The 57,671-nt window shown below is 57.1% G+C and carries 50 protein-coding genes and 1 pseudogene (1 of these 51 only partly in view); 19 read left to right on the top strand and 32 right to left on the bottom strand.

The window, feature by feature from the left end; translation table 11 throughout:
• Positions 1-159: 159 nt before the first annotated feature.
• Entirely contained in the window at positions 160-2,448 is a 2,289-nt protein-coding gene (locus tag EUZ85_RS00525; RefSeq protein WP_127974003.1) for a DUF255 domain-containing protein, read from the bottom strand.
• Positions 2,449-2,612: 164 nt separating this feature from the next.
• On the opposite strand from EUZ85_RS00525, the gene EUZ85_RS00520 reads away from it, so the two are divergent.
• Positions 2,613-3,044 (top strand): DUF3429 domain-containing protein, encoded by a 432-nt coding sequence (locus EUZ85_RS00520; RefSeq protein ID WP_127974002.1) that lies wholly within the window; start codon positions 2,613-2,615, stop codon positions 3,042-3,044.
• Here EUZ85_RS00520 and EUZ85_RS00515 read toward each other — a convergent pair whose 3' ends face one another.
• From EUZ85_RS00515 to EUZ85_RS00505, 3 genes are all read right to left on the bottom strand, one after another.
• Entirely contained in the window at positions 3,045-3,344 is a 300-nt protein-coding gene (locus tag EUZ85_RS00515; RefSeq protein WP_127974001.1) for a hypothetical protein, read from the bottom strand.
• Between the two features lie 104 nt (positions 3,345-3,448).
• The gene (locus EUZ85_RS00510; RefSeq protein WP_127974000.1) at positions 3,449-4,000 is read right to left on the bottom strand and encodes a nucleotidyltransferase family protein; all 552 of its coding nucleotides are present in this window, start codon (positions 3,998-4,000) and stop codon (positions 3,449-3,451) included.
• A gap of 158 nt (positions 4,001-4,158) precedes the next feature.
• Positions 4,159-4,857, bottom strand: a complete 699-nt coding sequence (locus EUZ85_RS00505) for an alpha/beta fold hydrolase (protein ID WP_127973999.1) — start codon at positions 4,855-4,857, stop codon at positions 4,159-4,161.
• 480 nt (positions 4,858-5,337) lie between these two features.
• On the opposite strand from EUZ85_RS00505, the gene EUZ85_RS00500 reads away from it, so the two are divergent.
• Positions 5,338-5,757, top strand: a complete 420-nt coding sequence (locus tag EUZ85_RS00500) for a hypothetical protein (RefSeq protein WP_127973998.1) — start codon at positions 5,338-5,340, stop codon at positions 5,755-5,757.
• Between the two features lie 116 nt (positions 5,758-5,873).
• Here the strand turns inward: EUZ85_RS00500 and EUZ85_RS00495 are convergent, their stop codons facing one another.
• The 14 genes from EUZ85_RS00495 to EUZ85_RS00430 all read right to left on the bottom strand — a co-directional run bounded on the left by EUZ85_RS00495 (position 5,874) and on the right by EUZ85_RS00430 (position 26,766).
• Complete coding sequence (locus EUZ85_RS00495) at positions 5,874-7,628, bottom strand: glycoside hydrolase family 16 protein (protein WP_127973997.1); 1,755 nt, start codon at positions 7,626-7,628, stop codon at positions 5,874-5,876.
• Between the two features lie 239 nt (positions 7,629-7,867).
• On the bottom strand, positions 7,868-8,674 hold the full coding sequence (locus tag EUZ85_RS00490; RefSeq protein ID WP_127973996.1) for a 2,3-dihydro-2,3-dihydroxybenzoate dehydrogenase: 807 nt from the start codon (positions 8,672-8,674) through the stop codon (positions 7,868-7,870).
• The gene (locus EUZ85_RS00485; protein WP_127973995.1) at positions 8,667-9,521 is read right to left on the bottom strand and encodes an ABC transporter ATP-binding protein; all 855 of its coding nucleotides are present in this window, start codon (positions 9,519-9,521) and stop codon (positions 8,667-8,669) included. Before EUZ85_RS00485 ends, EUZ85_RS00490 begins: the two co-directional genes overlap by 8 nt.
• 3 nt (positions 9,522-9,524) lie before the next feature.
• Positions 9,525-10,631 carry an iron chelate uptake ABC transporter family permease subunit gene (locus EUZ85_RS00480; RefSeq protein WP_127973994.1) on the bottom strand — a complete coding sequence of 369 codons (1,107 nt, stop codon included), beginning with the start codon at positions 10,629-10,631 and terminating at the stop codon, positions 9,525-9,527.
• 17 nt (positions 10,632-10,648) lie between these two features.
• Positions 10,649-11,674, bottom strand: a complete 1,026-nt coding sequence (locus EUZ85_RS00475) for an iron ABC transporter permease (RefSeq protein WP_206617976.1) — start codon at positions 11,672-11,674, stop codon at positions 10,649-10,651.
• A gap of 20 nt (positions 11,675-11,694) precedes the next feature.
• Entirely contained in the window at positions 11,695-12,708 is a 1,014-nt protein-coding gene (locus EUZ85_RS00470) for an iron-siderophore ABC transporter substrate-binding protein (RefSeq protein ID WP_127973993.1), read from the bottom strand.
• 430 nt (positions 12,709-13,138) lie between these two features.
• Positions 13,139-14,344, bottom strand: a complete 1,206-nt coding sequence (locus tag EUZ85_RS00465; RefSeq protein ID WP_164887408.1) for an MFS transporter — start codon at positions 14,342-14,344, stop codon at positions 13,139-13,141.
• A 40-nt stretch (positions 14,345-14,384) separates the two neighbouring features.
• Positions 14,385-15,956, bottom strand: coding sequence for an amidohydrolase family protein (locus EUZ85_RS00460; protein ID WP_241566915.1), 1,572 nt, complete (start codon positions 15,954-15,956; stop codon positions 14,385-14,387).
• A gap of 8 nt (positions 15,957-15,964) precedes the next feature.
• A complete protein-coding gene (locus EUZ85_RS00455) occupies positions 15,965-17,248 on the bottom strand; it encodes an aminotransferase class III-fold pyridoxal phosphate-dependent enzyme (protein WP_127973990.1) in 1,284 nt (427 codons plus the stop codon).
• A 23-nt stretch (positions 17,249-17,271) separates the two neighbouring features.
• A complete protein-coding gene (locus EUZ85_RS00450; RefSeq protein WP_164887407.1) occupies positions 17,272-21,594 on the bottom strand; it encodes a non-ribosomal peptide synthetase in 4,323 nt (1,440 codons plus the stop codon).
• Positions 21,595-21,599: 5 nt separating this feature from the next.
• Positions 21,600-22,502, bottom strand: a complete 903-nt coding sequence (locus tag EUZ85_RS00445; protein WP_127973988.1) for an isochorismatase — start codon at positions 22,500-22,502, stop codon at positions 21,600-21,602.
• A gap of 35 nt (positions 22,503-22,537) precedes the next feature.
• Positions 22,538-24,208, bottom strand: coding sequence for a (2,3-dihydroxybenzoyl)adenylate synthase (locus EUZ85_RS00440; protein WP_127973987.1), 1,671 nt, complete (start codon positions 24,206-24,208; stop codon positions 22,538-22,540).
• On the bottom strand, positions 24,208-25,422 hold the full coding sequence (gene dhbC / locus EUZ85_RS00435) for an isochorismate synthase DhbC (protein ID WP_127973986.1): 1,215 nt from the start codon (positions 25,420-25,422) through the stop codon (positions 24,208-24,210). The genes EUZ85_RS00440 and dhbC overlap by 1 nt, the downstream gene beginning before the upstream one ends.
• Positions 25,423-25,758: 336 nt before the next feature.
• The gene (locus EUZ85_RS00430) at positions 25,759-26,766 is read right to left on the bottom strand and encodes a hypothetical protein (RefSeq protein ID WP_127973985.1); all 1,008 of its coding nucleotides are present in this window, start codon (positions 26,764-26,766) and stop codon (positions 25,759-25,761) included.
• 289 nt (positions 26,767-27,055) lie between these two features.
• On the opposite strand from EUZ85_RS00430, the gene EUZ85_RS00425 reads away from it, so the two are divergent.
• Entirely contained in the window at positions 27,056-29,083 is a 2,028-nt protein-coding gene (locus EUZ85_RS00425; protein WP_127973984.1) for a TonB-dependent receptor domain-containing protein, read from the top strand.
• Here the strand turns inward: EUZ85_RS00425 and EUZ85_RS00420 are convergent.
• Positions 29,074-29,973 (bottom strand): carbohydrate kinase family protein, encoded by a 900-nt coding sequence (locus tag EUZ85_RS00420; protein WP_127973983.1) that lies wholly within the window; start codon positions 29,971-29,973, stop codon positions 29,074-29,076. The two genes, EUZ85_RS00425 and EUZ85_RS00420, sit on opposite strands and share 10 nt — an antisense overlap.
• Positions 29,974-30,190: 217 nt before the next feature.
• On the opposite strand from EUZ85_RS00420, the gene EUZ85_RS00415 reads away from it, so the two are divergent.
• A complete protein-coding gene (locus EUZ85_RS00415) occupies positions 30,191-30,544 on the top strand; it encodes a hypothetical protein (RefSeq protein ID WP_127973982.1) in 354 nt (117 codons plus the stop codon).
• Here EUZ85_RS00415 and EUZ85_RS00410 read toward each other — a convergent pair.
• Together EUZ85_RS00410 and EUZ85_RS00405 are read right to left on the bottom strand one after the other, a co-directional pair.
• Positions 30,541-31,698, bottom strand: coding sequence for a lipase family protein (locus EUZ85_RS00410; RefSeq protein WP_127973981.1), 1,158 nt, complete (start codon positions 31,696-31,698; stop codon positions 30,541-30,543). The two genes, EUZ85_RS00415 and EUZ85_RS00410, sit on opposite strands and share 4 nt — an antisense overlap.
• A 44-nt stretch (positions 31,699-31,742) precedes the next feature.
• Complete coding sequence (locus EUZ85_RS00405) at positions 31,743-32,156, bottom strand: carboxypeptidase-like regulatory domain-containing protein (RefSeq protein WP_127973980.1); 414 nt, start codon at positions 32,154-32,156, stop codon at positions 31,743-31,745.
• A 479-nt stretch (positions 32,157-32,635) separates the two neighbouring features.
• Between EUZ85_RS00405 and EUZ85_RS31050 the strand changes: the two genes are divergently transcribed.
• On the top strand, positions 32,636-32,809 hold the full coding sequence (locus EUZ85_RS31050; RefSeq protein ID WP_164887406.1) for a hypothetical protein: 174 nt from the start codon (positions 32,636-32,638) through the stop codon (positions 32,807-32,809).
• 171 nt (positions 32,810-32,980) lie between these two features.
• Here EUZ85_RS31050 and trxC read toward each other — a convergent pair whose 3' ends face one another.
• A complete protein-coding gene (trxC, locus tag EUZ85_RS00400) occupies positions 32,981-33,415 on the bottom strand; it encodes a thioredoxin TrxC (RefSeq protein ID WP_127973979.1) in 435 nt (144 codons plus the stop codon).
• 253 nt (positions 33,416-33,668) lie between these two features.
• Here trxC and EUZ85_RS00395 point away from each other — a divergent pair, with 253 nt between their 5' ends.
• The 8 genes from EUZ85_RS00395 (at position 33,669) to radC (ending at position 43,840) form a co-directional block, all read left to right on the top strand.
• Positions 33,669-34,589, top strand: a complete 921-nt coding sequence (locus tag EUZ85_RS00395; protein ID WP_127973978.1) for a histone deacetylase — start codon at positions 33,669-33,671, stop codon at positions 34,587-34,589.
• Between the two features lie 380 nt (positions 34,590-34,969).
• Entirely contained in the window at positions 34,970-37,477 is a 2,508-nt protein-coding gene (locus tag EUZ85_RS00390; protein ID WP_127973977.1) for an ExeM/NucH family extracellular endonuclease, read from the top strand.
• A 129-nt stretch (positions 37,478-37,606) separates the two neighbouring features.
• Positions 37,607-37,987, top strand: a complete 381-nt coding sequence (locus EUZ85_RS00385) for a hypothetical protein (RefSeq protein ID WP_127973976.1) — start codon at positions 37,607-37,609, stop codon at positions 37,985-37,987.
• 32 nt (positions 37,988-38,019) lie between these two features.
• Complete coding sequence (locus EUZ85_RS00380) at positions 38,020-38,367, top strand: GFA family protein (protein ID WP_127973975.1); 348 nt, start codon at positions 38,020-38,022, stop codon at positions 38,365-38,367.
• Positions 38,368-38,403: 36 nt separating this feature from the next.
• On the top strand, positions 38,404-38,961 hold the full coding sequence (locus tag EUZ85_RS00375) for a hypothetical protein (protein ID WP_127973974.1): 558 nt from the start codon (positions 38,404-38,406) through the stop codon (positions 38,959-38,961).
• A 278-nt stretch (positions 38,962-39,239) separates the two neighbouring features.
• The gene (locus EUZ85_RS00370; RefSeq protein ID WP_127973973.1) at positions 39,240-42,308 is read left to right on the top strand and encodes a hypothetical protein; all 3,069 of its coding nucleotides are present in this window, start codon (positions 39,240-39,242) and stop codon (positions 42,306-42,308) included.
• A gap of 61 nt (positions 42,309-42,369) precedes the next feature.
• On the top strand, positions 42,370-43,314 hold the full coding sequence (locus EUZ85_RS00365) for a 5'-nucleotidase (protein ID WP_127973972.1): 945 nt from the start codon (positions 42,370-42,372) through the stop codon (positions 43,312-43,314).
• A gap of 85 nt (positions 43,315-43,399) precedes the next feature.
• A complete protein-coding gene (gene radC / locus EUZ85_RS00360) occupies positions 43,400-43,840 on the top strand; it encodes a DNA repair protein RadC (RefSeq protein WP_127973971.1) in 441 nt (146 codons plus the stop codon).
• Positions 43,841-44,029: 189 nt separating this feature from the next.
• On the opposite strand, the gene EUZ85_RS00355 is transcribed toward radC, so the two are convergent.
• From EUZ85_RS00355 to EUZ85_RS31045, 3 genes are read right to left on the bottom strand one after another with little or no spacing between them, the layout of a single operon-like run.
• Complete coding sequence (locus EUZ85_RS00355) at positions 44,030-44,488, bottom strand: hypothetical protein (protein WP_127973970.1); 459 nt, start codon at positions 44,486-44,488, stop codon at positions 44,030-44,032.
• Positions 44,482-44,970 carry a type II toxin-antitoxin system YafO family toxin gene (locus EUZ85_RS00350; RefSeq protein ID WP_127973969.1) on the bottom strand — a complete coding sequence of 163 codons (489 nt, stop codon included), beginning with the start codon at positions 44,968-44,970 and terminating at the stop codon, positions 44,482-44,484. Before EUZ85_RS00350 ends, EUZ85_RS00355 begins: the two co-directional genes overlap by 7 nt.
• 18 nt (positions 44,971-44,988) lie before the next feature.
• Positions 44,989-45,147, bottom strand: coding sequence for a hypothetical protein (locus tag EUZ85_RS31045; RefSeq protein ID WP_164887405.1), 159 nt, complete (start codon positions 45,145-45,147; stop codon positions 44,989-44,991).
• Positions 45,148-45,322: 175 nt separating this feature from the next.
• Between EUZ85_RS31045 and EUZ85_RS00345 the strand changes: the two genes are divergently transcribed.
• From EUZ85_RS00345 to EUZ85_RS00335, 3 genes are all read left to right on the top strand, one after another.
• Positions 45,323-45,916 (top strand): hypothetical protein, encoded by a 594-nt coding sequence (locus EUZ85_RS00345; protein WP_127973968.1) that lies wholly within the window; start codon positions 45,323-45,325, stop codon positions 45,914-45,916.
• A gap of 242 nt (positions 45,917-46,158) precedes the next feature.
• Positions 46,159-47,553 (top strand): tetratricopeptide repeat protein, encoded by a 1,395-nt coding sequence (locus EUZ85_RS00340; RefSeq protein ID WP_127973967.1) that lies wholly within the window; start codon positions 46,159-46,161, stop codon positions 47,551-47,553.
• A gap of 119 nt (positions 47,554-47,672) precedes the next feature.
• Positions 47,673-48,593 carry a leucine-rich repeat domain-containing protein gene (locus EUZ85_RS00335; RefSeq protein ID WP_127973966.1) on the top strand — a complete coding sequence of 307 codons (921 nt, stop codon included), beginning with the start codon at positions 47,673-47,675 and terminating at the stop codon, positions 48,591-48,593.
• 30 nt (positions 48,594-48,623) lie between these two features.
• Here the strand turns inward: EUZ85_RS00335 and EUZ85_RS00330 are convergent, their stop codons facing one another.
• A complete protein-coding gene (locus tag EUZ85_RS00330) occupies positions 48,624-48,968 on the bottom strand; it encodes a hypothetical protein (protein ID WP_127973965.1) in 345 nt (114 codons plus the stop codon).
• Positions 48,969-48,996: 28 nt separating this feature from the next.
• Complete coding sequence (locus EUZ85_RS00325) at positions 48,997-49,470, bottom strand: hypothetical protein (RefSeq protein ID WP_127973964.1); 474 nt, start codon at positions 49,468-49,470, stop codon at positions 48,997-48,999.
• A gap of 269 nt (positions 49,471-49,739) precedes the next feature.
• On the opposite strand from EUZ85_RS00325, the gene EUZ85_RS00320 reads away from it, so the two are divergent.
• Positions 49,740-50,396, top strand: coding sequence for an SGNH/GDSL hydrolase family protein (locus EUZ85_RS00320; RefSeq protein ID WP_127973963.1), 657 nt, complete (start codon positions 49,740-49,742; stop codon positions 50,394-50,396).
• 118 nt (positions 50,397-50,514) lie between these two features.
• Here the strand turns inward: EUZ85_RS00320 and EUZ85_RS00315 are convergent, their stop codons facing one another.
• Positions 50,515-51,015: a hypothetical protein gene (locus EUZ85_RS00315; protein WP_127973962.1), complete on the bottom strand. Its 501-nt coding sequence runs from the start codon at positions 51,013-51,015 to the stop codon at positions 50,515-50,517.
• Positions 51,016-51,484: 469 nt separating this feature from the next.
• Between EUZ85_RS00315 and EUZ85_RS00310 the strand changes: the two genes are divergently transcribed.
• On the top strand, positions 51,485-52,261 hold the full coding sequence (locus EUZ85_RS00310; RefSeq protein WP_127973961.1) for a lipopolysaccharide assembly protein LapB: 777 nt from the start codon (positions 51,485-51,487) through the stop codon (positions 52,259-52,261).
• Between the two features lie 138 nt (positions 52,262-52,399).
• On the opposite strand, the pseudogene EUZ85_RS00305 reads toward EUZ85_RS00310, so the two are convergent.
• Positions 52,400-53,272 (bottom strand): annotated as a pseudogene (locus tag EUZ85_RS00305) (nucleotidyl transferase AbiEii/AbiGii toxin family protein).
• A gap of 50 nt (positions 53,273-53,322) precedes the next feature.
• Complete coding sequence (locus EUZ85_RS00300; protein WP_241566914.1) at positions 53,323-54,162, bottom strand: type IV toxin-antitoxin system AbiEi family antitoxin; 840 nt, start codon at positions 54,160-54,162, stop codon at positions 53,323-53,325.
• A 409-nt stretch (positions 54,163-54,571) separates the two neighbouring features.
• Here EUZ85_RS00300 and EUZ85_RS00295 point away from each other — a divergent pair, with 409 nt between their 5' ends.
• Positions 54,572-56,542 (top strand): PhoX family phosphatase, encoded by a 1,971-nt coding sequence (locus tag EUZ85_RS00295; protein WP_127973959.1) that lies wholly within the window; start codon positions 54,572-54,574, stop codon positions 56,540-56,542.
• A gap of 6 nt (positions 56,543-56,548) precedes the next feature.
• Here the strand turns inward: EUZ85_RS00295 and EUZ85_RS00290 are convergent, their stop codons facing one another.
• Complete coding sequence (locus EUZ85_RS00290; protein ID WP_129498702.1) at positions 56,549-57,130, bottom strand: BamA/TamA family outer membrane protein; 582 nt, start codon at positions 57,128-57,130, stop codon at positions 56,549-56,551.
• Positions 57,124-57,671, bottom strand: partial view of a BamA/TamA family outer membrane protein gene (locus tag EUZ85_RS00285; protein ID WP_129498701.1) — the 3' portion only. 607 nt of this gene lie beyond the right edge of the window; only the last 548 of its 1,155 coding nucleotides appear in the window; the start codon falls outside the window, past its right edge; its stop codon occupies positions 57,124-57,126. The genes EUZ85_RS00290 and EUZ85_RS00285 overlap by 7 nt, the downstream gene beginning before the upstream one ends.

Here is a 57,671-nt window from a genome sequence, read left to right as displayed (position 1 = left end):
TTAAGGTTGATCGGGAAAATGTTCATTGGATAAGCATTCGCCGGATTAAACCTTAACTTGAAGCGGGTTGCATAGAGCCGGTAACGCTTTTGCTAAGACTAGATGCCCTCCCCATCAGGCGCAATCGGTCAAGATGCCTGCGTCTTTTCACCGGGCGGCTCACCAAAGACTGAAGTTGAGCGTGTGCGGACGATGGCAAACCTGTTCGTTGCAGGTCTGGAAATGCAGGGCCAGCCGCACCGGCGAGCGTGTGGAGCGACGCAATGTCAGCTCAACGCGACAGTGTTCGTCATAGACTTCCAAGGCATTGTTTTCACCTGTGTCTGTCCAGATGCGTCCCGCAGGATAACGTATATCCAGCAGGTCGTGATCAGTGTGCGACAGCAACTCCACTTGTGTGCGGCGACCATCGGGAGCGGGGCAGCTATGGCTTTGAATGCGCCAGCCCTCGCTCATGTGAATATCCAGTTGTACTTCCAGCAAGTGATCTTCCTTGTACTCCTTCACCGCCGCGGTGGCCCACATCTGGCCGGACGCCGCGTATTGCAGATTAACTGGATTGGGCGTCAGCCATTCGTTGAGGCCTTTCAGAAACACGGGCGCTGACAAAGGATGGCGGTTGATTTGCCCGGTGAAAGCGGCGATCTGATTTTCCGCCATGCGTTGTACGTTAAGGTCGCCAGTGCGCAGGCGCAGCGCCGCCAACACTGACGCTAATTGCGAATTGCCACTGACCGTGGCGTTGTCGCCGCAATGCTTGCTGCGCACCAGCAGTGGACCTTGGGCATTCTTGGGGGTGATGAAAAATCCGCCCTGCTCGGCGTCCAGAAACTGCTCTTCCAATGTGGTCGCCAACGCCTCCATGCGCTCCAGCCAAAGGTGGTCATGGGTGTAGTCGTACAACTGCAGCAGTCCTTCCATGTAATGCACGTAATCCTCCAGCAGCGCGTCGTCGCTGGGCAGATTGTCCAGGCTGATGCGATGGAACAGGCCGTCTTCCCCACGCTGGCTGCGCCATAACTGGTTCGCGGCGATGACAGCGGCGTCTCCGTAAGCGCTGATGCCGGTGACGGCGGCGGTTTCAGCCAGCGCGGCGATCATCATGCCGTTCCACTCCGTGATCACTTTGTCATCGCGCAAAGGCGGAACGCGCTGGCTTCTGGCCTGAAGCAAGGTGGCTTTCAGACCCGCCAGTTGCTGCAGTAATTCCTCGTAAGTCAGATTCAGCATCGCTGCGCTTTCCTGTAGAGAGCAGGGCAGATGCAGAATATTGGCGCCTCCAAAATTGCCTTTGCGGGTGACGCCATAGACCTGTTCCGCGAGCGCCAGAGCGGGTGTGTCGAGAAGCTGGCTCAGGTCCTGGTAGCTCCATACGAAATATCTGCCTTCCTCGCCTTCGCTGTCGGCATCAGTGGCGGAATAAAACACACCTTCTGGAGAGCGCATTTCTCTGAGGACGTAATCCAGGGTTTCCCGGCATACCCTAAAATACTCAGGATCTTGACTCAGGTTGTAGGCGCGGGCGTAGCAGCGCGCCAACTGCGCCTGGTTGTAAAGCATCTTTTCAAAGTGAGGAACCTGCCAGCGTTGATCCACCGCGTAACGGTGAAAGCCGCCGCCTGCCTGATCGTAAATACCGCCGGCGAGCAGCGCGTCCAGGGTGCTTTTTACCACGCTCCAGGCGGGTTGTCGGTCCAGCGGTCGGGAATCGCGCTCAATGATGTCGAGCAGAAACAGAAGGTTGGGTTCCTGGGGAAACTTGGGTTCGCTGCCGAAGCCGCCCCATTCGCGATCGCTATAGCCAATCAGTTTCTCTACCGCAGTATCGACCAGCTTTTCCGCCAGGGTTTCCGAAATCGGCTTTGGTCTGAGGTAAACGCTGACGGCGTCCGCCAGCCGCTGTCCTTGCTCAAGCAAGTTCTCCTGCTGCTCCACCCACAGCTCATGCACCCGTTGCAGGAGGCTGATGAAACGAGGGCGGGGGAAATAAGTGCCGCCGAAGAACGGTTTTCCCTCCGGGGTGAGAAAGGTCGACATGGGCCAGCCGCCATGCCCGGTAATGATTTGCACGGCGGTCATATAAATCTCATCCAGATCGGGCCGCTGTTCCCGGTCCACTTTGATGGGGATGAAGTAGCGGTTGAGAGTTTGCGCTACCTCTTCATTGTCGAAGCTCTCTTCCTCCATGACATGGCACCAGTGGCAGGTGCTGTAGCCGATAGAGAGAAAAATCGGTTTGTTCTCCGCTTTGGCGAGGGCGAAGGTCTCGTCGTTCCAGGCGCGCCAGTTCACGGGGTTATGGGCGTGCTGCAGCAGGTAGGGCGAGCCTTCCAGTATCAGGTGGTTGGTATAGACGGGAATTCCGTCTCGACGCCGGTAACGGGTGCGCACAGCGTAACTGCCTTGTTTGCCGGCCCGGGCGAGTTGCAACGGATCACTGGCTGACATAGGTCTTTCCTTTGTGGCGATGAGTGCTTACGGCCCTGCACTACTGAACATAATGCATATCTTCCGTTTCATGCAAAATAATCCCTGATCTTTCCCCGATTTTTGAGCGTAAAAGCTGGTGCGGAGGGCGACGTTTCGCCTGTCTGGAGGCTACGGGGGGAGGCATGATCGCCGGGGAAAGTGAAAAATACTTGCGCATAAGCGCCATTCTGGGCGCTGCGCCGCTGCTGGTTCTGGGCGTGGCCTGCATTCTCGGCGGCGAGGAGGGCCCGCTACTGCGGTCTATGTTCGACTACTACAGTATGGCGTTGCTGGCGTTCATGGCTGGCGGCGTCTGGTTGATCGGATTGCGGGGAGAAGGGCCGGCTACGCCATCGCGATTGTTGTGGGCCAGTATCGTTTGTCTGATTTTGGCCTGGACGGCGCCAGGGCTGCCGCCCGGCCTGCGCTCATTGACGCTCGCCGCGGCGTTCCTGTTCTTTTACGGATTGGATCGATTCGTTCTGGAGGATTACTGGCGCGCGGATTATCAGCAGATGCGCTGTCATCTGACCCTGTGCGCCGCAGTCATGCAGGCGCTGGTCATGATCGCCTGATCAGTGATTCAGAATATCGATGATTTCCCGGGTGGACTTAATAATCTTGATGATCTTGTCTTCTACGTAGACGGTTTCGACGCCATCGTCATCGGGGTAAATCACGCCGTGGTCGTAAACAGTCTGATCCAGAATGTCGCCCTTATGCAGCTTCTTTTGCCAGCCCGGAGGCAGCTGGCCGCCCCGGTCCACTTTTTTCTGTAATCCCGGCGGCAGATCGTGCTTTTTGTCATCCTTGGCGTATGCGTTGAAGTTGAAAGAAAGTGTGAAAATGGAAATCAACAAAAGAATTTTGCGCATGGAGCTTACCTCGGGTCGGCGCCGTGAAAAAGAGTTGTGTCCGGGCGACGCTTCAGTATAGCGGGCCCTGGCGGAATTAGGCCAGGGCGCTGCGCAGGATGGGATTATTGCAGAGCGGAAATTTGCAGCATCGGCCAGATGCGGTGCCAGCGTTTGCCGTACACGCGGGAGACGAAGATATCTTCTGCGTAACGCACGTCGGGATTCGGCCGCACCTGCATGGACCAGTTCTCCAACAGGCCGAACTTGGCGGTGAACTTGAACTTGTCCAGATGCTCCAGTCTTACGCCGACGCAGGTCGGCACTTCCACCCAGTGAGAGATGGCGTCGGCGGTGTCGCGGTAGGGCTCATGCTGGTTGCGTACATGCATCCTGGCCTGGTTTTTCACTTCCCATTTCACGCCGGGAACCATTTTCCTCAGTTTGGCTTCGATTTCCTTATCGCGTTCTTCTGAGGTGTCGTCGGAGTCGAAATACACCAGGTCAACATCATTCAGCGGGGTGGCCTGGGGAAGCTTGTGCAGGTGATCCCAGATGGCGTTGCGCAGAAATCCTGCTGCAAGATACCAGTCCTTCAGACCCAGCGATCTGGCGGCGGCCAGACAACGCATGCGCAGTAAATCTTTTTTCAGCAGTACAATAGTGTCTTGTTCCATATGACAAACTCCATTCCTGTTTATTGTTTGATATCGGGGCGTTCGCGAGAACGCGTTCTGCGAATTGTCTCTCCAGATGGCCCCCGGCGTCCGTGAAAGTTTTGCACAGCAGCGTGAGAAATTGTCCATTGGGAACCATTGCAATCTCCGCAACTGCGTTAAAGCGCCCGTCGAGCGTCCGCCAGCACCCGATTGATCTCCTCCACCACAAAGTCCGGGTGGGATAACGGAAGATAACGGCGGGCGTTGGCGATCACCCTGAATCGCGCCTGCGGCATATGCCGCAGCCACTCGCGATGGCTTTCAATCCATTGCCTGCGGTCGCTGTGACTCGGTTCCGGCGTCTGCGCCGAAGTCTCTGGCGGATTGTCGCCCACAAGGATACTGGTTGGCGCGTTATTGAGAAAGGGGATGGATTGCCCCCTTTCCGTTGCGCCCTGAACGTCATGGTTTTCTGTATCGTCTGCTGCTTTCCCGTCGTCGTAACCGTCCACAAACACCTGGCCGACGACTTCATTGGGATACTTATGCGCGAAGTAACGGATATGGGCGGCGCCGGCGCAATGACCGACCAGGATGTAGGGAGGCTTGATATCGGCGACCTGGAGCAGTTTGCGCAGATCGGCGACCATGTTTTCGGCGCTTCTTGAGGAGGGGCTGGCGTTGGCGTTCTGCAGGTCGGCGCGGTCGTAGGAAAGCGTGCGGGTAAAGAGACTGATCAGGGGCTGAACTCGCTCCCAATCATCGATGCCTCCGCCCAGGTCAGACTCGAAAATGACTGTGGCGTTGCCTGAACCCTCCGCCAGATAACGCAGGCTGACGTCACCAATATCCGCATAGTCATAGGATCGTTCCATCTAAGTTCCCTTTATCCTATTGAGTAGTCTTTTTTCATTTTTTTGACGTGACGCACTATCCTGACTTCGCGTCATCCAGGCCGTTGAGGGCGATTGCGCCGGTGATCTCCAGCGTACGCCTAGGCATAACGGCCATAACGATCCGACTTGTCCTGGCCGGTCGCGAAAAGCAAATATAATCAACGGGATGCACTAACACAAGAGCGCCCGCTCAAGCGCTGTCTTTACGGTGGCGAAGGGCGTTTATGCGCGATTTTCAGCGAGTGGATTATCCAAGTGTTAAGCCTTTTCCCTCCCTCGCTAGGCGCATTGCTCTACACCCTTTAACCGAGTGTTTTCCCTAAAGACAATCGCTATGGTAGCTCCGTGGATCAACGCCACGTAGAAACTATCTCATAGCCAGTCGCGTTCCTGGTGGCGAAGGGGGTGAGATAGTTTTTTCATCTCTCTCTTTTTCATCCCGCGTAGGGGGCGAACACAGTGAAGTGCTCTAGAATTCTAAAAAGACGTGCGCTTGTAAAGAAAACATCCGCTCATATTCCGGCGTTTTTGGCGTCGGTATTCGCCGCCGGCTTGTCCCTCACCGCCTATTCCATTGCGCCTTCGGATTCAGCGCGTAGTTCCGCTTTTGTATCCAGTTCCAGCGCCGGTGTGGTGGGAACGGCTTGGAGTCAGTCTGATCCTTTCGCCGGCTCCGGTGATTTTGTTGGTTTTCAGCAGTTGTCCGATTGGCGCGGCGCTTTATCCGCGCTGGCCGATAAATCCTGTATTTCCAGTCTGTGGTATGGTCCCGTGCGCGCCAGCGATGCGGACTGTGCGACGGAGCTGAACTGGCTGGGTCGTAACGCCGGTTCCGAGAGCAGTAACTCCCCGCATATATTTGATTGGGAAAACTTGTAAGTCAGGGTATTCACCGCCAACCCTTTTAATCGTGTTTGTACGACAGAAATAATAACTACAACCTCAACCAAGACGCCCCGCGGAGCGGATAGCTCCCCGGGGCGTCGCTTTTTGGTTCAGAAGGGCGTGAAGCGGTAGTAGTCCACTTTCATCTCCGCATTGGCGGCTGGATAGTCCGCTGGACCGTAGTCAAACCAGTGCCAGGGCGAATGCCACAGATTCAGCATGAAGATGGCCGGACGCTGTGGAACCATCGCCGCGTCGCGCATATCCCACAATGCCACTTCTTTGCCGTCCAGCTTGATGTACCAGCGGATACGGTCGGCATGCCAGTCGAAACCGACAGTGTAATAGGTGTCGGCGCGAGGAAAGTCCGGCAGTCCGATATTGGGCAGAGCGCCTGCCGGAACGGTTTCGTAAGTGCCTTCCATGCCAGCCGGCGTTTCGCGATATGCGCCAGTGGCCATGTCGATGGCGCGGCTCTTCTTGCGGAACTGGTTTTCACTATCGCCGCCGTAGTCGGTCCAGGTGGTCAGCCACAGTACGTTTGGCTCGCCGCACAACAGCTCGATGTCGATTTCCGTATTGTCCGCCAGTCCGTTGCCGTTCTTATCCGTGCCGTCATTGTCGTAGATGAAGATGCCGTTGACGGCCTCTTCGCCAGGGCTGCAGGAGGCGAATTTCACTCGGGTCTCGTAGCGGCCGTAATGGGTTTTCTGGTTATAGCCTACTTCGGATGCGTAGTACGGCGATGCATTGTCGCCGCTGTTCAGATCAGGATTGCCCGGGAACAGCAATGACAGCGCGGCGTTATCCCCCGCCGCGGCGTCGACGGCGCCAAAATCCACCGCGCCGTTGGGTTGCCGGCGTGAATACCATTGGCCCTGATTGGTAGTGAACTCATCGTTGATCTGCGGCGCGCCCGGATCGGGGTCGCCATTGTCGTCGCCGTCGCCATCATCGCTATCGTCACGGGATACCAGACTGATATCCGCAATACCGTATTCCACTCCGCTTTGCAGGTGATCCGCCACCAGCGCATGGACTTTGCTGAGATCGGCGAGCTGGAAGTCCTGTAGAGGAATCAACACCTCTTGAGCGCCGGGCTCCACTGTCACGTTAACAGCCTGTGAGGCTCCCTGACGGGTGGAGCAGCTATCGTCGCGGGTGTGCAGGGTAAGGGACAGATCGGCGCGCTGGGAGGCGCTCAGGGCGAGCTTCAGGTGTGTATAGGGCGATGCGTCGAAGCAGGTATCTGTGGCGAGCACGCTGTACCAGTAGCCGCCCCCTCCGGATATCAACCTGAGTGCGCCGTTGCTGACCTGATCGCTTTGCAGACTGCCGTCGTCGTCGGTCCAGCCGCCGAGCAGATTCTGGTGTAAGCCTTCGTAGCGGGACGCGTCGCCGAAGGCGTCGATGATCAGGTCATCCACTGGGGCCTCAGGTTCCGCCAGCGTCAACGTCGCTGAATCTTGCTGACCGGGATAGCGGCTATTGCCGTTGAAGTAATCTCCGGCATGAATGCTGCCCGCTCTGGCGCGAACGAAATAGGCGCCCGGCTCATCCGCCTGAAAATCGCCGTCGCAACGGAACTGGGCGCGGGCGGAGAGCTCCGGCGTACGGCATTGAAAGCTGTGTGCGGGGCTTTCCTGTCCCTGTTTCATGACGTCCACATACAGCGTGAAAATTCCAGTATCGCGCAAGTTGCGCAGCTCTGCGTAAGGATGCAGATTCACGCTGGTTTGCGCCTGTTCCGCATCGAATCCTGCGGCGGCGACGCCGGCGTTGTAGGCCGCGGCGAATGTGGTGGGCGCAAGCAGGGCGCTCGCGCCCAGGGCCAGCGCCCCGATAGTCAGTGTGCGTGTCTTCAAGGCCATCCTCCTGAATTGCTTTGCGGCGGAGCCAGTGCGCCTTAATGTGCGATCGATCCGGCGTCCTTCCGATAATTTTTTGAAAGCGCTTTCATTGTAACCACGTCTGTCCGGGAGTGGGATTGGCGGATTGAGTTAGGCCATGTGGAATAAGGCGGAGAGTTAGAAGACAGTTAGAAGTCAGGTGGAGAATAGCAACAAGGCGCTTCTGTGCGCCTTGTTATTACCGATCGCTATTGTCAGACGCCGAGCGTTGCGCCGCCGTCGATGCAGAGGTTATGCATGGTGATATGGCGAGCTTTGTCCGAAGCGAGGAAGGTCACCGCTTCAGCAATGTCTTCCGGGGTGGCGATGCGCTTGAGAGGAATGCCGGTGCGATAGGAGTCCAGAGAACCGTTCAATACCGCCTCCAGCGCCTGGTCGTCAGTCCAGAACTGACGTTGCATGGCGGTGTCGGTGGAGCCGGGCGAGACAATGTTGCAGCGCACGCCGTACTCCGCCAGTTCCAGACCCAGACACTTGGTGAAATGGGTCGACGCCGCTTTGGATGCGGCATAGGCCGCCATTTTAGTGCGTGGTATGGCGGCGGCGTTGGAGCCAACCGTGACGATGGCGCCGCGCCGACGCTCCTTCATCAGGCGGCCGACAGCCCGGCTCAGGAAAAAAACGCCATGGGTGTTGACGGCGAAGGTGTCCAGCCAGTCGTCGGACGTCAGTTCCGTGGCGGACGCCAGACGCAGAATACCGGCCACATTCACCAACACTTCCACTTCGCCCAGGCCAGCTTCGATATCGCCGACCACCGCTTCGATGGCCGCCGCGTCGCTGATGTCCACGACGAAAGGACGCACCTGTAACCCCCTCGCGGTGAGAGTGGAAGTAGTGTCGCGCAGGGCCTTTTCCTGCACGTCGAGAGCGGCGACCTTGGCGCCGCTTTCCGCCAGAGCCGCCACAACCGCGGCGCCAATACCTTGCGCGGCGCCGGTGACGATGGCGACTTTGCCGGCGAAATCCGCGCCGGCGCTCTGTGTAGTGGAATCAGACATAAGATTGCTCCTTGCTGTTGGAGGGGGACAGAGAAGAAAACGCGCCGCCCACCGCCGGAGTAACCACTGGATTGCCGTCAGGGTCGCTCAGAATGTGCGCGTCGACGTTATAGAGTTCGCGCACCATATCCCGGGTCAGAATCTCGCGGGGCGGACCGCTCGCCACCACCTGGCCTTCGCGCATGGCGGTGAGGGTGTCGGCGTAGCGCGCGGCGGCGATCAGGTCATGTAGCACCATCATGATGGTGATGCCTTTGGCGGAAAGGTCTCGCACCAGATTCAGCACCTCAACCTGATGCCCCAGATCGAGCATGCTGATGGGCTCGTCCAGCAATAAAAGATTGGTTTCCTGAGCCAGCGCCATAGCCAGCCAGCAACGCTGGCGTTGACCGCCGGAGAGGTGATCCAGCGGCGCATCCATCAGATCGGCGGTGTCGGTGGCGAGAAGCGCGCGGCGCACGGCGTCTTCGTCGGCGCTGGTCCATTGGCGGAACAGCCCCTGATGGGGATGGCGGCCATGCCGCACCAGATCCGCCACGCGGATGCCTTCAGGCGCGGTGGGTGTTTGCGGCAACAGGGCCAACCGGGTGGCCGCCTGTTTTCTGCTGAGCGACCAGACGTCTTCGCCTTCCAGCAAAATGCGGCCGGAATCCGGTCTGTGCAGACGCGCCACGGCGCGCAGCAAGGTGGATTTGCCGCATCCGTTGGGGCCGACGATGATCATCAATTCTCCCGGCCGGGCTTGCAGGCTGACCTCTTTCACCGTTGGCGCGGCGTCGGCTTTACCGCCGCGCCCGTTCGCGTAACTGAGGGAAACGTTCTGAATAGCGAGTCTTGGCTCGGACATCAATCAATTACCTTGCCTGGATTGGGGTTGAAACAGGATAACCGCCAGCAGGAACGGCCCGCCCATCATGGTGGCGATGACGCCCATGGGCGTCTCCACGTCGCTGTAAATGCGCCCAATGGTGTCCGCCACGATCACGAACAGGGCGCCCAGCAAGGTGGAGCGCAACACGGGTGTTTGATCCGGACGCGCCAGAAAGCTGGCGGTCACCGGCGCCATCAGCGCAATGAAGTTGATAGGGCCGGATACAGTCACCGACAACGCGGTCAGCACCGCCACGGTCAATACGACGGCGATTTTTAGACGCTCGGGATTCAAACCCAGGGAGGCCGCGGTGTCTTCACCGAACTGCAATAAAGTCAGCTGTCGCGCCAGCGCCACGGATACGGGCAGCAACAGGCAGAGGCCGAAAAACGCGGGAGCGGCGATGGCGTAATCTCTGCCCAGCAGCGTGCCGATGCTCCAGGTGTACATGGCGCTGGCTTCATGCAAAGGCAGGTAGGTCACCAACACTTCCGTCATGGCGCGCAGCAAATAGGTCAGCCCTAGACCGATCACCAGAATGCGATAACCGTTGGAGCCGAAGCGTCCGCTGAACGCCAGTACGCCCAACAAGGTGGCGGAGGCGCCGATAATCGCCGCCCACCATGAATCCAGTACGCCGCCGGCCCCGGCCAGCATGGCGATGACCACCGCCAACGTGGCGCCTTGGTGTACGCCAAGGATATCCGGCGTGGCCAGACGGTTGCGGGCGAGTCCCTGCAACAGACAGCCCGCGGCGCCCAGACAGCCGCCCACCACCAGCCCGGCGGCGATGCGGGGCAGACGGATCTGCATGGTCAACAACTGGTGCGCGGGACTGCCTTCTCCCAGCATGGCCTGCCATACCTGCGCCAGGGACAAACGGGTAGAGCCCAGCATCAGCGAGGCGCAGACCGCCAACAGTATCACCAGCAGGATAAGCAGAGCGGTCGCCAGATCATGCAGGTTGAAGGTCATGGATACAGGGCCGATGCGAACCACCCGGCTACCGGCCGGAAGGAAAGATGCGGCGTCAGGAAGCCCGAGGGATGGGGCGGCCTGCTCGACAGAGGGCGACATACGGCTCATCGCGGATACCTCCAGGCCTAACTGAACATGCGATTGGAATGGACGATGCGAATAATGATCGGGACGCCGATAAAGGCGACCACGGCGCTGACCGGCGCTTCGAAAGGACGATTGATCACCCGCGCCAGAATGTCTGCGGACAACAGCAGAAATGCGCCGGCGACGGCGGAATACAGCAACTGGTTGCGCAGATGATGTCCGGCCAGCGCCCGGGCGATGTAGGCGGCGATCAGTCCCAGCAGAACGATGGGGCCGGCCAGGGCCACCGCCGCGGCGCTCAGCAGCGTGATGCTCAGGGACAACAGGGCGCGAATCAGATTCGGGTTGTGACCCAGGGCTTTGGCGGAGTCATCCCCCAAAGTCAGTGCGGAAAGCGGTCGCGTCAGCGCCGCCGCCAGAACCAGCGCGGCCAGCACTGCCGGAGCGATCTGGCTGACTGCTTCCATGGTGATGCCGGACAATGAGCCCAGAATCCAGTAACGGTATTGATCGAAGGCGGCGATGTGATCATGCAGCAGCAGGGAAGTGACCCCCTGGAACGCAGCGTTGATCGCTACACCCGCCAGCACCAGGCGTAATGGCGTCATGCTGGCCGCGCCCACTTGAGCCGCCAGCATGACCGCGCCATTGCCGACCATCGCGCCGGAAATAGCCCAGATCAGCATGGAATAGGAGCTGCTGGCGTGAAAAAAGCTAATGCCGATCACCACGCCCAGCGCGGCGCCGGCGTTGATGCCCAGCAGGCCGGGTTCGGCCAGAGGATTGCGGGTGACGTTCTGCAGCAGGCTGCCGGCGACGCCCAGCGCCACGCCGATAATGACGCCGGCGAGGGTGCGGGGCAGGCGCAGTTCCGTCATCACCATACTGACGTAGGCGTCGGCGTTGTCCCCCGGAGACAGCAGATAGGCGAGACTATGGACGGCGTCCAGTTGCCCGGACCCCACCAGCATGGAAGTTAACACGACGCCGGACAGCGCCAGCATCAACATGGCGACGGACGCCCAGTTACGACGGCTGACAGCCGGGCGAAACGCCTGCGACATCAATGCTCCTTTAACTTTGACTATCCTTGTTTGCTCAGCATGGCCTGTTCAATGTCATCCAGCGCCGCCATAGCGGCCAGAGGCCCGCCGACGCTGGTCCACAAGGAGCCGTCGACTAACACCAGATGCCCATTATTGACGCCGGACAGCTGTTTGAAGGCGGCGTTGTCGCGTATCTCCGCAAAGGTATCCGCGGCGTCGCCTACGGGGCTGAGAGTGCCGACGAAGATCCAGTCGCCGTCAATTTCATGCAGGGCTTCCAGGCTCAAGGGCGCGGAGTGAATGCCGCTTTCCTGTTGCGCTGAAGGGCGGGACAGGCCGACATCCGCAATGACCTGGCTGATGAATACGTCACGTAGCATATAAGTGGGGCCTTTGGGGCTCCAGCGCACTACGCTGACGGACACGTTTTCCGGATTTCCCAGGGTTTCGCGAATTTTCGCCGCTTTTTCATCGTACTTAGCCAGAAAACTCTCCGCTTCGCTCTCTTTGCTCAGGGCGACGGCGATGCGTTTGAACATATCGCGCCAGTTTTCCGAAGAAGCAGAGGTGATTACAGTGGGAGCAATCTGCTGGAGCTGGGAAATCAGCTTCTCGTCCTGAATGGCGCTGGTCAGAATCAGATCCGGTTGCGCGGCGATCACTTTGTCGATGCTGGGCTGCGCCAAGCGTCCGATGGACTCAATGTCGACGCTGAGATCCTTCAAGTAGTTGGGCGGCGTCTGCTGGCCGCGGCCGTCAGTCACTCCCACCGGCTTCATGCCCAACGCCAGCATGGCGTCCATATCAAACTCGCCCAGGGCCAGTACGCGCTTGGGCTCCACCGGCACGCTGACGCGGCGGCCGGCGGCGTCAGTAATATCTTTAGTGGCGGTAGCGATAGGTTGTTCCACTGGCGCCGCGGACTGCGTTTGCGCCGTTTCGGACGTGGCGTCCGGTTTCTGCATGGCCAGCGCAGTGAAGCCCAGGGCCAGTGCGGCGCTGATAGCCAGTAGTGCGAATTTCTTGGTCGGGGAGGAGTTGTTATCTGCCATAGTCACCTGCTTCCAGCATGCTGTCGCAATCAGGGTGGATTCCTTCGGCAAGAATAAGGACGGTCTACGCAACTGTGGCGCGGCCTGGGAAACGAAAGGGGGTTTATCATCTCCGGCGAAAATTTAACCGGACTCTTGCCGTTATCGGAGCACACTCTACGATAGAATGAAATGCTTGTAAAATGATAATCATTATCGTTTGTGTTCAAATAATCAACACCTTTCTTATTTGCGCATGTTTACGCATGAGCAGGTGGATCAAATTGAAAGCGCGATGGCGAGAGAAGCTGGCGAGAGTAAGGTGGCGAGACAGGGTGGCATTCCACCTCCTTAGCGGAGATGACTCTCCGCTTTGGTGGAACTCTTAGCAAATAGAAATGGTTGACTTGTAACGGAGAGTGCGGCGAACCGTCTGTCTCTCCGTGAGCGATCAGGATTTGGCTGCCGTTGGCGCAGGCGCTGTTTTCAGACTCGCCGCCAGCAACAGCGCCGCCAGCAACAGCGAGACGCCGCCGGCGATAGCGAAGGTGGCGGAAATACCGTAATGGTCAATCAACGGCTGGGTTAACAACGGACACAGGAACTGACCGATAAAGAAACAAGTGGTGACGCCGCCGATAATGCGGCCGCGCAGCATCGGTGGAGTATAAGAAAACAGCCAGACGATCAGGTTCGGACGAATCATCCCGAAGCCGACCCCCGCCGCCGCCATGCCCGCCAGAGCGACGCCGTAACTGGGAGCGAAGCCCAACAGTCCCCATCCTATGGCGATCAACAGCCAGCCGGCGCCATGCAGGACCGGGAATGGGAACAGGCCGCCGAATTTGCGGTAATACATGGACACCGATGCAGTGAGCAGTAGCATCCCGGCGATGGCGAAGCCGATCTCAGAGCCGTCGGTTACGCCGAACTGCGCCACATAAAATGGGTAATGCAGCGGCGCCATATACAGCGCTAAGACTTCAAACGCCGCCAGGGCGTAGCACAAGGCCAGGGGACCGCCGGGAGGCGTTGGCGCCGCGCCGCCCAGCTCACCGGAGGAAGGCTGTTTGCGCTCCGGCTCTTCCAAAAACACCATGGCGCCGGGCAACACGATGAACGCGAACAGATAAATCAGGAACGGCGCCGTCCAGTCGATATCCGCCAACAGGCCGGCCATGCCCAGAAACAACACGCCGCCGAAACCGCCGAACGCGGCCTGCACGCCCATATATCGCGCCAGATGAGGGCCGGCGAAATAGTCTCCGGCCAGCGTGGTGCAGGCGACCATGACGCCGGCCACCGCCACGCCCAGGGCGATGCGTCCCAGCAGAATGGCGACCAGCGAGTCATGCAGGAAATAACCGGACACGCCGGACACGCCATACAGACAGAGGGCCAGAATCAGCACCTGCTTTTTCTTCCAGTGATCCAGCAGCCAGCCCACCATGGGCGCGCAGCAGGCGATCAACAGGCCGGGGGCGGACAGGATCATCTTGACCCAGAATTCCGCGTTTTCCTCTTGCGCAAAGGCGGCCTCCATACCCGGCAGCGCCGGGGCCAGAGTGGCGCCGGCCATCACCGTCATGGTGCTGGCCAGGAGTAGAAAAAGACTTCTGCCGTTCATGGTCGGCGCAGTGGCCGTGGGCGTCGTCATAGCGGTTTCCTTGTCTGTCATGTTGCGTTAAACATCCTGTTTATTTGCGTTGAATGCGCGCGCGCGCCGACGCCACCGCCAGACGGTAATCCGTCAGCAGTTCGGCTTCGTCGAACAGGGCGCTGCGGCCGTTCTGCACTACTATGCGACCGGCCACCATGACGGCATTCACGTCCCGGCTGCCGCCCGCCACCAGGAAGGTGCGCAAGGGATGGTTGCCGAGGCGGTAACGCCAGTCGTCAATGTCGATGACTACCAGGTCCGCCTGCTTGCCGATTTCGATGGAGCCGATGCGGTCGCGCCAGCCCAGAGCGCGGGCGCCGTTCAGGGTCGCCATACGCAGCGCCAGGGTTGGCGGGCAGGCGGTATTGCAGTTCTGGGCTTCATTGTGGCCCAGATGCGCGGCGCGCATGGCTTCCGGCATGCCGCCGATATAGGAGATGTCGCCGTCCGTGCTACAGGACACATGGCCGCCATCTTTAATGAAACGGCCGATCTGACCAGTCTCGCTGACGGTGGCTTCGCCCAGCATGCCGTAGTGCGCCGGGGAGTGGCAGATATTCACGCCGGTTTCCAACAGGCGACGGTACTCTTCTTCGCTGGCGTAGGCGGTGTGCACCGCCAACAGACGATCGGTGAGCATGCCCAGGGCGTCGAAACGGCCCACTGGCGTGCGGCCGAATACCGCCTGCACGGCGGCGGTTTCATTGCGCAGCGGCGCCAGATGCGTGGCGTAGGGAGCCTGATAGCGATCAGCGATGTCGCGCAAAGCCATCAGCTGTTCGTCGGAACTGCCGAAAGCGCCCATGACGGATGGCATACCGCCGATCAGGCCGGAACTGTGATCGTTCCAGGTTTCCATCAACGCCGCCCAATCGTCCGCCTGGGCCCGGGTATCGGCGATACGGCGAAATTCTTTGGCCCCGTTGGGAATCATGATGTCCGATCCCCAGCGACTGACGCGGATGCGCATGCCCAGGTCCAGCGCCGCCTGCGCCATGGCGTCGGCGGTGTTGGCGGAACCCACGTCGCCCAGTGCGGTGGTTCCGGATCGCAACTGCGTCCACATGCTCCAGCGCGCGATGGCGACGCCTTCCGCATGGGTGAGTTTCTGCCCTACGGTGGAGATGAACGCGAACATGGAGCCCAATGCCTCGATATCGCCGCCATTGGAGTAGGGCGTTGGCTCCAGGCCTGCATCGTCCGGGCGCTCGAAATTGGGCGCGACAAAACTTTCGTGCCAGTGCGGATTAATCAGCCCCGGCAGCACCAGCTTGCCGGCGGCGTCGATGACCTGATCGCACTCCGGCGCCGGCTGCTCAGCGGAACCGATGGCGGCGATGCGATCGCCCACCACCAGCACCCAACTGTTTTCGATCACCGTATTGGCGTCATCGCCGGCATACAGAAAGCCGCCTTTGATCAGGGTGCGCGCGCCCTCGCCGGGTTGCGGGCCGTCGTCACGGGCGCGGGGTTCCGCCGCCAGCCCGTTGAAGGTTTCGCCGTGCGCCGATCCCTCCGATCCCGCCGCTTGCGCGGCGAGCGGAGCGGAACGGGAAGACTGGGACAGCATCAGCTTATGCAGCCAGGACGCCGCCCCGGCGTGTTTCATGCAGCAGATCATTGAGCCGCAGCTCCCTCTTCCACCTTGGCGAACAGGCCTGCGTCAAGCATGGCTTGCAGTGAGGCTTCCACGGCTTTGATGGTGAAGTCGATCTGTTCTTCCGTATGCACGCCGCAGATAAAGTTGACTTCACGACGCAGCAGGACGCCGCGTTTCGCCATTTCCGCCAGGAAAGGCTCGGCCAATTTCACGTGCTCCACTGGGTTTTTGGAGAACAGGAACATGGGGATAGGATCATAACCAACTACCTGCAATGGCGTTCCCAGCGCAGCGGAGACCTTGTTGACGCCTTCTTTCAGACGAACGCCCAAAGTAGCGATACGGCCGACGAAATCCGAACGACGGTACTCATTCAACACGGCGTCGCACACTTCCAGGGACAGCATTTCACCGCCGAAGGTGGTGGACACCTGCAGCTCTTCCATACGCTTCATGTGCTTGGCGGCGCCGACTACCGCGGACAGCGGCATGCCGGCGGCGATGCCTTTCGACAGGGTGACCAGATCGGCGGAGACGTCGAAGTATTCCTGTGCGCCGCCCAAAGCGAGACGGAAACCGGTGACCACTTCGTCCATCACCAGCAACACGCCTTTGTCATTACAGGCTTTGCGCACCTGACGCAGGAACTCGCCAGTCAGCACACGGTTGTAAGGAACCGACAGCAATACCGCCGCCAGCTTGTCGCCGCGCTCGGCGATCAGGTCCAGCACCGGCTGCTCGTCCATGGGCGTGAACAGCGGCATGCGGTGGGTGTACTGACGAATGACTTCCGGCACGCCGGGGGTGTCGAACATGTACTGATCGTGCCAGCCGTTGTAACCGACAGTGATGATTTCTTCTTTCCCGGTGATATGACGGGCCAGACGCACAGCGGCGGAGTTGGCGTCAGCGCCGGTTTTGAAGAAGCGCGCCATTTCCGCGCCGGGAATGATGTCGGTCAGGGTTTGCGCGGCTTTGACCTCTACTGGCGTCGGCAGAGAGTGAATCAAGCCCTTGGACAGGTTTTCGCTGATGGCGCTGACGACGGTAGGATGATTGTGTCCCAGCGTGTTAGCGGCCAGACCGCAGATAAAGTCGATGTATTCATTGCCATCGACGTCAGTGACGATGGCGCCCTGGCCGCTTGCGATGTAAACCGGGAAATGACCGGGGGCGAACTGCTCTGGCTTTTTCATCATGGACTGGGTGAATCCCGCCACCAGCTTCTCGCTCTCTTTGGCGAGTTCGAAGGACTTGGTCAGGTTCAGCGTTTCCCCGTTCGGAGTTACCGGCAATGTCATAGTTATCCTCGTGATGAGATCAATTAGGGTTTATTCACAGCGGTCCGGTTTGCGGTGCGCAACAGGCCCGACTCAATGGCGTACTGCAGATAGCGGTGGAACAGGGGCTGATCGATGACAGGCATCGTCAGGCCCAGCTCCTCCATACGTTGTCGAAATTTGCCGTTGTCGATACCGCCGGGCTCGAAACTGGGCGCGCCGGCGTCATGACTGCGTTGTTCAAAAAAGCCCAGGATCGCCTGATCCTCTTCCGCGCCTCGCTCTTTGACGCGCTGGCTCCACTGGGGCAACGGCAGGGTGTCGAATTCGAAACCGTACTCCCGCAGCCAACCGAAAATGCGCGCCAGACTGACGTCCTGGGGCGGGGTGACGTTGTAAACGCCGCCGCCCGGGCGGGACGTGGCGTCGGCGACTATGAATTGCGCCACCGCGTCCACGGGCGTCCAGGGTTCGCTGATGGGCAGATCCGGCAATGCGTCGCTGCGCATCCCCGCTTGAATGATGCTCCACACTAGGTCTTTGGCGTTGATATAGCCAAAATCGGACGCGCCGGTGACCCGGGCGAGTCGATACAGATTGACGGGATAGCCTTTGTCGCGGGCGATTTCCGCCATGCGTTCAGAGGCCCATTTGCTCTGTTGATAGCCATCGCTCAGCCCGTCATGAATGGGCGTGAAGTCCTCGCGCAGACTGGGGGCGGCGGACGCCGGCGGCGCCACGGCGATGGTGGACACCAGATGCAGGGGAACGCCCCGCACGGCGGCCAGTTTCAATAACTCGCCGGTACTTAATGCGTTGGCGGCGCGCAGGGATTGGTAATCACGCATGACGCTGGTGACGGCGGCGTTATGAATGACCGCGTCTATGTGCTGGGCGAGCTGTTCGAAGTCCGCCACGGACAGTCCCAGACGCGGCTTTTCCATATCCGCCAGCAGTACCCGCACCCGGCGAAACGCGCTGCAGGGCAGGCCCTGTTCCGACATCGCCTGCTCCAGACGATAGAAGGCTTCGGCGTCGGTGGCGCCGCGCACGGCGCACAGGATATCGGCGTCAGTTTGATAGAGCAGTTGATGCAGCAGTTGCGCGCCGACGAACCCTGTGGCCCCGGTGAGCAATATCTGTCTGGGCGCTGCGCTCAGGTCGAATGCAACAGTCGGCGCTGGCGGCAGCGATTGGGCGAAAGCGTCGCAGTCCGCCAGCATCTGTTCCCGCAGGTCCCGTGATTGCGGTTGCGCATCATCCGCCGCAAATAACGCTTGAGCCAGTGCGGCGACGGTCGGGCTTTGAAAAATCAAAGTCACCGGCACTTCCCGCCCAATGCGCGCGCTCAGTCTGTTGGCCACTTGAATGGATTGCAGGGACTGACCGCCGAGCAGAAAGAAATCGTCTTCCGGCTTGATGGCGCTTTGCCCCAGCACGTCGCGCCAGACATCAATGATAAGTTGCTGTTCAGCGCTGGCTTCCGCTTGAGGCAGGTTGCTTGCGGACGCCGTTTCGATAGCGTTGAGCTGCTTGCGGTCCACCTTGCCGGCGGCGTTTTTGGGCAGGCGTTCATGCATGACCAGCGCGGATGGCGTCATCGCCGCAGGCAGCCTGGATTTCAGCGCTTCGCGTAATTCAGCGATGGCGTAGGGCCGCCCCGCCAGATGCGCCACCAGACACTTCACTCCATTGCCTTGCTGGCTCAATGTGACGGCGGCTTCCTGCACGCCGGGCAGGGCGCTGAGGGCGGATTCGATTTCCAGTGGGTCGATGCGATGGCCGCTGATCTTGATTTGATCGTCCAGGCGTCCGAGAAACTCTACATTGCCCTGCGCGTTGATGCGCGCGCGGTCGCCGCTGCGATAGGCGCGTTCGGGTTCTATGGACCAGGGAAACTGGACATGAATAAAGCATTCCGCGGTTTTTTCCGGCAGATTAAGGTAGCCGTCGGCAAGTCCGCCGCCGATTAACAACAGTTCGCCCTCTTCACCTCTAGGCAGCAGTTCCATCTGTGGATTGACTACGGCGACGGCGCGTCCGCCCAGAGGCTGGCCGATGCTGATGGCGCCTGCGTCAGCGCTGAGATCCGCGCTGGTGGCGACCACCGTGGCTTCACTGGGACCGTAAGTGTTATACAGAGCGATGCGGTCGCCGAAACAGCCGCGCCATTGCGCCACCCGCTCCGGTAATACCGCTTCGCCGCCGATAATGACGGCGCGCAGACTGGGCGGAAGCTCCAGCGACGCGGTGGCGCAGCCGAACGCCAGCTCATGCCAGTACGCGGTGGGCAGATCCAGTAGCGTCACGCCCCATTGACGGCATTGCTCCAGAAAGCGCGGAGCGGATTCCAACATGGCGTCATTGCGCAGAATAAGGCGCGCTCCCTGCGTCAAGGTGACGAAAATCTCTTCGATGCAGGCGTCAAAATGCAGTGGCGCAAACTGCAGCACGCGATCCGAAGCGGTGACGGCGTAGGCGTCGATGGCGCCGGCGACGAACTCCGCCAGAGCCTGATGTCCGATAACCACGCCTTTGGGCGCGCCGGTGGAGCCGGAGGTGTAGATCAGGTAAGCGGGCCCCGCCTGTGTTGTCGATTCCGGCCATAATGCGGTGTTGCTGACCGAGTCTTGGGCTAACGCAGTCAGGCTCACTACCGGCGAGCTGGCGTTGACGTTTAACTCGGAGTCCGAGTCCTCCGTCACCACCAGGGCGGGACGGGCGTCTTCAATGATCAAGCGGTTGCGGGCGATGGGCGCGGCCGGGTCCAGAAAAACGAATGCGGCCTCGGCGGCCCAGGTCGCCAGGGCCGTCACGATAGCGCCTTCGCTGCGAGGCAGCGCCAGGGCGACGACATCTCCCGGATTCACGCCAGATTGTCGCAGGCTTTCAGCAAGTCCGGCGACGCGCTGGCCCAACTCCTCATAGCTGAGGCAGCGGCCGTTCGCTTGCAGGGCGATGGCTTGCGGCGTCGTCAGAATGCGTTGACGCAGCGCAGTGAGAACAGGCTGCGGCGCCTGGCTGGCGGCGGGGCCCTGCAGCCAGGATAGGGCGGCGCGATCAACCTGAATGGGCTGCTCCATATCGGCCGCGGCCTGCTCCAGCAACGCCAGCATCTGCTGCTGAATGTCCTGCAAATCGGTTTGACTGTAACGGTTAGGGTTGGCGTCCAGATCGAAACGCAGCCCGCCGTTCTTGTTCAGAATGAAGGCGAAGGACAGGTCCTCCACCGGACCGGCGCAGAGATTATGCGTGCGGGAGACGCAACCCTGAAACTCCACATGCCGATCGAACGGCATGATGTTCACTACCGGGCCGAACAGGCGTTGATCGCCGCCCACGCGATTGAGGTCGCGACGCAGCTGTTCATAGCGATAGCGCTGGTGCAGGCGGGTCAGTCGGGTTTGTTGCGCAGCTAGCTGCACCAGGTCTTTGAAGGACTCCACGCCAGCGAACGGCAGACGCAGGGGAATAATATTCATCACCATGGCGGGTACGCGCAGGGACGCGGAGCCCATGCGGCCCATGACCGGCGCGCCCAGCGTGACTTCGCGGGCGCCGGTGCGGCGATGGATCAGATAGGCGGTGGCGGCGGTGAGCGCATCCGACCAAGTGGCGCCGACTGTGCTGGCCGCGGTATGCAGCCGCTTGATCAATTCCGCCGGCAGACTGCGCTCCACCCGTGTCGCCATGTCGGCGATGGGGGCATTGGAGCGGCTGAGGCTGACGGGCGGCGTCTGGCCTTCCAGATAGCCTGCCCAGAAATCCCGGTCCTTGGCGAACGCCGGGGATTGGCGATAACGCAGGTCTTCCTCCAGCACTTTATCGTAGTCGCCAAAGCCGCGTCCCACCGTGGCGGGGACTGTTTCCGGGTTGGCCGCCAGGGCGTTGTAGATTTCCGCCACCCGTTGCGACAACAGGGCGAAGGCGAAACCGTCACAGGCGATGTGATGGATGCGTTGATGCCAGCAGTAGTGGTCGTCGCCGAGTTTGATCAGAGCCTGGGTGAACAGCGGCCCTTGCGACAGGTCCACGGTGGCGGCCAGATCGCTCAGCATCCACAGGCGCGCCTGCTCCAGCGGCGCCGCGAAATGGCTGTAATCTTTCTGCACCAGGACGAACTCCGGCGCGTGCAGACGTTGCGCCGTTTCCCTGGCGCCGGAATGGAAGGTGGCGTGCAGCGCGGGTGCTTCGATCAGCGTCTGGCGCAACGCGCGCTCAAACAGCTCAACGTGCAGCGGTCCGCGTAATTCCACATATTCAGCCGCGTTGTACATGGGGCTGGCGGGGTTGATCTGCTGACCCAGCCATATCCCGTTCTGCGCGGCGGACAATCCTTTGGTCGACGTCTCGGCCGGAGTGGTCATCAATCTCAGGCCTCCGTCGTCAGGCGCGGCTCGATGGTGCGCCACCATTCATTGATGGTCAGCGACTCCGCCAGATCCACGAAGGTGATGTCGGCGCCGCGGGCGCGCCAGTTTTCCAGCAGGGACATGACGCGAATGGAGTCGAGCCCCATGTACATCAGATTTTCTTCCGGGTCCACGTCTTCCGGGCTCATCATGAGAATGGCGGCGACGTCGCGACGCAGGGCTTCCAGACTCAAAGGCTCTGCGGCTGGCGCGGACTGAGTCGTTGCGCCCTGAAGCGCGTTCAGCACGACTTCCAGCGCATCCACATGGCCGCAGCGTTGCGCGACATAGTTCAGCGCCATTTTCTGTTCCTGCTCGGAGAAGTCGGCGACGGCGTCCGCCACCACGAAAGGCTTGATGTCGAGCATGAACGCTTCCAGTGAGGTGGCCAGCACGCCGATGTGGGCGTAGACGCCGCAGATGATGAGCTGGTCTTTGCCGTTTTCGCGCATGTAATCCAGCAGAGGCGTGCGTTTGAACGCGCTGTAGCGCCATTTCACGTATTCGATGTCGTCGCCTTCCGGCGCCAGCTCCGCCACGATATCAGTCAGATTGGGATCGGCCGCCAGACCGGTTCCCCAGAAATCCGTCAGCAGCGCGCGGTCTTCCGGCGTTTGATCGCCAGGCTGGGCGGTGTACACCACGGGCACGCCGGCTTTTTTGCAGGCAGCCTTCAGCGTCTGGATATTGGCGAGCAGAGGGCCCATGGGCTCTCCGTCCAGATTGTAGAAGTTAACGAAATAACGCTGCATGTCGTGCACCAGCAGCACCGCCCGCGACGGATCGATAGTCCAGTCCGTTTTATTGGTCGGTAGGGCGGATGCGTTCGCCAGGGAATAGTCAGCGATTTTTGGAATAGCCATTAAGGGGTCCTTATCAACCTAAATCTTGTTCTGGTTTAAGCCATGGTGGGCGGCGCGATCTTATCCGCGATCATCTGCCGCAACGCCTTCTTGTCCACCTTGCCCAGACGGGTCTTGGGGAAGGCGTCGACGAACTCGATGCGGTCTGGAATCTTGAACACGGCGAGATCGCGCTCGCGCAGAAATTTGAGCAGATCCTGCGGGCGCGGGCGTTGCTCCGGCGCGGCGGCATGATTCTGCGGAATGACGTAGGCGCAGGTGCGCTCGCCCAGGTAGGGGTCCGGCATCGCCACCACGGCGGCGTCATGCACCAGCGGGTGCGCCAGCAGATGATTCTCCAGTTCGTCCGCCGCCACTTTTTCGCCGCCGCGATTGATCTGGTCTTTAGCGCGACCTTCCACCACCAGATAACCGGCGTCAGTCAGACGCACCACATCGCCGGTGCGATAGAAGCCGTCGGCGGTGAAGGATTTGGCGTTGTGCTCCGCCGCCTTGAAATAGCCGCGAATGGTGTAGGGGCCGCGGGTCAGCAATAATCCGGTGGCGCCGGGCGCGACCGGCTGGTCGTCCTCGTCCACGATGCGCACTTCGTCCGCCGGCGAAATGGGGCGCCCCTGAGTGGTGACGACGGTGTCGATGTCGTCATCCAGACGGGTGTAGTTCACCAACCCCTCCGCCATACCGAACACCTGCTGCAGCTTGCAACCCAGGACCGGCGTAACGCGGCGGGCGGCTTCTTCGGTAAACTTGGCGCCGCCCACCTGCAATACCTGCAGGCTGGACAGATCCGGCGGCGAGCCGGCTTTTGTCAGATTGTCGCAGGCGGTCATCCAGGCCAGGGCCAGCGGCGGCACCATGGCGGTCATGGTGACCCGGTGACGGGCGATCAACGGAAACGCGATATCCGGCGCGCCGGATTCGGACAACACCACGGTTCCACCTGCGAACAGAACTCCCAGAACGCCCGGTGAACTGAGCGGGAAATTATGCGCGGCGGGCAGCACGGAGAGATACACCGTCTGCGGCGACAATTCGCAAATCTCGGCGCTGGCGCGCACGCTGTACAGATAGTCGTCGTGAGTGCGCGGAATCAGTTTGGACATGCCGGTGGTGCCGCCGGACAATTGCATCAGCGCGATGGCGGACGGATCAATCTCCGGCGCCGCGCCGGGCGCCTGATATAAGCCGTCGAGAGGGACGAAATCGCCCGCATCGCCGGCGATGATGACATGCTGCACGAGACGCTCGTCTTTCAGTTTCCCGCCGATATCGCGATAGTCGAATCCGCCGCTTTTTGCCGGGGCGATGTAAGCGACGGCGTCGGCGAATTCGCAAAAGTAACTGATCTCGGCGTAACGGTGGGTGGGCAGAGCCATGATCGGCGCCGCCCCCAGGCGAAACAGCGCAAAAATCACTTCAATGAATTCGCCGATGTTAGGCAGTTGCACCACGACCTTGGAACCCGGAGTAATTCCGAGGGTATTTAATCCTGATGCCAACTGATCCGCCCTGGCGTTAAGATCGCCATAAGTCCAGGAACGCTCGCCGGCGATTACTGCGGTGCGGTCGCCGAACGCCTGAGCGCCGCGACTCAGAATGCTTCCCAGATCGTCACCGGTCCAGTAGCCGGCGGCGCGATACAGCTCCGCCTCTGCAGCGGGCCAGGGCGTGAGTTCGATTTGCGGCTGCTCCATGCTCGCGGACATCAGGCGATCTCCACGCGGATCGGTGTGGACGCATGGCTGTCGAGGCCAATGGCGTTCAGCATGGTTTTTAACTTGGTGGAGGTCTCGTCCAGCTCTTTCTGCGGGTCGGAGCCTTCGACCACGCCTGCGCCTGCGTAAAGACGCAGCAGACGGTCTTCCACTTCCGCACAGCGGATGGTGACGGCCCACTCACCGTCGCCGGAGGCGTCGCTCCAGCCGACCATGCCTGTGAAAAAGCCCCGATTAAAGGGCTCCAGTTCACCAATCAATTCCCGAGCGCGCTCTGTGGGATAGCCGCACACGGCGGGCGTAGGATGCAGCGCCTGCGCCAAAGCATAGGAAGTAATGGCTGGATCGATCAGCTCCCCGGTGATTTCCGTGGACAAGTGCCACAGGGTCGGCGTTTGCGTCAGTGAAGGCGTGCTGGGCACATCCAGATTTCGACAGAACGGCGCCAGCGCTTTGGCCACCGCGTCGATCACCACGGCATGTTCATGCAGGTCTTTTTCCGATTGCAGCAACGCGCCGGCGCGGCGGGCGTCTTCCTTACGATCCGGGCTGCGCGCCACAGAGCCCGCCAGCGGATTGGCGAACACGCGCATGCCGCTGCGGGACACCAGCAACTCCGGGCTGGCCCCTACCAGAAAACGACGGGGGTGCGCCGCATCCGCCAGATTGGCGGCGAAGTTATAGCCTTTCGGATTGGCGCGGCGCAGGTTGGTCAGCAGTTGCACGATGTCGATAGGACGGTCGGCGCGCAGCTCCAGGGAGCGCGCCAGCACCACTTTGCTGATGTCGCCGCGGCGGATATGTTCCAACGCACTGTTCACGCTTTGTTTGTAGCCCGCGCCGGACGGCACTTCTTTCGCCTCATAATTCCCGAAATCGGTGATGACGCCGGTGCGTCCGGAAACCACGTCGCGACGACGCCAGGACCGGGTCGGCACTGTCAGCATGGGGGCTTCTCCAGGCAGGAAAGGCGCGGCGCCGACCACCATGGGATCTTCGATTCCCTGTTCCCTGGCCTCGCGCAGGGCGGCGGGGATGGCTTCATTCAGGTCTCCCGCGCCCAGACGGGCGAAGACGCCGGCGGTCATCAGGGTTTGCCGGGGTGAGGAGAAGAAAAAAGGAGTTTCCGTCAGATGTTTTTTCAGCAATTGGAGAAACGCTTGATCATCCGCCTGTGGTTCCAGATGCAACGTCAAGTCATTCATGCCTGCTCCTTAGGTGACTGGTTATCAGACAGGCTGCTCCTCAGAACCGGTGAGCCGCCCCGCGTTAAGAAATGTAAAATATAATCTAAATGAAAATAATTCTCATTTGAAGAGAAATTTTCTTGTCCTATGGAGTGGAAAATGACAAGTTCAGGCCTGGTTTACGTACCGCCAGACAGGAGCGGCGCGCCTCGCAAGGGGGGCGGACAGGTCGACCGCATTCGCGAAAGAAAATCAATGTTATTTGATATTGATTATTATTTGCAACCGATTGTTAGACGCATTGAATCGTTCGGAGAGTGGTCTTCTCCGGTTGGGAATACCAAAACTCAACTATCACTCGGCGTCGTGTACGTTCTGAATTGCGTCGATGGCGGCGAGAAAGCGCTGGCGATGTGGCGGCGGCAGTAGCTGTGCGCGTCGGCGCCGCTCCGCCAGCCAAATCGGGCTGTCGCCGTGCCGTGGAACGGTCCTCTGTTTGTCGACCGCGCCGAGAAACAGATAGCCGTCGAACAGCTCGCGCACTGGGCGTTCGCTGAGATAGGGCGTCCGCTGGCTAAGCGCTGCGAATGGCAGAGCGCCCAGGGCGCTGCGGGCAGTGTGAACCAGCGTGGGCGCTTGCCAGCCTTCACCTTGCGCAACTGCCATGACATCGGGGCGATGACCGAAATGAGGCCAGAGATAAAAACTTTGCTCTGGACCAAGGTTGTGCAGGCGGCTGGCCAGGGGCGGACCATTTATCCCTGGCGGGTTGTTTATTTCCGACGCTGCGTCCATCTCCGGCGTAGAGCCCGCCGGGCAATTACGCAGTAAGTGGAACGCCCCAAAGATCAACAGCGCGCGTCGATTACGCGCAATGACCTCCCGTTCAATCAACGCCTGATAGTGAGCTTCCCGTCGCTGGTGGGCCTCTCGCCACTGGCGTCCAGCGTCGGCGGCGCGCCAGTCGATAGGCGGGTCCGCCGCCAATACGCGCACACGTGGCGTGGGCAGACGCTGATTAATCTGTCGCACCGCCTGAAAAAAACGTCGGTAAACCTCGGCGAACCAGGCGCAAAAGTGCAGGGTATCGCTGCAAACTGCGTCGATCTTGTGCTCAAGTCCAGGCTCTCCGGCGATATAGGCGTCCAGCAGAGGCTGACTGCGGGCGGCGGCGAACTCGACGACGATAGTGTCCAGACATGGCGCGATGTCCGGGCGCCGCAAACTGTCGATAAGCCATTGCAGGATCGCCGCCACGCCATGGGCGTCGCCGATCCCGACGATCTGGCGTCGTCTCAGCAACGCCGCCAACGCAGGTGTTGCAGGTTCGTGGACAGGAAGTGCGGAGGCGTGCGGGTTCACGAATTGTCTAATTCCTTGAGGGCTAGTCGCTTGTTCTGCAGGAGAAAAGAGTTTACCTGGAAGGCGATTTATTGTCATTTGACAATGATTCTCATTTGCAATAGTCTGGCCCCGCTCGTAAGGACAGCGCGCCGTCACTCCGCCTCCCGCAGCGCTTGCGGACTCTGACGCACTTCCATTCCTGGATACGCCTGATTTCCGCTGTCATTCCGACGTCGCCTCCGAAGACGCGCCCTGGCGTGGTTTGCTTCGCAATATTCCATTTCAGTTTTTATCGGTAACAGCAGTCATGAAAAACAGTTCGCATCGTATGCTCGTTCGCTCTTTGGCGTTATACGGAACCTGCGGTCTTGCCGCCGCTTCCGCCGCAGCAGCGGAAACACAAGGGAGCGCCCAGTTATTGCAACCGGTGGTGGTGACCGCCTCGGGTAAAGGCCAGGATGAAGCGACGGCGCCGGCCAGCGTCAGTGTTATCAGCGGTGAGGAACTGCAGGCGAAGCCGGTGCATGATCTGGTGGATGCATTGGGAGAAATCGAGGGCGTCACCGTGAGCGGGAACGCCAACCGCCGCACTCTGCAATTGCGCGGCCTGGATCGCGCCTATGTGTTGATGCTGATCGATGGACGCCGCGTGGACAGTACGTCAGCGGTATTTCGCGGCAATGACTTCGACACCGGCTGGATTCCCGTCGAAGCCATCGACAGAGTCGAAGTGATTCGCGGTCCCATGTCTTCGCTGTATGGCTCCGACGCTATCGGCGGGGTGATTAACATCATCACCAAACCAGTGAGCGAGCAGTGGCATGGCTCCGTCACGGTGGATACGGTTGTGCAGGAAGACAGCGCCGCCGGCGACAGCCGCAAACTGGGCTTTTATGTCAGCGGTCCGCTGGCGGAGAAAAGCCTGGGCGTGAAGCTCTACGGCAGTGTGGATCGTCGTGAGGCTGACGGTGCCGTGAATCCGGACCCGGAAAGCGGCGGCGAATCGCTGGACGGTTTCGCCAGGAACGACAATCACGCGCTGAACGGTGAACTGACCTGGGCCGCCAGCAATACGCAGAATATCAGTCTGGCGCTGGAAAGCTCCTCCCGGGAGCACGATGAACAGGATCTGGACCGCCTCGGTGTGGCGCTGACCCATAAAGGTAAATGGAGCTTCGGCGATACTGAAATCAAGCTGTATGGCGATCGCATCGAGAACAACACCGGCAACATTGGCGGCCAAAGCAACCCAAATAAGGCGCACAACGCCAGCATCGACGGCCGGGTGACTTTGCCCATCGACGCATGGGCGCAAACCCTGACTCTGGGGGCGGAAGCGCGCTATCAAAAACTGAAAGATCCTTCCACGCTGACGGGCAGACCGGGGACGGATTCCTTCGGCGAATCCGACTCCACTGACGTCAGACAACAGGCGCTGTTTATTGAAGACGAGTTCATGCTGCGCGACGACCTGTTGCTGACTTTGGGCAACCGTCTGGATCATCATGAAAACTTCGGTAATCACAACAGCCCGCGGGCCTATCTGGTGTATCTGCTGAGCGATGAAATCAGCGTGAAAGGGGGTTGGGGCAAGGCGTTCCGCGCGCCGACGCTGTTGCAGAACAGTCCTAACTGGGGCTCCGCTTCCTGCGGCAGCGCCACGGCGGGATGCTATATCGTCGGCTCCGACGAACTGAAGCCGGAAACCAGTGAAAGCAAGGAAATCGGCGTGCGCTTCGACTATTCCGAATGGGGCGGCGGGCTTACTGTCTTCCGCAACGATATCGAAGACATGATCGACATCTCCAGCCGCACCCGCGATCCTGATCTGGCCCCGACCTTTGATAACTTTGTCGGATTCCTGCCTGACGGGCGGCCGATATTCGCTTACCAGAACGTCAGCAAAGTGAAGACGGAAGGCGTCGAGGCGTCATTCCGCTATAACCTGACGACAGATCTGGATATGCGCGCCAGCTACACTTATCTGGACGCCAAGGATGTCAGCGACGGCCAGGACCCCAAGCCGCTGTTATATCGTCCGCGTCACTCCGGGACGGTGAAGCTGGGCTGGTCCGTCAGCGATCAGTGGGATCTGGGGCTGACTGGCAATTATGTGGGCGAGCAGTACGCCTATATTTCCCGTGATGGCTCCGAGCTGATCAAGCTGCAGGAGTACGTCACCTTTGACCTGCAATCCCTGTACGCGATCAACGAGTATTTCTCCGTCGGCGCCGGCGTGCTGAACCTGGCGGACAAACAGGTGGACCGTGAGCAGAGCTATGAAATCAATGAAGACGGTCGTCGCTATTACCTGTCCCTGAAAGCTCAGTTCTGATCTGGCCCGACCACTTGGTCCTGCTCCAGCGCCGCCGCTGAGAGCAGGTCCGACGCCAACTGCGTGGACGTAATGCAAAACGCCGCCGCCAGGGTTCCCGCCCGCAAACGGCGGCGCATGTCCCAGCCTTGGCAATAACCGTAGAGAAAGCCGCTAAAAAACGCGTCTCCGGCGCCGTTGCTGTCCACCAGCTCAAACCCTTCAGCAATATCCTGTTCGTACCAGTTCCCCTCCGCGTCCAACGCCGTGCTGCCGTGTGCGCCATGAGTACAGACGACAAAGTCCTTGCCTGCTGCCACTTGCTGCGCCATGAAAGCGCGGTAGTCCGGAAAATTATCGCTGGACAGAAACAGCGCATCCGCCGCTTGAATGAACTCATCATGATGCGGGTTGGCGCCGTCGTAATCATGCAAGTCAATCCACAGCGGTTTGCCCAACTCCCGCGCTCGCGCCAACACCGGTCGGGTGTAGTTGAGAATGCTGACGGCGGCGATATCGCATTGCTTCAGCGCCGGGTCAAGGTCGCTCCAATGCAGCGGCGCTTCGTCTGCGGAAGGATGAGTGAAGATGGAAATGCGCCCGCCGTCGGCGGCCATCAGGTTGGTGTGCTGCTCCGTGGGTTGATCGATCAGCTCGACGATGCAGGGCAGATCGCGACGACGACATTCCCGCAGGATGGCGTGACCGGCTTCGTCTTTGCCGAGAATCATGTGCAGCCGCACATCCATGCCCAACTGTTTGAGATTAAACGCCTTTCCGGCGCCAGTGCCGCCGACCGCCTGATAACTGCCTTTGGCGAGCAGGGTCTGAGGCTGGGGTTGCGGGAAGTTATCCAAATGAATCAGGGTGTTGAAAGATGCGCCGCCGACGACCAATACGGACATGGACATAGGATTACCGCCTGAAGGTAAAAGGGAATATGGAGTTATTATTCGTTGGCGGACAAGACTTCCCCTTTTGGGCAAAATAGCCGCCGTGTTTTGGGCAGAATAACCGCAAAAACGACAGGTCTGCTCCCTCGTCGCCAGGGATTCGCCGGAGGAGTGTGGGGGAGGAACTGAGCGTCAGTAGCGGACATCGAGAGGATGAGAGAGAAAAGGGGAGAAAATGGCCTTATTTTCTGACATTTTGGCGATATTTCGCCGGTATCTGCATGGAGACGCCATCCTGTCCGGATGGATTGCGGAGTTTGACGGCGCGCTGCGGGAGGAAGGGAGTGAGCTGGTGTTTACTCTTCCCGGATTGTTCGAGTTCAGTGTTAGCCATGGGCTTTTGAGCGACCCGGATATTCAGTACCCGCAGTTCCGCGCGGCGTTGTATCAGAATCCCACCAACACGGAAGTGAACGCCATGGGCGGTAACCTGCGCATCTACGCCAACGCCGGCAAGGTGGACGCCAGCCTGTATGCGTTAACGCGCCCGTCCCCAGGGACGGACGCATCTGTGACGCGGACGGACTAGAGTCTCAGGCGCACCGCGTCCGCCGCTCTGCGGGCCAGGTTGTACATGAAGGAGGTGAATACTTTCAGAGTCCAGCGCAGGAAATTCACGGTGATGCTTTCCACTTTGGAAATCGCGTAACCCACCGCATTGAGCATCTTCAGAATCAGACGCTCCACCAGCCCCGCCATCTCTTTGCCCATGCGCACCGCCTGATCCAGCAGCATCGCCAGCTGGTCCATAACGGTCAGCCCCGCCGCCAGGGCGACGTTGACGCCAATGCCGACGCCGTGCAGCACTTTCTTCAATACCCAGATCAGCGCTTTGTTGATCATATTGAAGGAGTTGACGGTGAAAGAGATAGGGCCGTCCGACTTCAGCCACTTCTCCACATCGTCCGTCAGGCTGGCGCTGGGTTGTCTGATTTTCAGGGACTCCCAGGTCTTGCCTTCCACCGAGTCAATATAGTGGTCCATCAGGTGGTTTTTGGAGGCGAAGTTCATCCCGCAGTCGATGAAGCACTCCGTTCCCGGGTTGGGCACATGATAGAACGGCCAGGTTGGTATCCAGGGCACGGGGTCCGTACTGTGGGCGACGCGATAGATATTCGCGGCGTTCACCTGGCGGGTGAGGTTGGAAGCAAAGCCGGACGAGCCTACCCGTGGACTGCCGAAGGTGTACAGCACCGGTTCCGCTACGTTGTTCTCCACCAGCCATTCCGAGATCAGTGACGCCAGTGCGCCGCCCAGGCTGTGGCCTACGCAATGCACCCTCCGTGGATTGTAGCCGCGGAAGAAATTGCGCATATCCTGTTCGAAGGATTTGAACGTGGTGTTGAATCCCGTATGCACGAAGTTGCCGCTGCTGGAGCGCTGCACGGAGGTGTGCGCGTCGGTCAGTATGTCCCGGAAGTTGGTGGCGTCGGTGCCGCGGGTGACGATAAATGCGTCGTCGCGGAACTCGTTGCAGATATCGCTCACGCCGCGGGCGGCGAGGCCGAATCCGGACTGATATTTGAAAATGGACGCGCCGGCGACGCCTTCGAAGCGCGACTCATTGTTGAGGGCGAATTTCCCCGCCAGTTTATTACCGAAAAGACTGACGTCTCGTTCATGAATGATGCGGTACGAACGCTCTGCAGCGTACGCCGCCTCAGATGGAGTTAGAACTGCCACGACTGATTTCCCCTGTAATGACTGCTTTTGTTTTGGTTATTCGGTCATTCCAATTGGCATATGCCCTTGACTACATAGGAGCGACCTTCCTTGACGGACTCCTCATCGGCGAGGTCGCACTTAAGACGAATCTTGACGCCTTTGCCGAGTTCGGAATTTTCATCGAAACTTAATTTGCTGGTCGTCCAGGCGAGGTATTCCTGACCGTCATGGCGAATGATCATTTTCTGATGAATGACGGGTTGACCAGGTAAGTATTTGGATACAGTGCGGGAATAATAAGCGGGAAATTGGAAGCGGCCCTGGGCGTCGGTGGAGGTTTCTTCGACGGCGTTTTCATCGCTCCCCCAGGTCAGCGTGCGTTGCACCTGGGCGCCGGCGACAGGGTCGCCGTTGAGGGTGACGACAGCCGACATTTCTGAAGCGAGACAGACCTTTCCGATATCGAAAATAGACATAGACCATCCTTTGCTAGACAGACATATCGATAGAACGGCAACCATCCAGATAATATTTTTGGTAGTCACGACTCTGTGTTCTTCTTATTAGTTTAGTTTCTCAATGTGCGCTGACGATAAAACAGCCAGCAAACATTGGATATGCGTTCCCGCGGGACAATGCAATAGTAAGCGCTGACTTTTTATGAAATGCGTCAAAATATTCCGTATTTTTTTACGAGGAAATATAACTGATTGATTTTTCAGAAATATGAAAAAAGAAATATTTTTTGACCAGTTAGATCAATAGTTAGACAGGCGGTTTTTTCAGATTCGGGAGGCGAAGACGCTACCTCTCTGCTGGACTACGAACTAAAAAACTTAGCCAGCAAGATTCGCGCTGGCGTATAGATTAATAGCCTGAAAGTCTGGGTTAGCGTCTGAAAGAGTCACTGGCTTAAGATGTAAGAAAGCAAGTGATGTAGTTATAGGAGTGTCTAATGGCTAATACGAAAGAAGCTAAAAGAAAGTCTAAAAATGCTCTGACTGAGTTTCAAATGGAGCAATGGGCGCGGGAGCTGGACACAACTGAGGGGTTAGAGCGCTTAGGGCGTGAAGCTGCTGAATGGGCAAAAAAGAAAAGCCAGCAGCACCAAGAAAAGACTTCTGAATAACTCTCTTCCTGTTATCAGATAGAGTGAACGTATGAATAAGAATGTTTAAGCCAAGCTTTTTCTTGTCGCTGGCAAATCTACTCATGCAGAAATCATGCGTCGTTGATAGTCAAATACCGCTCCCGTAGAGAACAGGAGCGAGAGGAAAGCGCTTTGCTGCGAAGGAGTGACTTACAAATTTTCCCGAACCCACTGAACCAGTTGTGGGCCTTGCAGCGCTCCGGAAATGCGGGCGACTTCCTGGCCTTTCTTGAAGATCGCCAGGGTGGGGATGCTGCGGATCTGGAATTGTTGAGCCAGTTGCGGGTTGCTCTCCGTATCCACTTTCACGCAACGTACTGCAGGCTCCAATTGCGCGGCGGCCTGCTCGAAAATCGGCGCGAACATTTTGCAGGGGCCGCACCAGGGCGCCCAGAAGTCCACCAGCAGGGGCAGGTCGCTGGTCTGCAGGTGCTTGCCGAAATTATTCTGTCCTAGAGCGACGGGATGTCCAGCGAACAGTGGTTGCTTGCAACGGCCGCATTTGCCGCCAGCGCTGAGTTTGGCTGCGGGAACCCGGTTGGTGGTGTCGCAATGGGGACAGACAACCTGTAATGTATCGCTCATTTCTTTACGCCCTGAATGTTTGAACTCCATGCTAGATGGGGGAAGGACGAGGGTGTTTCAAGTTATTAATATGGCAATGGTATTGGCATGTTAATAACTAGGCGCATGGACGCGCCTGCGCGGCGACAAGCTGCGGGAGACAGGGCCTGACCTGTGCAGGCCCTGTCGTTGCAGACAAATAGAAGGAAGCTATTTGGCTGCCTGATTAAGAGTTTGGGCGCATGCGCCGCCCGCAAGAGATGATATTGGTTGTATGGCAAAGGTTCCGCTGGTTTATCACCCCGAGTACAGTCCTGAAATTCCCGCTGGTCACCGTTTTCCCATGGAGAAGTTCCGCCTGTTGGCCGAGTTCCTGCGCGCGGAAGGCGTGTTGACGGACGCCAATCTGTTTACACCAGAAGCGGCGACCCAGGAAGACATCGCCCTGGCGCACTGCGCCGATTACGTGCGCGACTTTCGCCACGGGGAGCTGTCCGCCAAACATATGCGCCAGATCGGTTTGCCCTGGTCGGAAGGCGTCTGCACGCGGACTTTCCGGGCGGTGGGCGGCACCTTGATGACCGCGCGACTGGCGCTGAAATATGGCTTGGTCGCCCATCTTGCGGGCGGCACTCATCACGCCCATTACGATCACGGCAGCGGTTTTTGCGTATTCAATGATCTGGCGGTGGCGGCGCGAGTGCTGGTGCGCGGGGGCGAGGCGTCGCGGGTGCTGATCATCGACTGCGATGTGCATCAGGGCGACGGCACGGCGCGCATCCTCACGGACGATCCGGATATCTTCACCTGCTCCTTTCACTGTCGGCAGAACTTTCCCTATCGCAAAGCCCACAGTGATTTCGATATTGAGCTGGACCGGGGCTCCGACGGTCGCGCCTACATGCAGACCATGGAGCACTGGCTGCCTTATATCTTCGACCTGACCCAACCGGACTTCGTGCTGTACGACGCTGGCGTCGACGTGCACGACGATGATGTGCTGGGACACCTGCATCTTAAAGACGCAGATATCGCGGAGCGGGATGAGTATGTCATCCGTCAGTGCCTGGAGCGCGGCGTCCCGGTGGCCTGCGTGATTGGCGGCGGCTATGACAAGGACCGCAAACGTCTGGCCGCACGCCATGGCGTCATGCATGGCGTGGCTGACCGTCTTTATCAGGAATATGCGTTATAGGGGACGGCCAGGCCGTCCTTGGCTTTTCTCCTCTTCAGATTTCCTCATGCCCGTGGCGCTTATCGCGCTTCTCTGTTAATTCCCTGATTTTGCGGATAGTTCGTCACATTTTTGTCATCTGTTTCGCGTAAACCTGTCACCGGTTTCCTGTTTCATTAGACAGGTTTTCCCCGGAAACGACTTCCTCCCCGACGGTTCGATGATTTCCAGGCTGGAGCGCCTGGCGGTCGCAACTATCTGCGTCCGCGTCTCAAGGTAAATATCCGGAATCCGGATCAGATCGCATAATCACCGTCCGCCGATAAGCTAGACTAAGCCTGCCCGTTAGAGAAAACGGGTGGGGATAACTCGATAAAAAATAAAGTAAAAAGGGAACAAACATGACTACCAAGCCAAGGTTCAAGGTATCCGCGTTGTTATTGGGCATGGCGATGCTCCATACCGGCGCGGCCCACGCAGCGGCGGACCTCTTTTTCTCTGAGTATGTGGAAGGCTCCAGCAACAACAAAGCATTGGAAATCTATAACGGAACCAGCGCCGACGTTGACCTGGGCGCTTATGAAGTGCAGATGTATTTTAACGGCTCCTCCAGCGCTGGCGTGACGCTGAATCTCAGTGGAACCCTGGCGGCGGGAGACGTCTACGTCATCGCCCACAGCAGCGCCGATCCGGCGATTCTGGCGCAGGCGGATCTAACCAGCGGCGGCGGCTTTTTCAACGGCGATGACGCCATTGTATTGCTGAAAGGCGGTGCGGCGGTGGACTCTATCGGCCAGATCGGCGTGGACCCCGGCAGTGAGTGGGGCGCTGGCGACGTCAGCACCGCCAACAACACGATGCGTCGCAAATCCGATGTGGAATCTGGCGACAGCGATCCCTATGACGCTTACGATCCCACCCTGCAATGGGACGGTTATGCCAACGACACCTTTGATGGCCTGGGCTCTTATGGCGACGGCCCTACTGATCCAGGCGGCGAGCCAGGTGAAATCGGCGAGTGCGGCGATCCCGCCACCTTGATCAGCGCTATTCAGGGCGACGGCGCCAGCTCGCCGTTGAATGGCCAGCAGGTAGTGCTGGAAGCGGTAGTGACCGCGGACTTGCAAGGCGCGGATGAGCAAAAGGGCTTCTTCGTGCAGGAAGAAGACGCGGACCAGGATGGCAATGACAAGACCTCGGAAGGCGTACTGGTCTATGCAGACGCCTCAGTGCTGGACGTGAGCGTCGGCCAGAAAGTGCGGGTGCTGGGGACGGTGACTGAATACCACGACCTGACGGAAGTCAACGCGGTGCAGGCGATCAAAGTGTGTGGCGGCGACAACCGGGTGACTCCGGCGCAGGTATCTCTGCCTTTGGACAGCGCCGACGCCCTGGAAAAAGTGGAAGGCATGCTGGTGACTTCCGCACAGCCCTGGACTGTCAACGAAGTATACAACCTGGGCCGCTACGGCGAGGTCCTGCTGGGTAATGGCCGTCGTTATATCCCTACGCATTTAGCGACTCCGGGAGAAGAGGCGGCGGCGGTCGCGGCGGCCAACGTCCTGAACCAGTTGGTGTTGGACGACGGCAGCACGAAGCAGAACCCGGCGGTGATTCCCTTCCCCGCGCCGGAACTGAGTGCGCTGAACACCCTGCGGGTGGGCGACAAGGTGAATGAACTCACCGGCGTCATCAGCTACAGCTTCTCCGTATACCGTATGTATCCCACCGTCACGCCAGCGTTTGTGGCGGAAAACCCGCGCACCGACGCGCCTGCGACCACTGGCGCCGGCAACCTGAAAGTAGCCAGCTTCAACGTGCTTAACTTCTTCAATGGCGATGGCCAGGGCGGTGGTTTCCCCACGGCGCGCGGCGCTTCCACTGCGGAAGAGCTGGAGCGGCAGGCGGCGAAAACCGTGGCCGCTCTGTTGGCCATGGATGCGGACGTTGTAGGTCTGATGGAGATTGAGAACGACGGCTACGGCGCAGACTCCGCGATTCAGGATCTGGTCAACCGCCTCAATGCGGCAGGCGGCAATTACGCAATCGTAAATCCGGGGCTGTCGTCCCTGGGCGGCGACGCAATCGCAGTGGGCATGATCTACAAGGCGGATAAAGTGACCCCGGCCGGCGCCGCCAAGACCTTGAGCAGCTATCCGTTCGATGACTTCAACCGTCAGCCTCTGGCGCAGACATTCTCCTTGAATGACAACGACGGCAAGCTCACCGTGGTGGTCAACCACTTCAAATCCAAAGGCTGCACCAACGCAGAAGGCGACAACCAGGATCAAGGCGACGGCCAGGGCTGTTACAACGCGAAGCGTAGCGAAGCCGCGGTAGCGCTGGCGGACTGGCTGGCGAGCGATCCTACCGGCGCGGAAGACGCGGACGTGCTGATCATCGGCGACCTGAACGCCTACGCCAAGGAAGACCCCATCACGGCGCTGCAGGCGCAGGGGTATCACAACATGCCTGCGGAACTGATCGGCGACGAAGCCTATTCCTACGTGTTCTCCGGTGAAACCGGCTATCTGGATCACGCCTTGGCCAGCGCCTCTCTCGCTCCCCAGGTGGTTGGCGTTTCCGAGTGGCACATCAACGGCGATGAGCCGAAGGTGCTGGACTACAACGTGGAGTTCAAAACCGACGCTCAGGTGTTGAGCCTGTACAGCCCGGACGCGTACCGCTCGTCCGACCATGACCCGGTCATCGTGGAAATCAGTCTCGATGGCGTCAAAGAGGAAGTGAAAGGCGACTTCGATGGCGACGGCGATGTGGACGGCCGCGACCTGCTGATGCTGTTGAAGCAGCTGTTCCGTCCGGTCAACGACGACAACCGTCAGTACGACCTGAACGAAGACGGCCGCATCAGCTTCCTGGACGTGTTCGCCTTCCTGCGCCTGCTGTAGTCGGCGTGCGCCAGGATTGTTAGGCTAAGCGTCGGCGCAATGCGCTGAAACGGCTTTCCTCCCCCTCGTCTTCTACGGAAGCGGGGAGGAGGAGGCTCTACCTGCCTGAACAATCTTTACGAGAGCGCTATGTCGGTCGGCTACGAACTTGTCAACCAAACCAAGCAAGAACGCATCACGTTCGCCCATCTTCCCGTCAGTACGCAAAATGAAATCGTCGGCCATCCCGTCTCGGCGACCATCGTGTGCTGGTATCTGATGAATAATATCGGCGACGACATTCAGTTTGTTTCCGACACCTATGACGACTGGCCGTTTCGTTCCGGTCAGCGTAAAGATTATCTCGCCTACCCCGATCGCACCGATGCTGTCATCGCAACACTTGTTCAGAAAGGCGTTTTGCAGGAGGATGGCCTTCTTTGTTTGGATAAAGACGAAATGCGGATGAAGACGAACCTCATTCCGTTTATATCCGGGCGTTGCGCAACGTCTGGCTGGATAACTGAATAGAGATTGATCGCAACAAAACTCAAGGAGCCACTATGAACTACAAAGGCAGTTGTCACTGCGGCAAAATCGCATTTGAAGTGGAAGGCGAACTGACGGAAGTTTTGGCGTGTAATTGTTCCATTTGTTCCCGTAAAGGGTCGTTGCTGTGGTTTGTGCCGCGGTCGCAGTTGACGCTGACGTCCGGGGAAAACGCTATGAGCACGTATACCTTCAACACACACGTTATCCAGCATCGGTTTTGCCCCACCTGCGGCATTCACCCCTTCGGAGAGGGAACCGACCCCTCCGGCGCCAAGATGGCGGCGATCAACGCCCGCTGTCTGGAAGGGGTGGATCTGGACGCGTTAAAAGTGAATCACTATGACGGGCGCTCGAAATAACTCACGCGCCTGTCCTCGCTAACATTGAGAAAACTTATGCTGGAAGAAATCAAAGAAGCCAAAGAAAACGGAACCCTGGTCTCCATCGAGCGGGATGACGTGGACGAGAACTGCCTGCAGGCGTTCGTGCTGGATTACTCCGACGAGCTGGTGCTGTTGCAGTACGTGTATGACTTCAACCTCGACGGTTTGATGGTGATTCGCATGGGCGACATTACCGACGTTTACATGGGCGCCATCAATATCCTGCAGACGCAAATGCTGAAGGAAGAGGGGCTCTACGAGAAGGTTGAGTTCGATATTCAATGCGACCTGAGCAACTGGCGCACGACGTTGTCCACCCTGGGACAGCGCTATGATTACCTGATCCTGGAAGATGAAAACCCGCAAGACCCCATGTTCCTGATGGGCAAGCTGGCGGAAGTGAGCGACGACTCCGTGCTCGCCAACGGCTTCGACGGAGAAGGTTTGTGGGACGACGAAGCGACGGAACTGGGCTATGACGAAATCACCGCCATGAAAGTCAACAACAACTACATAAATTTCTACAAACGTTATTTCGAAAGAAATCCGTCCGCCGTCGACTACGAATAAACGCCTCTCCAGGCCGCTCGCCGCGCATCTCCATCGCACTGCGCGGCGTCGCCTCCCCACCTTCTCTCCGTTATCAACCGCCTTGCGTAATTTCAAACATGGTCTAAAACTTTTGTAATGTCAGGTCGCCGACATCCTGGAGGGGGGATGCATCGGATGAAGCGCGACTGGCCCCGCAACTGCGCGTTGTCGGGATAAAAAGTGATTGCCATGGGTGCAAAGGAGCCGTGACGTCGGCGTTGACCGTCGCGTTGCGCTCACATAGCGAGGAGGTTGCTATGCGTAAGGATGTTCTGACCCTCGTCGGCGGCGTTTCTGTTTGCCTGTCGTTGCTGCTCACCAGTTGCCGCACGCCGGAGACAGGAGCCAACTCCCCGTCAAGGTCGCAATCCGCCAGTCAGTCCGACGGCCAACCCGCCGATCTCCCGCTACCCACCAGCATGCCTTTGCGGGACTATGAAAAAGTCCTCTACACCTGGCTGCTGAAATTCGATTACAAAAAGCTCGGCTGGAAGCGCGACAAGGGCGTGCGCGATACCGGCCCCTTCATCCGCAACGAGTATTTCGGCACCCATCCCGCCGTGCGCATCTTCTACTCACCGGAGGTCATGCGTTGGTTGGAGAACGGCCGTCAGGGCGATATCCCTGACGGCGCCATGATCGTCAAGGAGATGTACACAGCGCCCGGCGTGCTCTATCAGGATCTCGCCAAAGACCCCAAATACCAGGCCGACCCCGACGCGTATGAAACCATGCTCGGCAAGTTGCTCACCGCCTGGTCGGTGATGGTGCGTGATAAAGCCGGCTCCAAGGATGGCTGGTTCTGGGCGGGGCCCAGTGCGGCGGGAGAAGGGCAGACCATTGCAGAAGCGGTGGACAGCCAGTTGGACAACTACAGCCACGCGCCGTACTCCAGCTTCGGCGCGCCTTGTCTGCGCTGCCATGGTTCGGCGGAAAATATGTTTACCTTCAGCGCGTTGCGCAATATTGAAGGTTTCCTGCCGGAAGAATATCCCTTGCGCTTTTTTGTCGATACGTCCTGGCGCAGTCCCGATCATCTGAGCAGTTATCCCCTGTCTTTGTTGAAAGACGATCCCTACGCCCAGTCGGTGTTCGAAATTCCTGAATTGCAACGCCCCTGGGAAGACTCTGAAGTACCCGGTCTGCAGGCCTTCCTCAGTCAGCATATGGGGCAGGCGGAGCTATCCGCGCTGCCGATGAAGAACGAAGCCCTGCCTAATCCGAACAGCGCGTTCCTGAAGCAGTTTCCGGAGTTGGCGCGCAGCGTCTACCTAAAGGTGAGACCTTTCCCGTCGCAGTGGGCGGACCATGTAGTGCCCGGTCCAGATGGCGCGGAAGCTTTCATCACCTCCAGTAACTGTCTGGGCTGTCATGGCGGCCTGGGCGGTTTGCCGTATGGCGTCACCATGTTTCTGCAGACCGGTCCTAATTACGGCGAAGGCTTTAATGTCTCCGAATACGGGGAGTGGCGTTGGTCGCCCATGGGGCTGGCCGGGCGCGACCCCATCTTCCACTCGCAGTTGGAGAGCGAAATGGCTTATGTGGCGGCGGACGGGATGATGACCCCGACGCCGTTGAAAGGCAGCGTCGCCGATACGCAAACCGCCATCACCAACACCTGCCTGAGCTGCCACGGCGCCATGGGGCAGCGTCAGTTGGAAATCGACGCCGCAGTCGATCCCGCCCTTGACCCCAACTTCAAGGTGGATTACTTCTACCTCACCCAGGTGCTCTCCGCCGCCGAGCCCAAACCCGAGGACTACGCTTATCACAAATACGGCGAGCTGGCGCGGGAGGGCATCAGTTGCGTGGTGTGTCATCACATCAACGAGCCATCCGCCGAGCAGGTGTCTAGCTGGAATCCGACCAATCCCGGCTGGCTGACGCCGCTGACGCCGAAAGAGCTGGCGTTTGGCCTGTTCCACAATTCCACCGGGCGCTTCGAACGCGGTCCGGATGATGAGTACTACGGCCCGTTCAAGGACGTATCCACCCGCCCCATGGAAGACGTGCTGGGCGTGAAGCCGGTGCATAACGGCTTCATGAAGGATTCGCAGATGTGCGGCACCTGCCACACCATCAACCTGCCCAATATCGGCATGACCCAGAATCCCTACCCGGTGCTGGACGCCGCCGAAACCAATCCGGCGTTTAAGGATTACTCTCATACCATCGAGCAGGCTACCTTCCTGGAATGGCAGAACAGCGCTTTCGCCCAGGGTGAAAACGACCCCAACTCAGACTTCAAGAGCTGTCAGGGCTGCCATATGCCGGGCGGATTTGAAACCCTGGACGGCAGCATCGACATTGATCAGCTCGTCACTCAGGTCGCCACGATTCAGGACGCCAACTATCCGGCCGCGGAGCACACCCTGCCGCTGGAAGATATCGATATCCCCCTGCGTCCGGACTACAACCGTCATGAGCATGTAGGCCTGAACGTGTTCCTGCTGGAGATGTTCGACCAGTTCCCTGAGATTCTCGGCGTGGATAAAACCGACTACATGACCGGCGCGGACAACGGCGTGGACTTGGCCATCGATAATATGATTCTGCAGGCGCAGAAGGAGACGGTGGACATCGACGTGAAAGTGGAGGGCGTCAGCAACGGCGTGCTCACCGCCAACGTCACCCTCACCAACAAAACCGGCCACCGCTTCCCCAGCGGCGTGGCCTTCCGCCGCGCGTTCCTGGAGTTCCTGGTGATGGACGGCGACAAAGTGGTGTGGGGCTCCGGCCGCACCAACTCCGTGGGCGTCATCGTGGACGGCAAAGGCATCCCCCTGAAAACCGAATTCCTGCCCAGCCCGGACGCCTATCAGCCGCATTATCAGCTGATCACGCAGGAGAATCAGGTGCAGATCTACGAAGAGCTGAACCAGAACGCGCAACACGAATTCACCACCAGCTTCGTCCACCGCGTCTACAGCCCCAAAGACAACCGCCTGCTACCCAAAGGCTGGCGCGTCTCCACCGTGTTTAAACCGGAAGGGCAGGTAATGGAGCAATTCATGGCCTCCACCGACCCCCACGGCGTCGGCGACGACCCGGACTACCAGGACCAGGGCCCCGGCTTCAAAGGCCAGGACGCACTGACCTACAAAGTCACCCTGCCATCCGGCGTCAACACCGGCGCCCTCAGCGTAAAAGCCACCCTCTACTACCAATCCATCCCCCCCTACTGGCTAAAACAACGCTTCACCACCACCCCCAACGGCACGGCGACACAGCGTCTGTACTACATGGTCAGCAGACTGAACCTGGAAGGAACCCAAATGGAGAACTGGAAGTTGGTGTTGAAGAGTATGAAGGTTAGTGGGTTTTAGTCGGGAGAAAAGCGTTAGAGCAATAATATTGGATTTATAGAAATATATTGAGCTGATTGTAATGCCTTATCCGATAGATAAGAAGTTTGTAATAGCTGTATCTTCAAGTGCATTGTTTGACCTATCTGAGTCGCATGCTGTATTTGTTGATAAAGGGCCTAAAAAATATAAGAAATATCAAGAGAAAAACATAGATAGAGTTCTAGGGAAGGGAGTGGAGTTTCCTCTTATAAGGAGATTTCTAAGTATTAATAAAAGATTTTCACGGACTAAACCTGTAGAGGTTGTATTGCTGTCTAGAAACTCTGCTGCAACTGGAAAAAGAGTTTTTAGATCAATTCAGTGTTATGGTCTTGATATATCAAGGGCAGCCTTCATGGAAGGTGAGTCTCCCTATAAGTATATACCTGCATTTAATGCGTCACTATTTTTGTCGGCGGACGAAACGGATGTAATAAAAGCTATTGAATCAGGCCACCCAGCTGGGACAGTATTGCCGACCAACGTAGAAGATGATGAAGGCGATGATGAACTTAGAATTGCTTTTGATTTCGATGGGGTAATTGCCGACGATGAGTCTGAGGCTGTGTTTAAGGGAAAAGACTTATCTGACTTTCATGCCTACGAAGTAGCAAATTCTCATATTCCTCATAAGCCTGGACCTTTAGCTGATTTGTTCAAAAAACTTTCTTTTATTCAAAAGCTTGAAGATAAAAAGAGGGAGAAAGATAGGAACTATAAGAGAATTATTAAAACATCAATAGTGACAGCTAGAAATGCTCCTTCTCATGAAAGGGTAATTACTACCCTCGAAGACTGGGGTGTTAGTTCTAATCAGACTTTCTTCTTAGGAGGGATGAAGAAAGAGAGAATTTTATCTGTGCTACGGCCTCATGTATTTTTTGACGACCAGCGGAGCCACTTAAACTCAGAGGGCAAAAATATTCCAATGGTTCATATCCCTTTTGGGATTGCGAATAAAAACCCAATTATCAAGGTTTCATAGGCTTGAGATTAGAGGTTCACATGTGAACCAGAGCCTGAGGTAAATTTGCTCCAAACCACTTTCCAGCCCCAATGGAGCAAATCAAATGAAGGGCAATCGCATTATCAAACAAGCACTGACCATCCTGGCCGCCCGCCTGCGCGAGCCCGGCGCAGTGATCGCCAGCCCCCGCTTCGCTTACGACTACCTGAAACTGAATCTGGCTGAACTCCAACACGAAGCCTTCGGCGTGTTGTTTCTGGATAACCAGCACCGCGTTATCGAGTTCGATCTGATGTTCAGAGGCACCTACAACGAATCCACCGTCCACACCCGCGAAATCGCCAAAAAGGCGCTCTCACTCAACGCCGCCGCCGTCATCCTCGCCCACAACCATCCCTCCCAAAACGCCCGCCCAAGCCAAAGAGACATCCGCCTCACCCGAGAAGTGAAACGCACCCTCGACCTATTGGAAGTACGAGTGCTGGACCATGTGATTATTGGAGGGATGGAGGAGTTTAGTTTTGTGGAGAATGGGATTTTGTAGGGGAGTGGGGCTTGAGCTACTCCGAATGTTGGAAGGCGCTGCGCTTTTCCAACCTACGAAAATTCGGCGGCGTCAGTGATAGAGATGCTCTGTTAAGAATGCGTGGCGTGCGCCCAGGGAAGCAACTGGGCGTATGGCAAAAAAACCGTAGGTTGGATAAGCGAAGCGCCATCCAACATTGTGCTTATGTTACTGGTTCTTATCTTCAAAAGGCAGGAGATCGGCGACTTTCGTTAAAAACTCATCCAAGGGAATATAAGCGTCGCAGTGCTCCAAAGGAACGCTCCAGCCAAACTCCTCATCCCAGGTCATCACGTCGTACATATAGCGGAGGGCGGCAAGGCAAGGTTTTGTGCGATCTGGCTCGCCATATTGCCATTGGATGATGGCGTCTGGAACTATAGAGCCATCAGAAGGATCTAGAACACCCGTGAAGGCGCCTATGACTTCAGAAACGGGTATGAAACCGACTACCTTGGCGATTTTGGAGTCGAAGGGCACCCAGTAACTATCTCCACTTGGATCAACCTGCCAAAAGAGAACATCATAAACAGTGCCTGCTGGATACTGGATGGCGGAGACATAATAAATACCGCCTTTTTCTGGAGCGCCCTGGCGCCAATTGACTTCACTATTTGAAGCTACCATAGCATTGTATCTCCTTTATTTACCGCTCTTTCAAACTCATCAACCATTTCTTGAAGTCTGAATTTAGAATTTGTATTGAGCTGGCCATGCGCATCAAGCCAGAAATCCAGTATTCCAAATGCGCTTCTTTCTTTATGTGGAAGTTTATCTTCTGACCAAAGCGTGCAGTATACTAGGGCGTAATTGCTTGTCCAGTCTACTTGTTTATTAAAGTTGTATCTTCTTGTCGCCTTCAGATGCGAGGGAGAGCCTTTTTCTAGAATATGTGCGTGGTATGTATCTTCTAGCTTAAGAGGGTCTTTGTCATACGGAACATCCCTCCCGATAAGATATCTAATATTTATATAGTTATTTGTGTCATTGAATTTTAAGTTTTCTTTCTTGTACTCGATAAAATCCCTTATTAAGTCTTGAAGCTCTGGAATTGCTTGGAACTGGCTCTTTATCTGTGGACTAAGCCAAACCTTTTTAGCCTTACTCATCAACTGCTTCCCTGCGGTTTAGTAAACAATCATGGTCCACTTGTGTCCATTTTTCTCGGCATCCTTTCTTGCTCTTTCGAATGCATCGGCGACTTTCTTTATGTTTTCTGGGGTTGGCTTAAAACGAGCTACGTAAGCTGGCTTGTTTGGAGTTTCGTTTTTTTTCTTGTCGGTCATAGTGACTAATCCTTTAAGCGTGTATAAGATGGTTTTGAAATTCGAAATTCATATCTATTTTGACAACGATTTTTGATTATCATGTGTGTGTCGAATGATGTATAGAAAGCTGGCTTGGTTTAATGTTAAAAATGATTAATTGGAGTGGTGAGCTTATAGTTCTACGAAGCTTTGGATGGAAGATATAAACATGACTATATATCGTATTATCCATGAAGAATCCTATCTAACTTTCGAGATTCCCACGGGCGAAATCTTAGAAAAGCTGGGGCGTGAGTATCCATTCCACATCAAACGTGCTCCAGTTCCCTATCATGCAGTATGGAAGCCGTTGAACATCAAGTTCAAAGCAGCGGAAAGCCGCGCAAAAAATATCCCAGATATAGCAGCCAGAAACGGTCGACTTTTCTTTAATGAAAAGGCCTACAAAGCACTGAGCGGCCTTTTGGCCCAAGTAGGGGAGTTCTTACTGGTTAACTTTGACGAATCCCACGGCTACCTGTTCAATCCTTTGCGAACAGCGGAAGAAGTGGATGGCGTGGATCGGCGTTTGACGGCGTACGATGCTAATCAGAACTTGGTAAACATCACCTTCGACGAATCCAAGGTTGGCGGTTTCCCTATATTCAGAACTGAACTGGATACCTTCCAGGGCATATTTTGTAATGAAGCCTTCGCCGAAGCATACAGGCAGTCAAAACTAACCGGCATTTTTCTCCATTCGGACTTATCCAATCCGCTCGGCGAGAGCTACGGCGTAAAGCATTGATGCTCTGAGCCCCCAGTCACCGTAGGTTGGATAAGCGCAGCGCCATCCAACAGTTCTTCTCACTTGTCGCGATACGTTTTTCGTTTTCCGGTGATGCCTGTTTGTTTCTCTCAACGACGGACTTTAGACGTTGTTATCGCTATATTTCTTTCGGGAAGGCGCTCGGATAACATCACAGCGTTTCTTCGTTTTCTGCAACCAGATCTCCCTTCACTCAACGAGTCATACTTTTACAACCGCATATGAAAAAACATTATTTGGCCGGACTGCTGTGTGGATTACTGATTAGTGGCGCCGGCGGGCGTTCCGCTCTCGCTGCAACATCGGAAGAGTTGTTCATCAGCGGGCAGTATGAAGAATTTTTTTCGCAGGCTCATGAGGCGGCGGCCAAGGGCGACGCAGACGCTCTGTTTTTGCTTGGTAAAGCTTACGACTTGGGAAAAGGCGTTAATGAGGACCGCGAACAGGCTCGTGTGTTTTATCAACAGGCTCGGGAGAAAGGCTCTGCGCGGGCCAGCCATAACCTGGGCGTGATGGAGATTGACGCCAGGCGACCCGAGGCCGCTATTCCGCTTTTGCAGGAGGCATTGGATCGGGGCTTGAAGATGCCTACCTATATTAACCTCGCGGTTGCGTATAACGAGCCCGATCCTACGTCTGTGTTCGCAGTGGCGGGTGTGCTTCCCAATATTCTCAAGTCCGGCGATTACTACGCCCAGGCGCATGAATTGAAGCCGGACGCAGGCTATGACTTCGAAGCTTCCAGGCAATATGTTCGCGCTTACCAGATGTCCAGGCATCTATTGCCGGGAGAACGTGATGGTTTTGACTCGTCCGCCATGAGAAAGCAGGCGGTGGAGTGGCTGCAGAAGGGGATGGACAGAGACCTCAGGCAGGCATGGACCAACTACGGGGTGCTAATGCTTGATGAGAAAAACTACGTGGAAGCCCAATCCGCCTTCAGCAAAAGCGCCGCGCAGGACGAGCCGGTGGCCCACTATCATCTGGCTCGCATCGCGGAAATGGGATGTGGTCAGGAAGATCGCGATAGAGAACAGGCGTTGATTCACTACGAGAAAGCCGCCCTGCTAGGGCTGGAAGCGGCCCGCCAGCCCGCCAGAAACCTGTTGGAAGAGGAACTCAGATACGAAACCGACATAGACAAACTGGAACAAGGCCTGAAACGGCTGGAGGCCCTACGCAAGCCGGATGATTATAACTACATATCGCTGAACTCGCCTGAAGCCCGCTTGATCTGGGGGAAATTTTTGCGTGATCAAAAACGAACAGCTCAGCCTCTCCCCGCACTGCCGATCATTCTAAAGGCCTGCGGATTGGGATTCAGTCAGCCTCATGGAGAGCAATTCAACATCGGCGAAAATTCGAGCTGGCGTCTGGAAGCGCACAAAGCGCTGGGCGAAGTCGAACCGCTTTCTTTCAGCGGTTTAGTGAACGCCGAGGGCTGCGCGGAACTGGACCAGGAAATGCCTGCGAATGTACGCACATTGCTCGATGAAGGCGCAGTTCTGGCGCTTAGATTCCCCAACTATTCGCTGCCTCTGCAATGGAAACAAGAAGCAAAAAATATCCTCCTCGACATGCAACCCATCGGCGCTCCGCTGCCAAGCGGGATTTAACTACTAAGCCGCTGACATCGCTCGATTTGAAAACGCCCAGAACCCATTGATGGGGCTGGGCGTTTTTCTCCATTTGGGCTTATCCTACCCGCACGCTTTAACCCCACGGAACCCAAAGAGTGAATAACAGGATTATTTCAATAAACAACGAGAAGCTGGATTCGTTTCCGGTCATTGAGGATTACGCTTCTCTTCGTGAGTTGTCTTTGAACGGCAACCGCATCAGCGCTATTCCGCACAGTATCGGAAGTGCGGCGGAACTGAAAAAATTCAGTGTCTTCGATAACCAGATCGCGGAGATTGTCCCTGAAATCTGGAGTCTGACTCAGCTGGAAGATTTGAACGTCAGTAAAAATCAGCTGGAAGCGGTGTCCAGTGAGATTGGCAATCTGACCAAGTTGAAGATTATCGATATCGCGCACAACAGGTTGAGTGAGATGCCTGGCTCGATTGCACACTGTGGTGACGTAGAGTTTTTATACGCCAGCAACAACAAAGTTGCCGCGCTGCCAGGCTCTCTGAAGCAGTTGGATAAATTGCTCTACCTTAATCTGAGCGATAACCCGCTGACGGCGTTGCCGGATGATTTCAGTTTTGAGTCATTGGTGGAGTTCAGGTTGTATAACAGCGGTCTTGTCGCCTTGCCGGATTCCTTCTTTCTGTCCCGAACGCTGAAAGAAGTGTATCTCCAGAACAATCGTCTGACTGAACTGCCCAAAACGATTGGTCGCTCAACCAAACTGCGTAAGTTATTTCTGGAGGGCAACCAGATTACGGCGTTGCCAGATGAAATCGGGGGCTGCGCGTCATTGGAAGAGTTGGACCTGCGTAATAATCCTATCGAGCAACTGCCAGACTCCATCGGTGAGCTGAAACAACTGCGCCTGCTGGACCTCAGAAAAAATCGTCTTGAGACGCTGCCTGAGTCGATCCTGTCGTTGGAGAACCTCTGCAAACTGGACCTGCGCTGGTCCGAGCGGCTGCAAGAGCCGGAATGGCTCGATGAACTTAGAGCCCGAGGCTGCTTGGTTTACTGCTAGTGCTGGCTTGGAGAGGGTGAAGTCACACCACTAGGTTGCTTCGCCTTCTTCATCCTCCAGAACTTTTGAACTGGCCCCGCTGACGAATTCCGACGCCTGGTAGATGAGGACCGTTTCAGCGACCTCAATGATGTCCTTATTTTCTTTTGTCGGAGCGGTAAAGTTTTCAGGAACGTACCGTTCGCATTTGGAAACATCCATTACCCACATTCTGTTCTTGCTCAGATAGTCATCGAGCGCATCAAGCGCCGCCCTCATTGAATGCCCCGGGACGATGATGATGCCCGCGATATATTCGGAGCCGTCCAGATTCATAAGCGAAAACTCATCCATGTGGGCTTTGAAGTGAATGATCCAGGCGGCGTGTTTTGTCATTGAATTGCAGTGTCCTGAAAGTGCAACGTTAAGGCCGACAGCAGGTCTTGCGCGTTAATGGAATATATCTGGCGGCGGCCTTCAGGAATTCTTCCAGTGGGATATGCCCGCGGCAGTAAGCGATGGGTGTGCTCCAGCCGAATTCTTCGTCCCAGGTGAGGATATCGTAAGAGCCCGGAGCGGCGGCGATCTGGGGCGCTTTGGAGTCTGGTTCGCCGTCGCGCCAGGGTAATATGGCGGCGTCGGCTTGGTAGTTTTCATCGATGTAGTAGGCGCCGGTCAGGTAGAGCAAGGCGTCTTTGACGGGCATGAAAGCGATAACATCAGCGGTTAGTGATGTTTGTCCATACCAGCTTGTGATCCCGGTGTAGTGATCATGGTGTCGATAGATTGCGTCATAAACCAGCCCCGCCGGATAGGCTATCGCCGCCAGATAAAGAATACCGACTTTACACTCTGATCCAGACAACCACATGGGCTTAGCAATCGACGGCGATGTCATTAAATTTCACTTTTTCCTGTTCTACTTTCCCGGCGTATACTCGGGCTGAAGGGATTCTCTTTGCGTAGAAAATTATCTATGTTGAGGGTGGCGATGTATAGAAAGCCGGCTTGGTTATCGGCGGTTAATTCTGAGAAATTCGCTGCATCCGCGCGGGGTAAATCCTTCTCCCGCTGGTTAAACCGGGAATAGTGGGCTATCTGTTTTAGCAGAGAAGAAAGGAAAAGACTTTTAGTAGTGGGCATCTGAGAGACGAGTTGAGCAGGGTTATGGCTAAAGCAAGCGCGATAAATACGCCGGTGCATATTGTTCTGGTCGGCGACTCCATTTTTGATAACGCATCCTACGTCGATGAAGGCGATTCCGTTGTGGAGCAACTCCAGGCGGTGATGGGAAACGACGTCACCGTGACTCTGATCGCGGTGGACGGCAGCGTCACCACGGATGTGTCGGAGCAACTGGTGGACTTTCCCGACGACGCTTCTCACGTCATCGTGAGCTGTGGCGGCAATGACGCCCTGAGCGTGATTAATATTCTGGACGCCCGCGTCAACACCGTCGGCGCCGCCATGCGCGCGATGGACCGGGAGCGCGACGCCTTTCGCTCCAACTACAGCAACATGCTGGAAGCCTTGCTGGAAAGAAGCCCCAATCTGGTGGTCTGCACCGTATACAACAACATCCCCGGCCTGGGGACGGAAACGGTGGCCGGGTTGGCGCTGTTCAACGAAATCATTCTGGAGGAAGCCATCGCCAGACGGCTCCCGATCATCGATCTGCGCAACCTTTGCCAGGATGTGGGAGATTACTCCGCCAGATCCCCCATTGAACCTTCCGCTCAGGGCGGCAGGAAAATCGCCAAGGCTATTCAGCGGGTTGTGGCGCTGCATGCGTTTGGGACGGGAGAGAGCAGAGTCTACGTCTAAGCCCACCTGCCTCACTTCAAGCGAGAACGCGGGGAAGGTTACGGGATAAAACCCGTTCGCCCTGAGCCTGTCGAAGGGCCTCCCAGAGCGCCAACTCTCCCTGCTTCCACAAGTTGCTTTATGATTCCGCCGGCCCGGTTTGCGCGAGATCATCCTGATGATCAGACAGAATATGCTGGTCCAGCAGCTCCAGCCTGACCTTCAACGCTTGCGCGTATTCAGGCGTTGGCGGCGCATTCACTGGAATCAGACTTTGCACTGACTCACCTTGCTCTACCGCCGCCACCCATTCCTCCATCGCGCCAATATAGCCATCCAATGCGCAGGCGGCATTGGGCGCGTCTTCCGTGGTGATGTAGGCCGTAGGCAAATCGCCGGTGATCACCCAAACCCATTCATCCACTTCAGGGCGCGCCGGGCGAATCTGGAAAAGAAACACCCCCAGGATGCCCGGCGTATACATGCCGATATAAGACTGCAGAATCCCCTCGCACCAATTGTAGAAAGCGAGCTCATCTCCCGCCGCGCGCAGAAGCTCGGAAAAGTCATCTTTATCCTGTGAAAGCGTTTTTAAGTAAGCGGAGGTTTCCACCACTTTGCTCATATCGACATAGTGCAAGTCAGACTCCTGATAAGCTGTCCCATTAAAACCAGCGCCTTTATGCCAAAGTTATTCGAACAGGGGAATAGCCAGCAGCTGACCCCAGGCGAAAAAAACGCGAATAAAGGGAAGCATAAGCCACCCCCCGCTCGCCCTGAGCCCGTCGAAGGGCCTCCCAGAGCGCTAAAGAACCCACAATAAAGACAGATCCAATACAACACCCACCCCTACATACTCTCGCCCACCGGGCCACTAATACCCCCGTTCGCCCTGAGCCTGTCGAAGGGCCTCCCAGAGCGCCAAAGAAACCACCGGTATCCCAGACGCCTTTGCCTGAACTGAATAGGTAAACCTATAATCGGGAGCGGTTCTAACCGTGGCTATAGTATTCGTAGGAAAAGGGTGAGGGGACACATCCATAATCAAGTTGCCAGTCGAATGGCTATCTCCCTCGCAGAACGCGGAGAACTTACAAACGGAGTAGTGCATGAAGAAAAGAATGACATTGAGCCGCGTCGGCACTCTCCGTCGTCTGCGCGGAATAGCGGTTTTGTTTGCGCTGCTGTGGGTAGCGGCGACCTTTGGCGTCGAGAAAGACATTGATCAGCAAAAAGTACTGGCCTATGTGGAGAAGCTGAGTGAAATCAAGTCGCCGCAACAGGCGCTGGATTACTGGCGTTCGCTGCAGCCGGAACTGGGCGGAACGGATGGGCGTTATGAATACTGGCTGGGAAAAATCTACCAGGACTTGCAACAAAATGAAGCAGCGCTGCAGGCGTTTAACCAAAGCGTAAAACTCGATCCCGGCAATCGCTGGCCCTACCTCAAAATTGCTGAGCTGGGCATTCAGCAGGGCGCCTACGAGGCGGTGGAATCGTTGATGAACAAGCTCATCAACGCCTATCCCGACTGGTATCTCGCCCCTCTGACCCTGGCGCAGTCCTACTACGCCAGCGGACGCTATGACGACGCGGTGAAAGCCGTGACGACCTCTCTGAAGATCGAGCTGACGCTGGAAGGCTACGTGCTGCTGAGCAAGGCCGCGCTGGAAACCAAAGATTACCTCACCGTCGTCCAGGCAGGGGTGACCGCGCAGGAAAGCGATCCACAACTGCAAAAAGACCCTGAACTGTCCGAACGCATAGTACAGGCCCTGGTCGGGATGGAGCGCCGCGACAAAGCCGCCGTCTATCTTGATGGCCAGAAGTCCGCGTTGCCTGCAGAGACGATTCGGGCGTTGCGGGACAAATACGCGCTTAAGTAATTCCAGTCTCAGCAGTCCAGCTTCTGTATGCTGTTCTTTGAGGCTTGAATAGATAATTTGAGCCTGAGCTTCAGGGTTGGCTGGAAATCATGAACAAGCCGCTGGAAACCAACATCTTGGATGTCCAGGCTCCACAAATCACATCCCCAGGGCTTCTTTTAGCTTTTCTAGCGCCTGCTTAAGTTTGTTATCTGGCATTTTCGCAAGATTAACCAGTTTCCACTTAATGGCTGGAAGTTCACTTATCCCTTTCAGGTTAAGTAGTTCCCAATCTGGCTTACGGTTTTTAAACGAAAGTAGAAAGTTTTTCTCGCTTTCAGTTAGCCCTTGATGAATTAGTCCTACCAAGCGCTCTCTAACTTCCAACAGCTCTTCCAGAGGAACATTCGTCTCGGCCATATTTGCAAATTCACCTGCGTAGATGGCCGATATATCCTTATACTGCGGGCTGAGTAATTCGGCTATTGGTCGATTGTGACTCGATAGATAAACAAGTAAGGCTTTTCTTATCTCATCCGCCAACCCTTCATTTTCCAAGAGCCACTTAATATCAAATAAGTCTCTTGGATGCTGTCGATCTAATGCCGCGCAGATTTTTCCTGCGTAGAGATCGGCCAGCGCCACCACAGGTACTTCGACTTAGCCAAATTCATCTTCTACCGCAGAGCACACTTCCAATAGCTGCGGCTCGTAAACTGTGCCGCGCAATACAGGTGATAATTCGACTTTTATCTGTACGCCGTTACGCGCAACTATCAGACGTAGCGCATCGCGTTTTGATTTATAGGCTTCTGTTAGCTCTATGTCTTTAAACGCTGCTTTGAGATCTGCGCTAATTGCATCTAATGCTCCGCAAATTTCCTGTAAAGCCTCATCACGGCCCTTCATGGGGAGATAGACCAGATCAATATCAACGGACAAGCGCGGAAGATTTCTTACAAAGAGGTTGATTGCCGTACCACCTTTGAGCGCAAAACATTTTTGTTTGGCGACAAAGGGCAAAACCTGCATCAATAGCTGCACTTGCTTGTAATAATTGCTGTTTTTATCCATCCCTGAACCTAACTTGCATTTACCGTTACCATATGTGACGGTATGGTGATTAGATAGTCCGTATCCAGCTTGCCGCTTTTAGCGACAACGCGCTTACCTGAGCCTAGGTCGTAATCTTCGACATCCAGTTTACTAAACCAAGGGTAAGCTTGACGTTTCGCCAGCCAGAAAAACAGCCGTTTGGCCTTCACGCTCTTACAGGCTTTTAAAAGCATATCGAGTTTTCTGGGTGATAAGTTTACTAGTCCCTGCATTAGTTCATCGGCATGCTCAAACGTCACCGAGCCTGGCAAGTCCACTAACAACTCCAATATGGCTTTCTCTGGGCATGAGAAATATACGGGCGGCAAGTCCGCTTCCCACTCATATTCCTTGATAAAAGTTTTATCGGCTAGCAGGCTTTCAGGCCACAGCTTGTTAGTACTGTGTCCTTCAAACTCTACAGGTAGCGACAATCGTGTAAGCCATGTCGGCAACTTGCTAGGCGTGTATAAGTGGATATGTAGCTTACTGCCCAATGAAAGATATTGTGATATACCAGACAAAGAAAAGGCTGTCAGCCCACCGACTACAACAGGCGGTACATTTTCTCCTTTGCCTTTTTCCATGCGCTGCATAGAGGCGACAACACCTTCCCAGCTCAAAGAGCGAGAATACTGACTATACACGCCAGTAGCCAACGACAATAAAGTGTCGGTTTTAACCGCGTTGTCCAGCGCATGAGTACTTAAGCCTTGGTCCGCTAGCCATTTTCTGGTGGCTAACATGCCATAAGGCAGAAGTGTTCTAAGTGACTGCTTATAAGCACCTTTCGTTACGCTTTCCCCTAAAGTAACACTCTTATTCAAGCCCCAAACTCTCTCTAGGTTTATCATTTGAAAAATTCACGGCGAATACCGCCGTAGATTCTGTTTTTTTATAAACTAGCATATCGATGGAGAGTTTACCTTTGCTAACTTTTACGGCGCTATTCGCCGTAAATTAATAAAGTATTAAACCTCTGTGGTTTTAGTGCAAGTGACTACCAGAACGATAGCCTGTGTATGTCGCCGGCATTCGTAAGTATGTGTGGAAGTCGCTCTGTCGCCCACGCATAAACCGCCCGCCATAAAACCGGCGTATCCCCATTGTCGAGCGAGGAGGGCGCTTAACTGCTTCTTCCATAATGAAATCTGTTTGTAACCATGCTGTCACCTCTTTCCGGTATTTCTGGCCCACTGCGTTCTGACGTGAACTCTGATGAGAAGAGGTTTGAGTATGTCCGACATAAAAAAATTCGAATTCGACAACTCCGGAATTGATCCTGTCACCAACTTTTCCGGAAACCGCCCTTTCGCTTCCGTGCTTGAAACCCGCATCGCCCGCCGCACCGTCATCAAGGGCGGCGTCAGCGCCGCGTTGGCGGGCATGCTGGGCATGTCGCTGATCGGTTGCAGCAACGACAACGATGGCGGCGACCCTGATGACAACCAGGGTCCGCTACTGGGCTTCACCGCCATCGCCACCAGCGTCGCCAACGAGGTGAAAGTGGCGGCTGGCTACACCGCCAAGCCGTTCGTTCCCTGGGGGACGCCGCTGACCGGCGCGCTGCCTGAGTATCTGGGCGATGGAACCAACACCGGCGCCGATCAGGAGCAACAGGTAGGCATGAACCATGACGGCATGCACTACTTCCCGATTGATTTCAAAGAAGGCGGCTCCAGCTCGGAAGAAGGCCTGCTGGTGATGAACCACGAATACATTGAGCCGGACTTTCTGCATCCAGACGGCCCCACCGAAGTGGGCGGCGTCCGACCTGAAGCGGAAGTACACAAAGAAGTGGCGGCCCATGGCGTCAGCGTTATTCATATCAAGAAAACCGCCGGCGTTTGGGATATTGTCCATGGCAGCCAGTACAACCGCCGGGTGACCGGCGCTACCGACATGGCGCTGCGCGGACCGGTGCGTGGAACTGATTATGCCGTGACCAAGCACAGCAATGATGGAACCCTGGCGCGGGGCACGCTGAACAACTGTTCCATGGGGTATACGCCCTGGGGCACCTATCTGGCCTGTGAAGAGAACTGGGCGGGTTACTTCAAAAGCAATGACGATCCCAAGCCGCGCAATCTCTCCCGTTACGGTGTGGGAAGCCGCTCCCGTTATGGCTGGGACACGGTTGCTGGCGTGGATGTATACGAGCGTTTCGACGCCACCAGCAAAGGCGCCAGCGCAGCGGACGACTATCGCAATGAGCCCAACACCTACGGCTGGATTGTGGAAATCGATCCATTCGAACCGACTTCCACCCCACAAAAGCGCACCGCTCTGGGCCGTTTCGGCCATGAAGGCATCATTTTCGGTCTGGTGGAAGAGGGCAAACCCATCGTTTGCTATTCCGGCGACGACTCCCGTTTTGAATACATCTATAAGTACGTGTCCAATCAAGCCTACTACGCAGACACCGCCAGCGGCGCGCTGTTGGACGACGGCAAGCTGTACGTGGCCAAGTTTAACGATGACGGCAGCGGCGAGTGGCTGGAGTTGTCACATGGCGTCAACGGACTGACTGTGGCCAACGGTTTCGCGGACCAGGCGGATATTCTGATCAACGCCCGCACCGCGGCGGATTTCGTCGGCGCCACACCCATGGATCGTCCTGAATGGGGCGCGGTGCATCCGACGACTGGCGAGGCTTACTTTACGCTTACCAACAACAGCAAGCGTAAAGAAGACCAGGTGGATGCGGCGAACCCACGCCCCAACAATCAATACGGCCATATCATTCGCTGGCGCGAGAACAGTGATTCTGTCACTGCATTCCAGTGGGATATCTTTGTGCTGGGCGGTCCCGCCGGCACGGCGACGCCGGGTGAGAGCGCGGCGCTGGTGACGCTGGACGACAGCAACAAGTTCAACAGCCCGGACGGCCTGTGGTTCGATAAACGCGGCGTGTTGTGGATTCAGACTGACACCGGCGGCACGGAAGAGTTCGGCAACGATCAGATGCTCGCCGCTGATCCGTCCACCCGTGAGATTCGTCGCTTTTTCACCGGCGTGGTGGACTGCGAAGTGACCGGTGTGACCTCGACGCCGGACCTGAAAACCATGTTCGTCAATGTCCAGCATCCGGGCAGCAAAAACGGCGACGGCAGCTACACCAGCAACTGGCCGGACGGCGGCTCCGCACGCCCTCGCGCCTCCACGGTCATCATCACCAAAGACGACGGCGGCGTTATCGGCAGTTAAGCCGCGCTAGAACGTCTGCCGGCCGCGGACGAGGAATTGGACGCCGTCGATTTCCTCTCCGCCGCCTTCGTCCCGGTCCAACGGGACCGCGATATCCAGGTGCAGGACGCGCGTGACCTGGATACGGCTGGAGGTCAGGCGCAGACCGATCCCGACATCGTGCAGGACGCCGTTGTTGGGACCGTTATCCTCACCAGGAAACCATGCCCGCCCCATATCCACGAAGACCGCGCCGCCGAGGCGAAACAGTTCGAACGGATGCCAGTTGGAGTAGTAACGCCGCTCCAGGGTGAGCAGAAAGCTGCGATCCCCCGTCTGATAACGCAAAGGATAACCGCGCAGACCGTTGTCACCCCCTAAGGTCAATTGCAAATCCGAAGTCAGGCCTTTGCTGTAAGCCAGGTTCAGCGCTGCGTACCAGCTGTTCTTACGTTTGGATTCAGTGCGCAGATAACGGGTCTGCAGGCCCAGGAGCATATTTTCCATCCGGTCTCCCGAAGGGCTCCAGTAAGCGCTCTGGTCGAACTGGATATCCGCGAATTGCAGGCGTTCCGCCAGCAGCGCGCGACTGATCCCGCTTTTCAGCACCCACTGATCCTCGCTGGCGCCGAACGATTCCGACGACCAGCCCAGTCGCGCAAATAACTGCAGGCCGGTAGGAATGTCCTCGATCTGTTGGATCTGATTGAAATTGTAGGTCTGGAAATAAAGGTCCTCACTGTATTGGTAACCGATCCAGGGTAGCTGAGGATGCGGTCCTCGGGAAAGGGATCGGGGGGCGTTTCTCCCGCTTCTTCGGAGAAGTCGTAATGGGCGTACTCATAGCCGTAAAGCAGGCGATGGTCGTTGAAAGCGCCGCCGCCAATGGAGTGACCGCTGAACAGGCCGTAACTCTCCAGACGCTGCTTGAACTCGCTGACGCTATCGCCCCGGTAATAGAGCTTTTGCGTCAGTTGTTCGCGATTGTAGGCGACGCCGCCGGACCAGTTGGCCCCGACCTTATAGAAGGGACGCACGAACTGGGCGGCGCGGCGGTATCCGTCGCTGTTTTCCGAAAGCGTTAACTGGGACGTCCAGCGTGAGCCCAGCAGGTTGGGGTCCTGATAATCGACGGTAAAACCGGTGCGGG

This window comes from Hahella sp. KA22, assembly GCF_004135205.1.
Lineage (GTDB): Bacteria > Pseudomonadota > Gammaproteobacteria > Pseudomonadales > Oleiphilaceae > Hahella.
The sequence above is the reverse complement of the archived record's forward strand: the minus strand, read 5'-3'. Positions and strand labels throughout refer to the sequence as shown.

Bases quoted from the DNA above. Each gene is read 5' to 3' on its own strand.
- EUZ85_RS00525 (WP_127974003.1), bottom strand. From the start codon at position 2,448: ATGTCAGCCAGTGATCCGTTGCAACTCGCCCGGGCCGGCAAACAAGGC.
- EUZ85_RS00520 (WP_127974002.1), top strand. From the start codon at position 2,613: ATGATCGCCGGGGAAAGTGAAAAATACTTGCGCATAAGCGCCATTCTG.
- EUZ85_RS00515 (WP_127974001.1), bottom strand. From the start codon at position 3,344: ATGCGCAAAATTCTTTTGTTGATTTCCATTTTCACACTTTCTTTCAAC.
- EUZ85_RS00510 (WP_127974000.1), bottom strand. From the start codon at position 4,000: ATGGAACAAGACACTATTGTACTGCTGAAAAAAGATTTACTGCGCATG.
- EUZ85_RS00505 (WP_127973999.1), bottom strand. From the start codon at position 4,857: ATGGAACGATCCTATGACTATGCGGATATTGGTGACGTCAGCCTGCGT.
- EUZ85_RS00490 (WP_127973996.1), bottom strand. From the start codon at position 8,674: ATGTCTGATTCCACTACACAGAGCGCCGGCGCGGATTTCGCCGGCAAA.
- EUZ85_RS00485 (WP_127973995.1), bottom strand. From the start codon at position 9,521: ATGTCCGAGCCAAGACTCGCTATTCAGAACGTTTCCCTCAGTTACGCG.
- EUZ85_RS00480 (WP_127973994.1), bottom strand. From the start codon at position 10,631: ATGAGCCGTATGTCGCCCTCTGTCGAGCAGGCCGCCCCATCCCTCGGG.
- EUZ85_RS00475 (WP_206617976.1), bottom strand. From the start codon at position 11,674: ATGTCGCAGGCGTTTCGCCCGGCTGTCAGCCGTCGTAACTGGGCGTCC.
- EUZ85_RS00470 (WP_127973993.1), bottom strand. From the start codon at position 12,708: ATGGCAGATAACAACTCCTCCCCGACCAAGAAATTCGCACTACTGGCT.
- EUZ85_RS00465 (WP_164887408.1), bottom strand. From the start codon at position 14,344: ATGACGACGCCCACGGCCACTGCGCCGACCATGAACGGCAGAAGTCTT.
- EUZ85_RS00460 (WP_241566915.1), bottom strand. From the start codon at position 15,956: ATGAAACACGCCGGGGCGGCGTCCTGGCTGCATAAGCTGATGCTGTCC.
- EUZ85_RS00455 (WP_127973990.1), bottom strand. From the start codon at position 17,248: ATGACATTGCCGGTAACTCCGAACGGGGAAACGCTGAACCTGACCAAG.
- EUZ85_RS00450 (WP_164887407.1), bottom strand. From the start codon at position 21,594: ATGACCACTCCGGCCGAGACGTCGACCAAAGGATTGTCCGCCGCGCAG.
- EUZ85_RS00445 (WP_127973988.1), bottom strand. From the start codon at position 22,502: ATGGCTATTCCAAAAATCGCTGACTATTCCCTGGCGAACGCATCCGCC.
- EUZ85_RS00440 (WP_127973987.1), bottom strand. From the start codon at position 24,208: ATGTCCGCGAGCATGGAGCAGCCGCAAATCGAACTCACGCCCTGGCCC.
- dhbC (WP_127973986.1), bottom strand. From the start codon at position 25,422: ATGAATGACTTGACGTTGCATCTGGAACCACAGGCGGATGATCAAGCG.
- EUZ85_RS00425 (WP_127973984.1), top strand. From the start codon at position 27,056: ATGAAAAACAGTTCGCATCGTATGCTCGTTCGCTCTTTGGCGTTATAC.
- EUZ85_RS00420 (WP_127973983.1), bottom strand. From the start codon at position 29,973: ATGTCCATGTCCGTATTGGTCGTCGGCGGCGCATCTTTCAACACCCTG.
- EUZ85_RS00415 (WP_127973982.1), top strand. From the start codon at position 30,191: ATGGCCTTATTTTCTGACATTTTGGCGATATTTCGCCGGTATCTGCAT.
- EUZ85_RS00405 (WP_127973980.1), bottom strand. From the start codon at position 32,156: ATGTCTATTTTCGATATCGGAAAGGTCTGTCTCGCTTCAGAAATGTCG.
- EUZ85_RS31050 (WP_164887406.1), top strand. From the start codon at position 32,636: ATGGCTAATACGAAAGAAGCTAAAAGAAAGTCTAAAAATGCTCTGACT.
- trxC (WP_127973979.1), bottom strand. From the start codon at position 33,415: ATGAGCGATACATTACAGGTTGTCTGTCCCCATTGCGACACCACCAAC.
- EUZ85_RS00395 (WP_127973978.1), top strand. From the start codon at position 33,669: ATGGCAAAGGTTCCGCTGGTTTATCACCCCGAGTACAGTCCTGAAATT.
- EUZ85_RS00390 (WP_127973977.1), top strand. From the start codon at position 34,970: ATGACTACCAAGCCAAGGTTCAAGGTATCCGCGTTGTTATTGGGCATG.
- EUZ85_RS00385 (WP_127973976.1), top strand. From the start codon at position 37,607: ATGTCGGTCGGCTACGAACTTGTCAACCAAACCAAGCAAGAACGCATC.
- EUZ85_RS00380 (WP_127973975.1), top strand. From the start codon at position 38,020: ATGAACTACAAAGGCAGTTGTCACTGCGGCAAAATCGCATTTGAAGTG.
- EUZ85_RS00375 (WP_127973974.1), top strand. From the start codon at position 38,404: ATGCTGGAAGAAATCAAAGAAGCCAAAGAAAACGGAACCCTGGTCTCC.
- EUZ85_RS00370 (WP_127973973.1), top strand. From the start codon at position 39,240: ATGCGTAAGGATGTTCTGACCCTCGTCGGCGGCGTTTCTGTTTGCCTG.
- EUZ85_RS00365 (WP_127973972.1), top strand. From the start codon at position 42,370: ATGCCTTATCCGATAGATAAGAAGTTTGTAATAGCTGTATCTTCAAGT.
- radC (WP_127973971.1), top strand. From the start codon at position 43,400: ATGAAGGGCAATCGCATTATCAAACAAGCACTGACCATCCTGGCCGCC.
- EUZ85_RS00355 (WP_127973970.1), bottom strand. From the start codon at position 44,488: ATGGTAGCTTCAAATAGTGAAGTCAATTGGCGCCAGGGCGCTCCAGAA.
- EUZ85_RS00350 (WP_127973969.1), bottom strand. From the start codon at position 44,970: ATGAGTAAGGCTAAAAAGGTTTGGCTTAGTCCACAGATAAAGAGCCAG.
- EUZ85_RS31045 (WP_164887405.1), bottom strand. From the start codon at position 45,147: ATGACCGACAAGAAAAAAAACGAAACTCCAAACAAGCCAGCTTACGTA.
- EUZ85_RS00345 (WP_127973968.1), top strand. From the start codon at position 45,323: ATGGAAGATATAAACATGACTATATATCGTATTATCCATGAAGAATCC.
- EUZ85_RS00340 (WP_127973967.1), top strand. From the start codon at position 46,159: ATGAAAAAACATTATTTGGCCGGACTGCTGTGTGGATTACTGATTAGT.
- EUZ85_RS00330 (WP_127973965.1), bottom strand. From the start codon at position 48,968: ATGACAAAACACGCCGCCTGGATCATTCACTTCAAAGCCCACATGGAT.
- EUZ85_RS00325 (WP_127973964.1), bottom strand. From the start codon at position 49,470: ATGACATCGCCGTCGATTGCTAAGCCCATGTGGTTGTCTGGATCAGAG.
- EUZ85_RS00320 (WP_127973963.1), top strand. From the start codon at position 49,740: ATGGCTAAAGCAAGCGCGATAAATACGCCGGTGCATATTGTTCTGGTC.
- EUZ85_RS00310 (WP_127973961.1), top strand. From the start codon at position 51,485: ATGAAGAAAAGAATGACATTGAGCCGCGTCGGCACTCTCCGTCGTCTG.
- EUZ85_RS00295 (WP_127973959.1), top strand. From the start codon at position 54,572: ATGTCCGACATAAAAAAATTCGAATTCGACAACTCCGGAATTGATCCT.